The 56,934-nt window shown below is 43.5% G+C and carries 64 protein-coding genes and 1 riboswitch (2 of these 65 only partly in view); of the genes, 40 read left to right on the forward strand and 24 right to left on the reverse strand.

Annotated elements, in window-relative coordinates; translation table 11 throughout:
• The 5 genes from LCL91_RS08315 to LCL91_RS08335 form a co-directional block, all read left to right on the forward strand.
• On the forward strand, window positions 1–77 hold the end of the coding sequence (locus LCL91_RS08315; protein ID WP_224881598.1) for a cell wall-binding repeat-containing protein. Its footprint begins 1,354 nt before the window's first position; only the last 77 of its 1,431 coding nucleotides appear in the window; the start codon falls outside the window, past its left edge; its stop codon occupies window positions 75–77.
• A gap of 284 nt (window positions 78–361) precedes the next feature.
• On the forward strand, window positions 362–1,624 hold the full coding sequence (locus LCL91_RS08320; protein ID WP_224881601.1) for a D-serine ammonia-lyase: 1,263 nt from the start codon (window positions 362–364) through the stop codon (window positions 1,622–1,624).
• Window positions 1,625–1,827: 203 nt separating this feature from the next.
• Window positions 1,828–2,124 (forward strand): hypothetical protein, encoded by a 297-nt coding sequence (locus tag LCL91_RS08325; RefSeq protein ID WP_224881603.1) that lies wholly within the window; start codon window positions 1,828–1,830, stop codon window positions 2,122–2,124.
• A gap of 8 nt (window positions 2,125–2,132) precedes the next feature.
• The gene (locus LCL91_RS08330) at window positions 2,133–2,525 is read left to right on the forward strand and encodes a nucleoside 2-deoxyribosyltransferase (RefSeq protein WP_224881605.1); all 393 of its coding nucleotides are present in this window, start codon (window positions 2,133–2,135) and stop codon (window positions 2,523–2,525) included.
• A 47-nt stretch (window positions 2,526–2,572) separates the two neighbouring features.
• Window positions 2,573–2,779, forward strand: a complete 207-nt coding sequence (locus LCL91_RS08335; protein WP_224881607.1) for a hypothetical protein — start codon at window positions 2,573–2,575, stop codon at window positions 2,777–2,779.
• Window positions 2,780–2,984: 205 nt separating this feature from the next.
• Here LCL91_RS08335 and LCL91_RS08340 read toward each other — a convergent pair whose 3' ends face one another.
• From LCL91_RS08340 to sat, 19 genes are all read right to left on the reverse strand, one after another.
• Complete coding sequence (locus LCL91_RS08340; protein WP_224881609.1) at window positions 2,985–3,701, reverse strand: hypothetical protein; 717 nt, start codon at window positions 3,699–3,701, stop codon at window positions 2,985–2,987.
• A gap of 111 nt (window positions 3,702–3,812) precedes the next feature.
• On the reverse strand, window positions 3,813–4,199 hold the full coding sequence (gene gvpU, locus LCL91_RS08345) for a gas vesicle accessory protein GvpU (RefSeq protein WP_224881612.1): 387 nt from the start codon (window positions 4,197–4,199) through the stop codon (window positions 3,813–3,815).
• Between the two features lie 27 nt (window positions 4,200–4,226).
• The gene (gene gvpT / locus LCL91_RS08350) at window positions 4,227–5,195 is read right to left on the reverse strand and encodes a YtxH domain-containing protein (RefSeq protein ID WP_224881614.1); all 969 of its coding nucleotides are present in this window, start codon (window positions 5,193–5,195) and stop codon (window positions 4,227–4,229) included.
• A gap of 19 nt (window positions 5,196–5,214) precedes the next feature.
• The gene (locus tag LCL91_RS08355; RefSeq protein ID WP_224881616.1) at window positions 5,215–5,541 is read right to left on the reverse strand and encodes a gas vesicle protein; all 327 of its coding nucleotides are present in this window, start codon (window positions 5,539–5,541) and stop codon (window positions 5,215–5,217) included.
• Between the two features lie 27 nt (window positions 5,542–5,568).
• A complete protein-coding gene (locus LCL91_RS08360; RefSeq protein WP_160918162.1) occupies window positions 5,569–5,850 on the reverse strand; it encodes a gas vesicle protein K in 282 nt (93 codons plus the stop codon).
• Window positions 5,813–6,091, reverse strand: coding sequence for a gas vesicle protein (locus LCL91_RS08365; RefSeq protein WP_194218441.1), 279 nt, complete (start codon window positions 6,089–6,091; stop codon window positions 5,813–5,815). The genes LCL91_RS08360 and LCL91_RS08365 overlap by 38 nt, the downstream gene beginning before the upstream one ends.
• A gap of 24 nt (window positions 6,092–6,115) precedes the next feature.
• Window positions 6,116–6,919 carry a GvpL/GvpF family gas vesicle protein gene (locus LCL91_RS08370; protein ID WP_194219559.1) on the reverse strand — a complete coding sequence of 268 codons (804 nt, stop codon included), beginning with the start codon at window positions 6,917–6,919 and terminating at the stop codon, window positions 6,116–6,118.
• A gap of 4 nt (window positions 6,920–6,923) precedes the next feature.
• A complete protein-coding gene (locus LCL91_RS08375) occupies window positions 6,924–7,184 on the reverse strand; it encodes a gas vesicle protein GvpG (RefSeq protein WP_224881618.1) in 261 nt (86 codons plus the stop codon).
• A complete protein-coding gene (locus LCL91_RS08380) occupies window positions 7,184–7,951 on the reverse strand; it encodes a GvpL/GvpF family gas vesicle protein (protein WP_224881620.1) in 768 nt (255 codons plus the stop codon). Before LCL91_RS08380 ends, LCL91_RS08375 begins: the two co-directional genes overlap by 1 nt.
• Window positions 7,952–7,964: 13 nt before the next feature.
• Complete coding sequence (gvpN, locus tag LCL91_RS08385) at window positions 7,965–8,876, reverse strand: gas vesicle protein GvpN (RefSeq protein ID WP_194218444.1); 912 nt, start codon at window positions 8,874–8,876, stop codon at window positions 7,965–7,967.
• Between the two features lie 23 nt (window positions 8,877–8,899).
• A complete protein-coding gene (gene gvpO / locus LCL91_RS08390; protein ID WP_194218445.1) occupies window positions 8,900–9,166 on the reverse strand; it encodes a gas vesicle protein GvpO in 267 nt (88 codons plus the stop codon).
• 55 nt (window positions 9,167–9,221) lie between these two features.
• Window positions 9,222–9,482 (reverse strand): gas vesicle protein GvpJ, encoded by a 261-nt coding sequence (gvpJ, locus tag LCL91_RS08395; protein ID WP_159786140.1) that lies wholly within the window; start codon window positions 9,480–9,482, stop codon window positions 9,222–9,224.
• Between the two features lie 19 nt (window positions 9,483–9,501).
• Complete coding sequence (gene gvpQ / locus LCL91_RS08400; RefSeq protein ID WP_224881622.1) at window positions 9,502–9,960, reverse strand: gas vesicle protein GvpQ; 459 nt, start codon at window positions 9,958–9,960, stop codon at window positions 9,502–9,504.
• Window positions 9,961–9,985: 25 nt separating this feature from the next.
• On the reverse strand, window positions 9,986–10,471 hold the full coding sequence (gene gvpT / locus LCL91_RS08405; RefSeq protein ID WP_224881624.1) for a GvpT/GvpP family gas vesicle accessory protein: 486 nt from the start codon (window positions 10,469–10,471) through the stop codon (window positions 9,986–9,988).
• Window positions 10,472–10,503: 32 nt separating this feature from the next.
• Window positions 10,504–10,764, reverse strand: a complete 261-nt coding sequence (gene gvpJ, locus LCL91_RS08410) for a gas vesicle protein GvpJ (RefSeq protein ID WP_224881626.1) — start codon at window positions 10,762–10,764, stop codon at window positions 10,504–10,506.
• A gap of 513 nt (window positions 10,765–11,277) precedes the next feature.
• A complete protein-coding gene (locus tag LCL91_RS08415; protein ID WP_224881628.1) occupies window positions 11,278–12,033 on the reverse strand; it encodes a sulfotransferase domain-containing protein in 756 nt (251 codons plus the stop codon).
• Window positions 12,034–12,099: 66 nt separating this feature from the next.
• Window positions 12,100–12,705, reverse strand: coding sequence for an adenylyl-sulfate kinase (cysC, locus tag LCL91_RS08420; RefSeq protein WP_305077978.1), 606 nt, complete (start codon window positions 12,703–12,705; stop codon window positions 12,100–12,102).
• A gap of 15 nt (window positions 12,706–12,720) precedes the next feature.
• Window positions 12,721–14,442: an SLC13 family permease gene (locus tag LCL91_RS08425; protein WP_224881632.1), complete on the reverse strand. Its 1,722-nt coding sequence runs from the start codon at window positions 14,440–14,442 to the stop codon at window positions 12,721–12,723.
• Between the two features lie 51 nt (window positions 14,443–14,493).
• The gene (gene sat / locus LCL91_RS08430; protein ID WP_224881635.1) at window positions 14,494–15,654 is read right to left on the reverse strand and encodes a sulfate adenylyltransferase; all 1,161 of its coding nucleotides are present in this window, start codon (window positions 15,652–15,654) and stop codon (window positions 14,494–14,496) included.
• A 217-nt stretch (window positions 15,655–15,871) separates the two neighbouring features.
• On the opposite strand from sat, the gene LCL91_RS08435 reads away from it, so the two are divergent.
• The 22 genes from LCL91_RS08435 (at window position 15,872) to LCL91_RS08540 (ending at window position 35,917) form a co-directional block, all read left to right on the forward strand.
• Window positions 15,872–16,282 carry a BlaI/MecI/CopY family transcriptional regulator gene (locus tag LCL91_RS08435; RefSeq protein WP_224881637.1) on the forward strand — a complete coding sequence of 137 codons (411 nt, stop codon included), beginning with the start codon at window positions 15,872–15,874 and terminating at the stop codon, window positions 16,280–16,282.
• 1 nt (window position 16,283) lies between these two features.
• A complete protein-coding gene (locus tag LCL91_RS08440; RefSeq protein WP_224881639.1) occupies window positions 16,284–17,123 on the forward strand; it encodes a M56 family metallopeptidase in 840 nt (279 codons plus the stop codon).
• Between the two features lie 57 nt (window positions 17,124–17,180).
• Window positions 17,181–17,585 (forward strand): DoxX family protein, encoded by a 405-nt coding sequence (locus LCL91_RS08445; RefSeq protein WP_224881642.1) that lies wholly within the window; start codon window positions 17,181–17,183, stop codon window positions 17,583–17,585.
• A complete protein-coding gene (locus LCL91_RS08450) occupies window positions 17,585–18,274 on the forward strand; it encodes a DsbA family protein (protein WP_224881643.1) in 690 nt (229 codons plus the stop codon). Before LCL91_RS08445 ends, LCL91_RS08450 begins: the two co-directional genes overlap by 1 nt.
• A gap of 460 nt (window positions 18,275–18,734) precedes the next feature.
• The gene (locus LCL91_RS08455; RefSeq protein ID WP_224881645.1) at window positions 18,735–19,424 is read left to right on the forward strand and encodes a response regulator transcription factor; all 690 of its coding nucleotides are present in this window, start codon (window positions 18,735–18,737) and stop codon (window positions 19,422–19,424) included.
• A 1-nt stretch (window position 19,425) separates the two neighbouring features.
• Window positions 19,426–20,430, forward strand: coding sequence for a sensor histidine kinase (locus LCL91_RS08460; protein WP_224881647.1), 1,005 nt, complete (start codon window positions 19,426–19,428; stop codon window positions 20,428–20,430).
• 96 nt (window positions 20,431–20,526) lie between these two features.
• The gene (locus tag LCL91_RS08465) at window positions 20,527–21,210 is read left to right on the forward strand and encodes an ABC transporter ATP-binding protein (protein WP_224881649.1); all 684 of its coding nucleotides are present in this window, start codon (window positions 20,527–20,529) and stop codon (window positions 21,208–21,210) included.
• Window positions 21,207–23,780 (forward strand): ABC transporter permease, encoded by a 2,574-nt coding sequence (locus LCL91_RS08470; protein ID WP_224881651.1) that lies wholly within the window; start codon window positions 21,207–21,209, stop codon window positions 23,778–23,780. Before LCL91_RS08465 ends, LCL91_RS08470 begins: the two co-directional genes overlap by 4 nt.
• Before the next feature lie 228 nt (window positions 23,781–24,008).
• Window positions 24,009–24,419: a ferritin-like domain-containing protein gene (locus LCL91_RS08475; RefSeq protein ID WP_224881653.1), complete on the forward strand. Its 411-nt coding sequence runs from the start codon at window positions 24,009–24,011 to the stop codon at window positions 24,417–24,419.
• A 98-nt stretch (window positions 24,420–24,517) separates the two neighbouring features.
• A riboswitch (cobalamin riboswitch) is annotated at window positions 24,518–24,701 on the forward strand.
• Between the two features lie 141 nt (window positions 24,702–24,842).
• The gene (locus tag LCL91_RS08480; RefSeq protein ID WP_224881656.1) at window positions 24,843–25,826 is read left to right on the forward strand and encodes an ABC transporter substrate-binding protein; all 984 of its coding nucleotides are present in this window, start codon (window positions 24,843–24,845) and stop codon (window positions 25,824–25,826) included.
• Window positions 25,810–26,850 carry a FecCD family ABC transporter permease gene (locus LCL91_RS08485; protein WP_224881658.1) on the forward strand — a complete coding sequence of 347 codons (1,041 nt, stop codon included), beginning with the start codon at window positions 25,810–25,812 and terminating at the stop codon, window positions 26,848–26,850. The genes LCL91_RS08480 and LCL91_RS08485 overlap by 17 nt, the downstream gene beginning before the upstream one ends.
• 2 nt (window positions 26,851–26,852) lie before the next feature.
• Window positions 26,853–28,322 (forward strand): adenosylcobinamide amidohydrolase, encoded by a 1,470-nt coding sequence (locus LCL91_RS08490; protein WP_224881660.1) that lies wholly within the window; start codon window positions 26,853–26,855, stop codon window positions 28,320–28,322.
• The gene (cbiB, locus tag LCL91_RS08495; RefSeq protein WP_224881662.1) at window positions 28,319–29,284 is read left to right on the forward strand and encodes an adenosylcobinamide-phosphate synthase CbiB; all 966 of its coding nucleotides are present in this window, start codon (window positions 28,319–28,321) and stop codon (window positions 29,282–29,284) included. Before LCL91_RS08490 ends, cbiB begins: the two co-directional genes overlap by 4 nt.
• Window positions 29,259–30,326: a threonine-phosphate decarboxylase CobD gene (cobD, locus tag LCL91_RS08500; protein ID WP_224881664.1), complete on the forward strand. Its 1,068-nt coding sequence runs from the start codon at window positions 29,259–29,261 to the stop codon at window positions 30,324–30,326. The genes cbiB and cobD overlap by 26 nt, the downstream gene beginning before the upstream one ends.
• Entirely contained in the window at window positions 30,314–30,871 is a 558-nt protein-coding gene (locus LCL91_RS08505; protein WP_224881666.1) for a bifunctional adenosylcobinamide kinase/adenosylcobinamide-phosphate guanylyltransferase, read from the forward strand. The genes cobD and LCL91_RS08505 overlap by 13 nt, the downstream gene beginning before the upstream one ends.
• Window positions 30,868–32,346 carry a cobyric acid synthase gene (locus tag LCL91_RS08510; protein ID WP_224881667.1) on the forward strand — a complete coding sequence of 493 codons (1,479 nt, stop codon included), beginning with the start codon at window positions 30,868–30,870 and terminating at the stop codon, window positions 32,344–32,346. The genes LCL91_RS08505 and LCL91_RS08510 overlap by 4 nt, the downstream gene beginning before the upstream one ends.
• Window positions 32,343–33,134, forward strand: coding sequence for an adenosylcobinamide-GDP ribazoletransferase (cobS, locus tag LCL91_RS08515; RefSeq protein WP_224881668.1), 792 nt, complete (start codon window positions 32,343–32,345; stop codon window positions 33,132–33,134). The genes LCL91_RS08510 and cobS overlap by 4 nt, the downstream gene beginning before the upstream one ends.
• A complete protein-coding gene (locus LCL91_RS08520) occupies window positions 33,092–33,703 on the forward strand; it encodes a histidine phosphatase family protein (RefSeq protein ID WP_224881669.1) in 612 nt (203 codons plus the stop codon). The genes cobS and LCL91_RS08520 overlap by 43 nt, the downstream gene beginning before the upstream one ends.
• Window positions 33,655–34,089 (forward strand): bifunctional adenosylcobinamide kinase/adenosylcobinamide-phosphate guanylyltransferase, encoded by a 435-nt coding sequence (locus LCL91_RS08525; protein ID WP_165998514.1) that lies wholly within the window; start codon window positions 33,655–33,657, stop codon window positions 34,087–34,089. The genes LCL91_RS08520 and LCL91_RS08525 overlap by 49 nt, the downstream gene beginning before the upstream one ends.
• A 17-nt stretch (window positions 34,090–34,106) precedes the next feature.
• Complete coding sequence (locus LCL91_RS08530) at window positions 34,107–34,697, forward strand: cob(I)yrinic acid a,c-diamide adenosyltransferase (protein ID WP_224881670.1); 591 nt, start codon at window positions 34,107–34,109, stop codon at window positions 34,695–34,697.
• A 3-nt stretch (window positions 34,698–34,700) separates the two neighbouring features.
• Window positions 34,701–35,186 (forward strand): ECF transporter S component, encoded by a 486-nt coding sequence (locus tag LCL91_RS08535; RefSeq protein WP_224881671.1) that lies wholly within the window; start codon window positions 34,701–34,703, stop codon window positions 35,184–35,186.
• On the forward strand, window positions 35,183–35,917 hold the full coding sequence (locus LCL91_RS08540) for an ATP-binding protein (protein ID WP_224881672.1): 735 nt from the start codon (window positions 35,183–35,185) through the stop codon (window positions 35,915–35,917). The genes LCL91_RS08535 and LCL91_RS08540 overlap by 4 nt, the downstream gene beginning before the upstream one ends.
• Before the next feature lie 83 nt (window positions 35,918–36,000).
• On the opposite strand, the gene LCL91_RS08545 is transcribed toward LCL91_RS08540, so the two are convergent.
• Window positions 36,001–36,168 carry a hypothetical protein gene (locus tag LCL91_RS08545; protein WP_224881673.1) on the reverse strand — a complete coding sequence of 56 codons (168 nt, stop codon included), beginning with the start codon at window positions 36,166–36,168 and terminating at the stop codon, window positions 36,001–36,003.
• A gap of 207 nt (window positions 36,169–36,375) precedes the next feature.
• On the opposite strand from LCL91_RS08545, the gene LCL91_RS22225 reads away from it, so the two are divergent.
• The gene (locus LCL91_RS22225; RefSeq protein WP_224881675.1) at window positions 36,376–37,344 is read left to right on the forward strand and encodes a D-glucuronyl C5-epimerase family protein; all 969 of its coding nucleotides are present in this window, start codon (window positions 36,376–36,378) and stop codon (window positions 37,342–37,344) included.
• A 98-nt stretch (window positions 37,345–37,442) separates the two neighbouring features.
• Here the strand turns inward: LCL91_RS22225 and LCL91_RS08555 are convergent, their stop codons facing one another.
• From LCL91_RS08555 to araA, 4 genes are all read right to left on the reverse strand, one after another.
• Window positions 37,443–38,528 (reverse strand): GntR family transcriptional regulator, encoded by a 1,086-nt coding sequence (locus LCL91_RS08555; protein WP_224881677.1) that lies wholly within the window; start codon window positions 38,526–38,528, stop codon window positions 37,443–37,445.
• Between the two features lie 115 nt (window positions 38,529–38,643).
• On the reverse strand, window positions 38,644–39,357 hold the full coding sequence (locus LCL91_RS08560; protein ID WP_224881678.1) for an L-ribulose-5-phosphate 4-epimerase: 714 nt from the start codon (window positions 39,355–39,357) through the stop codon (window positions 38,644–38,646).
• A gap of 29 nt (window positions 39,358–39,386) precedes the next feature.
• The gene (locus LCL91_RS08565; RefSeq protein WP_224881679.1) at window positions 39,387–41,057 is read right to left on the reverse strand and encodes a ribulokinase; all 1,671 of its coding nucleotides are present in this window, start codon (window positions 41,055–41,057) and stop codon (window positions 39,387–39,389) included.
• A gap of 15 nt (window positions 41,058–41,072) precedes the next feature.
• A complete protein-coding gene (araA, locus tag LCL91_RS08570; RefSeq protein ID WP_224881680.1) occupies window positions 41,073–42,563 on the reverse strand; it encodes an L-arabinose isomerase in 1,491 nt (496 codons plus the stop codon).
• Window positions 42,564–43,041: 478 nt separating this feature from the next.
• Between araA and LCL91_RS08575 the strand changes: the two genes are divergently transcribed.
• The 12 genes from LCL91_RS08575 to kduI form a co-directional block, all read left to right on the forward strand.
• Window positions 43,042–44,790, forward strand: a complete 1,749-nt coding sequence (locus tag LCL91_RS08575) for a solute:sodium symporter family transporter (protein WP_224881681.1) — start codon at window positions 43,042–43,044, stop codon at window positions 44,788–44,790.
• Between the two features lie 16 nt (window positions 44,791–44,806).
• Complete coding sequence (iolG, locus tag LCL91_RS08580) at window positions 44,807–45,829, forward strand: inositol 2-dehydrogenase (RefSeq protein WP_224881682.1); 1,023 nt, start codon at window positions 44,807–44,809, stop codon at window positions 45,827–45,829.
• An 80-nt stretch (window positions 45,830–45,909) separates the two neighbouring features.
• Window positions 45,910–46,722 (forward strand): 5-deoxy-glucuronate isomerase, encoded by an 813-nt coding sequence (gene iolB, locus LCL91_RS08585; RefSeq protein WP_224881684.1) that lies wholly within the window; start codon window positions 45,910–45,912, stop codon window positions 46,720–46,722.
• A 45-nt stretch (window positions 46,723–46,767) separates the two neighbouring features.
• On the forward strand, window positions 46,768–47,766 hold the full coding sequence (iolC, locus tag LCL91_RS08590) for a 5-dehydro-2-deoxygluconokinase (RefSeq protein WP_224881686.1): 999 nt from the start codon (window positions 46,768–46,770) through the stop codon (window positions 47,764–47,766).
• 17 nt (window positions 47,767–47,783) lie between these two features.
• The gene (locus LCL91_RS08595) at window positions 47,784–49,244 is read left to right on the forward strand and encodes a CoA-acylating methylmalonate-semialdehyde dehydrogenase (RefSeq protein ID WP_224881689.1); all 1,461 of its coding nucleotides are present in this window, start codon (window positions 47,784–47,786) and stop codon (window positions 49,242–49,244) included.
• A gap of 108 nt (window positions 49,245–49,352) precedes the next feature.
• On the forward strand, window positions 49,353–51,254 hold the full coding sequence (gene iolD, locus LCL91_RS08600; protein WP_224881747.1) for a 3D-(3,5/4)-trihydroxycyclohexane-1,2-dione acylhydrolase (decyclizing): 1,902 nt from the start codon (window positions 49,353–49,355) through the stop codon (window positions 51,252–51,254).
• Between the two features lie 10 nt (window positions 51,255–51,264).
• Window positions 51,265–52,158, forward strand: coding sequence for a myo-inosose-2 dehydratase (gene iolE, locus LCL91_RS08605; RefSeq protein WP_224881691.1), 894 nt, complete (start codon window positions 51,265–51,267; stop codon window positions 52,156–52,158).
• Window positions 52,159–52,169: 11 nt separating this feature from the next.
• A complete protein-coding gene (locus tag LCL91_RS08610) occupies window positions 52,170–53,210 on the forward strand; it encodes a Gfo/Idh/MocA family protein (protein WP_224881693.1) in 1,041 nt (346 codons plus the stop codon).
• A 119-nt stretch (window positions 53,211–53,329) separates the two neighbouring features.
• Window positions 53,330–54,361, forward strand: coding sequence for a LacI family DNA-binding transcriptional regulator (locus LCL91_RS08615; RefSeq protein ID WP_224881695.1), 1,032 nt, complete (start codon window positions 53,330–53,332; stop codon window positions 54,359–54,361).
• Window positions 54,362–54,480: 119 nt separating this feature from the next.
• Window positions 54,481–55,245: a DeoR/GlpR family DNA-binding transcription regulator gene (locus tag LCL91_RS08620; RefSeq protein ID WP_224881697.1), complete on the forward strand. Its 765-nt coding sequence runs from the start codon at window positions 54,481–54,483 to the stop codon at window positions 55,243–55,245.
• Window positions 55,246–55,359: 114 nt separating this feature from the next.
• Window positions 55,360–56,115: a 2-dehydro-3-deoxy-D-gluconate 5-dehydrogenase KduD gene (gene kduD, locus LCL91_RS08625; protein WP_224881700.1), complete on the forward strand. Its 756-nt coding sequence runs from the start codon at window positions 55,360–55,362 to the stop codon at window positions 56,113–56,115.
• A 27-nt stretch (window positions 56,116–56,142) separates the two neighbouring features.
• A protein-coding gene (gene kduI / locus LCL91_RS08630; RefSeq protein WP_224881702.1) for a 5-dehydro-4-deoxy-D-glucuronate isomerase crosses the window boundary here: on the forward strand, window positions 56,143–56,934 show its 5' portion. The gene runs 42 nt beyond the window's last position; 792 of the gene's 834 nt are visible here — the first part of the coding sequence; the start codon lies at window positions 56,143–56,145; the stop codon falls past the right edge of the window.

Genomic DNA, 56,934 nt, shown 5'->3' on the forward strand with positions numbered 1-56,934 from the left:
TCTACTTCACAATCTTTGGCGGAACCGGTGCCGTTGGAGAAGAAGTGGAGCAAGAGATTTGGGAAATGTTTGAGTGAGGTAGTGCGGTAGTGCGGTAGTGCGGTCAAATAGGGGTCAGGCTCGTGCCTGACCCCATTAAAAGACAAAATGACAAAAGTGTCCGTCTATGGCGGACACTTTTGTTTTAGTGTTTTGAATAACATTGTCCAATCGTTTGATTAATGGTCAAAGCACGATCATGTGGAGGTGCTTTATTCAATTGTATTGCTTAAATGTTACAGTAAGAGAGAGAACAACTGTCTTTTAGAGGGGTCAGACCCCTCTCTGACCCCTACCACAGTAAAGGAGTGAAGAACCCATCATGACTATAGCTGGAAAATCACTTGAACAGTGGAAGGGCGAGCATCCGCTGTTAGATGACATACTTCAATTAAAGGAAGTTTATTGGAGAAATCCACAAAAAGGAAAAACCACGCCAACAACGGATCTTTCGATGGCAGATATTCTGGACGCTGAAGCTCGGATGAAACGTTTTGCGCCTTATTTTCACAAAGTGTTTCCAGAAACAAACGGCATCATTGAATCGCCTATTTCAGAAATCAGCAACATGAAAGCGAAGCTGGAGGAAGAAGAGCAGATCAAAATTCAAGGAGATCTTCTTTTAAAGCGAGATGATATTCTCCCGATTGCAGGCAGCATTAAGGCGCGTGGAGGCATTTATGAAGTCATCAAACATGCCGAGAAATTAGCTCTTGGTCATGCGATTTTAACGAAGGACGATGATTATTCTATTCTAGCTGATAAAAAGTTCACCGAGTTCTTCTCTGCTTTTTCAATTTCCGTCGGTTCAACAGGGAACCTTGGATTAAGCATTGGTATCATGTCGGCCAAACTCGGTTTTAACGTTACGGTTCATATGTCGAGTGACGCGAAGCAGTGGAAAAAAGACCTTTTACGTAAAAAGGGAGTTCAAGTTGTGGAACATCAGGCAGACTATGGCGCGGCTGTAGAAGAAGGACGAAAGCAGTGTGAGAAGAAGCTAACGTGTTACTTCATTGATGACGAGAACTCAAAAGACCTCTTTCTCGGATATGCCGTAGCAGCGCTTCGCTTGAAAAAGCAGTTTGAGGAGCGAGGAATAAAAGTGAATGCTGAAAATCCGCTACACGTTTATTTACCATGTGGTGTAGGCGGAGGACCCGGTGGGATTGCGTTTGGCCTTCATCAAGTGTTTGGGGAGCACGTTCACTGTTACTTTGCAGAACCTACGCATTCACCTTCCATGCTGCTGGGCTTAATGACAGGATTGCATGATCAAGTTTCCGTGCAAGACTTTGGGATCGACAATAAGACAGCGGCAGATGGTCTCGCAGTCGGGAGACCATCTGGTTTTGTTGGCCATGTGATGCAACCCATGCTTGAAGGTGTCTACACGGTGACAGATGAGCGAATGAAGGCAATGCTCAAATGGATCTATGAAACAGAAGCAATTAAGCTTGAGCCTTCTGCCCTTGCAGGAATGAGCGGTCCGCAAGCAGTAGAAGGAAAAAGTTCTCGCGGCACGCATCTTGTGTGGGCGACGGGCGGGAGCCTCGTGCCGGATGAGGTGTGGGGTGAAGAGTGAGCAGCGATAGGGAAGGGGGTCAGGCTCGAGCCTGACCCCCTTCAAAGACAAATCGCCCAATAATAGCGATATCGTCCACGTATTGAGGACACTCCACCGATAGATTCACTTCTATTCCTTTTGAAACAATTTCACCTCCTATTTCGTATCTATAGATAGATTGGTCATTATTGTAAATTCGGCTTTGCAGAGGGGGCGAGGAGTTGGAAGTGTTTTTGGAGTTTTTAGCGTTAGTAGGTGATTTGTTTTGGTGGGGCGATCCACCAGATGAGCAGCGAATTGAAGCAAATATTACGGCTCTGATGGCGTACAGTTGGTTTGTAGAGCTAGTCGAGAAACCTCAATACAACAAGTTAGTTCAGGAAAATACGTCTGTACGGTATGTGATTGGAAAAATGAAAATGAAAAAGATGAAACGATCACCGATGTATGAAGAGCGGAAAGAAAAAAAACTAAAAAAAGAAATTCAAAAACATCTCGTTGTAACCGAAGGAAGGTGACAAGTCGATTGAACTTTTACATTGCATCAAGTTTCCAAAACAAACAACACGTGCAAACACTAGCTACTGAACTGAAACGTCATGGCCTCAAGCATACATACGATTGGACGAAAACTGAAAAAGCCGTTACGTTTGATGAACTTGCTTCGATTGGAGAAGCAGAATTAGAGGCAGTAAAAAAAGCGGATATTCTTATTGTTCTGCTTCCAGGAGGAAAAGGGACCCATGTTGAACTTGGCATTGCGCTTGGTCGTGATCTCCCAGTTTACCTTTTCAATGAAGAAGGGTTTCTCGGCTCAGAAGCAAGCTCCTTTTACTACACGAGTGGAGTAACGAGAGTAGAAGGCAACCAACAGAAACTTGTTCAAATCATTTTAGAAAAGCATTGCTTTTCTACTTAGTCTGTCCTTTTAGTAACAGGGCTGAATAAACACAAGGAGGGGTTATCTTGGTGAATAAGAAAATGACCGAAGAAGAAATGGAGCAGGAAATTCACCGGCTACATCATGTATTAGAAGAGCAAAGTGAAACTTTAAAAAAGTTTACGGGAAAAGGCATGTTCGAAAGAGTGAAAACGGATGGAAAAGGAACAGTTATTGTGGAATCGGATGATATACAGCAGAGAAAGATGTGGGGCATCGATGATGATGAGTAAGTAGGAAGCGATGAAGGGGTCAGGCTCGAGCCTGACCCCTCATAAAGATGAAACCACCAAAAGTGTCCTTCACCAAAGGACACTTTTTCACATTAATTGTGAAGCATTCCTTCTGCAAAACCCTTACACAGTAAGGGATTGAGCACAATGAGAGGTGGAGGGGGGTCAGACACGAGCCTGACCCCCTATAAAGACAAACCCACCTTCAAACCGCTTCCGCTCTCATCCTTCGCCCACGCACCTCCTGCACGACCTTCCAAATCACAAACGCCACAAGTCCAATCATCACAATACTAAGCGTGTAGGTCAGCTGCAACGGTTTGTCGTCTTTCACAAAGATGCCAAAGTAACCCCACAAAAACACGATCGGGTAGATCAAATCGTCGTTGTAAAGACTAAAGTAGACGGCGAGTCCTGCGCCGATAATGAGCATAATAATGGTCCAGGTTAGCTCATTCATCCCAAAAATCAGCGATACGTTATTTACATCTGCCACAACGAATACATCCACGATCGTGGCGATCGATGTCCAGGCGAGGTAGAACGAGAACGGTACGCTGAAAAAGGAAGAGCGTTCAGCATTTTTAGTGATGATGGCGTAAAGGATGGACAGCGTAACCAATGAACCGGCGATAAAGATGAGCGCCACTGAATCACTGACAAGAACGGCGGTTCCAGATAAAAGCATGCTGCTTGCAAAAAGGTAGGAAATTTTCACATATAGTGCTTGATCACACTCACTTGCCGTAAATTGGCGAACGAGTGAGATGAGAAGAAGCAAATAAATCAACAACCAGATTGAAAATGTGTAGCCGGAAGGGGCAATGAGCACATCGTTTCCGCCAGACATATCTCCTGAAAAAATAAGAGATGAGGCGATCAAATAGAAGTAAGCCACAATTGTAACGATTTTCATAGTCATAACCGGTTTCCTCCTTCATAGGTCTAAGTATTCGTATGCTACCCTGATTGAAGAAATCCTATGAAAAAAGGGACAGAGAATGGCGATATGCCTTCTCTATCCCTGATTAACTTATTTTGAATCTGAAATTTTTCCAAGAAAAAATCCGTCTACTTCACTTAATTTTCCTCGCCACACGATCTTTCCCTGTGAAGGCGTTGGTTTGCTATCACCGAGGTAAACCTTTGTATTCTTTAAATGAATAAAATTGGTTTGCGAATCGCCGTTATTTTCTAGAGACTGTCCAGCATCCGCAAGTTTTTCACTTAACTTCTGAGCGACATCATTGCCGTTACCAATGGAATCGCTCAACGTATCAAAATACTCTTTTGCTGAAATCGTAGTTCCAGTGATCAGTGCACCATTTACATTTAACGTAATATCCAGCGCAAAATCATGTTGATTCGATGCGTGTGTAAAAAATTCAAGAATACTGTCTTTATTTGATTCAAAACCCATGTTCACTTCTCCTTTCAGTGCAAGTAATTAAGAAGATGTGTCGTCGTTACTAGAAAGTGTCGTTACTTTCTCTTTTTCACGGTTTTGCTCATCATTTTTATCATTCGCTTTTTTCGAACTGTTCGACTTTCGGGAAGTGCTTCGTTTCTTTTTGTTAGAGGACGATTTCGGTTCTTCCGATTCTTCCTCATCATCTTCTTCCTCGTCCTCGTCTTCACTATTTTCAGTATCTGCTTTCATCTGCTTATTTCCGGGAGCTTCAGTTTCGTTTTCTTCCTCATCTTCACTTTCTTCCTCTTCATCATCCTGATCGTCTTTTTTATTCTCTGGTTTACGAGACGTTTTCTGTTTCTGCTTTTTTGAAGAAGGCTTGTTTTCTTCGTCATCTTCCTCGTCCTCAACACTTTCTTGAGCGTTGTTTAACTTCTGATTCTCAGGCGTTTCATCTTCGCTTTGCTCGTCATCGCCTTCAACTTCTTCTCCAAGTGCTCTCGTTAATCGATCAAGCTTTTCTTCGATCTGGCTAAGGCGGTTTTGAAGAGAATCATTTTCTTCTTTCAACGAGTTGTAATCCTCGTTAGAATCCTGCTGTTGGTCAGAATGAGTCTCAACCTGTTCTTCAGCTTCAATCGTTGGAGCTGCTTCGTTGGAAGCGAGAGTCGTTTCATTCGTTTCATCGTTTTCTGGAGATTCTTCCTGCTTGTTCCGTTTAAAAAGGTTAGCGGTTGAAGTTCGAATTGAACCTGCTGCTTGCTTTGACTTTTCTTTCGTCGCTCGTCCAAAATCTTTGCTTTTGTTTTTAAGCTTTTCTTGATCAATCTTGCCAACTAATCTTTTCCCGTTTTCTGGAGTGGCGAGGTAGCCAACTGTAGCACCAAGAATACTTCCTGTGACGGTTCTTGTAAGTGGTCCATTTAATCCGGACTTTTTCTTATCCGTTCCATTCTGCTGCTGATCTTGTGTTTGGTTTTCAACTTTTGTGTTTTGTTCTGTCATGATAAATCCCTCCAATAGTTTATTTTTCATTTAGATTAAGCCTATTTTGGCTTAAGTTGTTTTCAAGTGCTTCCAATCTTTCTTGTAATTGCTTGTTTTCTTGTTCAAGTGCGGCTGTTTTGTTATCGGCGGCTTTCGAGCTAAGGTAGGGGTCATTTTCCCACCAGTCCATGCCTATTTCTTTTGCTTTATCAACGGAAGCGACGATTAAGCGAATCTTAATCGTAAGAAGTTCGACATCAGCGATCCCGACCGTAATATCACCGGCAATCACGACGCCTTTATCTAGCACTTTTTCTAACACATCGACAATCGTATTTGACTGCATCTGATGCTCAATAGCCATCTGAATGCCTCCTTTACCTGAAGCAAATTAAAGCAAGTTGCCAAGTGGGCCTAGATCGATGTTCAAATCTTCCGCATCAAGGCCAAATACATCCTTTAACTCTTCCATTTTTTCTTCTAAATTCATTAATGCAACACCGAGGTTCTCAACCTGCTCATCGGTTAACGTGCCGCCTTCAACACGTCTCATCGCATGTCTCTCGACAATCTGCCGTAGAAGTTCGACGACCGTAAGCACAAGCTGGGCGAGCCCTTGCTCGGCGTTATCAGGGTCAACGTTGATGCGACCACTCGTCGGGTTGTGCTGCATGATCCAAAGCCTCCCTATCTCGATCAAATTGTTCTGAATTTATGATTTTTCGTGTACCCTGCTTGTGTTGCACAAGCGTCTCTACAGATGAGATTAGTACGCGTAAGTCGAGGTAGACGAGGTCAACCCCAGCAATGGAGATGATTAAGTCTCCTTTAATCGCCACCCCTTTATCAAGAATGACGTCTAAAATATCGATAAGGGCAATGTCTTTATTTTCAATGGTTTCTCGTACCGTCATGGCAATTCATCCTCACTGTCTTCACTAAGAAAAGCTAGAAAAATGGTAGGGTGGCCATGGTCCAGATACTTCAAATTTCCATCCGGCTTCTTCAAAATCTCCCTCGTATTGCTCGACGTTGTTTAAAAACGTCTCCACGTTAGGCGAAGGGAGGAGAAAAACGCTATTCCACGCCATTTTTTCCTTACGGCCCGTTACATCCTTACCCCAGGTTTTCTTAATACTTCCGTAGAGAGAAACGCTCTTAAGCTTTTCATGAATGTCTTCACAAAAACGGTTTTTCTCATCTTCGAGTTCTTGATTGATCAGCTCATCCATTTTCTTTTTCTCGAAAAATTGTCTGCCACGAGGTAAAACACTAATTTCTTCTCGTTTTGCTTTAATGACCGGATTGCTTTCACTTACTTGCTGCTTGATCTGCTCGTCATCACAATAAATTTTAAGATTCCATTCTTCGTTTCCATCAAGCAGTTCAAACGTTTCCTTCAGCTTCGTTTTGTTTTTATTAACCGTTTCTCGTAAGCTTTCTTCATTTTTATAAAGCGTACAGAATTTTAACGGGACAATCGTATATTGCTTCGCGAGCTGTTGCACCGTTTCATGATGATGAAATGCTTTTTCTTGTAGCCATTCCATATCATTGTTGATTTTGTCGCTAATCGTTTCTTCTGAATAGGCTGCATGATCCAGGTGACAAACGATTGCTGTCACGTCTTCATTAGGAAGCATAAAGATCTCGTGCTCACCATCAAACCCTTTTACAGAAGGGAGGGGATGAGTTGCTTCACTTGTTGGGATAAGACCGTATAAGTAGAGGAGGTCCCCCATATCGTCACCTTCCATCTTTTTTCGTTAATTCTTCCCATTGCTCCATTTCTCGCTGCTTCGCAATTTCATAGCGCAACAGCAATTCTTCTTCTTTTTCCGTATAAGCATCTTCTGGCAGTTCGCCAAGCTCGTACATCATTTGAAGCTGAATTAACTTCTTTTGAATGGTAGGAAGATCGTATAATTCTTTATCTGCTTCTTCTTTAATTTTCTCACCGACTTTAATGACTAGATCAAAAGGCGCGGTAACCAGTTTGTGTATCATTACGCTTCTTCTACCTTTAAGTGAATGTTGACGAAATTATAGGCGGGCCATGGGCCGGTATAATTAAAATCAACTTTGTCTTTCCACTTCTCATGAGCTTCATTGACCTTTTGATCAAATTCCTGCTCACGATCGCGGTCTATGAGAAAGGAAGCATTTAAAAGCATTTTTTCACCAAGTGGGTCATTTGCTTTCGCCGACTCTGCCGTTTCTTCTAATGGAACGAAGATCTCCTGTTCAATTTCTTTTTGAAGGGAGGCGAAGAATTTTTGTGCCATTCCCCCGAGCTGAATGCGCTCATAATACCCAGCCGCTTCTGATTTCCCTTTGACAGCTGCTGCCATTTTCTCTACCTCAGGGTTGTCGTTCACAGCGGCTTCAAGCCATTCTTTTTTACCAATCACTTTTAATCCAACTTCGATTTTGCCTTTAATATTCGGAAAAAGGTTCACGAATTGCGGGTAGAGGTTTTCAAGGAGAACCTTTACATCGTCTTTCGATTTAAATACGTTCCCAAAGCTAATTGGAATAACCGTATCCTTCTGACTCATCACTTGAGAGACGGCGTTCTGATGCGTTAAGAGATTATCTTTCTTTGGATGATAAATTTTCATCGGCACTTCTGCCGCTACCATCGCGGCATCTTTGTAGCGAATCGTAAAAATGTCACGATTTTCGTTTTCAAGTTCAATTGTGCCAAAATCATCATCCTGGTTCGTTTGAATGGCACAAAAAATATAGATTCCCGTTGTTTCTGCTTCACTCATCGTTGACACTCCTTTATTCCTTAACAACTTTCATGTTTTCACAAGCATCTCGTATCACTTTTTCTACGGATTCTTGGTCTTCTTCTAAGCATTCGCTCATCGTGTGAGCTGTTATATCAAGACATAGACGTTGAAAATCAGCGTTTTGTCCATCTATGGGAATATCAGATTCAATCGCGAGGGTGGCGATCATCATGGAAGCCCGCAAACTTGGTCCGTGATTCGAACAATGGCTCCGTAACTCTGAGATCATGGAAGTGACTGCGCGTGCTTCACTCATGACCAGGTTCGCTTTCTCAGATACGATTAGCGCCTCGCGTTCAGGATCTTTGTAATCGACATTGATCGTAATTAGGCGATCTAATAAGGCATCCTGCGTTCGGTAAACACCGGCATATTCGGCAGGATTACTGGTGAAAATTACCGAGAATGCAGGGTGAACGCGGATAAAAGGTTCCGTTAACTTGGAACCGTATAGTGGAAGAATGCCTTCTTCAAGAATCGATAGGAAAAGGTTATTTGTCGTTGGTTGTGAACGCGTAAATTCGTCGTAGACGAGCGTATAGCCATTTTTCACAGCTTCCAACAAACGCCCATCTCGCCATGTTTCCGTCACGCTTTCATCTTTTTTATAAACCGATCGAACATATTGATCGACGACTTTTTTACTTGTATAACCAGTAAAATCACCAATTAAATCTTTGTTATTTAACTCATGATTTCCATGGATAAGCATCACCGGACGATTTCGCTTTTTTGCTAAAGCTAGGGCAAGAGATGTTTTTCCAGCACCTGATGGGCCGATATAGTGGACAGGATAGCCGGATTTCAGGTACTGAAGTGAACGTGAGAGCAGTTCCTTTGTTTCGTCATCCTGTATAAGCGCGCGTCGATCCTTTTTCTTGTGATTCGTTAAAACGGTCACGTCACATACCTCCTGCTCGTCGCCTACATTTCTTGTCCGATCGCACTTCGATAGCGGACGTCACGTCTCGAGAAAGAGACCACTTCTTTTTCATTATTTAAAAGCACTTCATATGTTCCGAGCATTTCATCTTTCGCGTACTTTTTCATATATTCTTTTTCTTCGATCACTTCAGCAATCACTTTCCAGCCTTCTTGGTCGTTCATTTCGACGGAAGTAATTTTATGGAGGGGAGCTACATGCTGGTTAAAAAAATCGGCTACTTGATTCATAATTTCCTTGATTTCCATAGTGTCCTCCTATCGTAATAGGGGAGGCGGCGATCCGCCTCACAATTGATTTCAGTTAAATACTAAACTGTGCGTTACGCTCATTCTGCTGATTCGCGAGACCCTCTTCTTGAACGTCATCACGAAGCAGACCAACGGCTTCCGCATAACGGAGCCACGTATCGACACTGGCAATGACGACGCGAGCTTCAATCGTAAGAATCTCAATTCCTACAACCGAGACGCGAGCGAAAGCGTCAATGACAATCCCCTTATCAAGAATACGGTCGATTACCTCAGCAAGACTTGAACTATCGGCACTTTTTTGAATAGCCATCATCATTCTCCTTTCATTCTTAAGATGTGATCCGTTTAATGTCTTTCGACGATTTAATGTTTTCAGAGCTTTTAATTTCAGTGGAGCTTTTAATGTCGAGTGAACTTTTGATATCACTCACGCCTTTAAGACTTCCAACGCCTTTCACTTTTGTCTTCTTCTGATCAGAATCGGACATTTTTTCCTGGAACTCTTCGCCGGCTTCTTTTGCATTTCCAAGCTTTTCCCGAACAGATAAAAGCACATCTTGTACTTTCTCTTTCGCGTCTTCCGCTTTAGAATGAACGTTTTCCGCGTTTTCCTCTTTGGTTTTCTCCAATTTCTCAGAAGCTTCAATGACCTTTGATTGGACGCTGTTCTGCACGTGATCGCGCATATCATCAGCGAATTTTTCCTTTGCCTTGTCCATAACCTTTTCTTTCACCGGTTCAGGCGTATGTTCCGCGACCTTCTTTGCAATTTTCTTGCTGACACTCATCGAATTCCCCCTTAAGGGACGTCTGTTATTTTGAATCTACTAAGCTAGAAAGCATGTTTTCAATGCGATCTAATCGTTCGTTTAACTGCTTGTTTTCTTCTTTAATTTCATCGATTTCTTCATTGGAAGAGGAAGCGGCTACTTCATCGTTCGCTTGTTGCTGTTCTCCGCCGCTCTTTTTCGTTGATGAGAGGAGACGCCCTTCATATTTACTCATATAACCAGTCGCCGTTTGCCTCAACGTAATCATGGCTTGTTCTGTTATGAATTCTTGTGCCGATCTTCTTAGTTCCTTACCGGCATTTCTTACTGCTTCGGATTTGCCGAGGCTTTCAACGACTTTTTTGCCTGTTCCAGGATTTGAAAGTAAGCCAACCCCGGCGCCAACAACGCCACCAATGATGGCGTAATTCATGGACGGGCGTTCACCCGTTTCTTGTTTCTGTTTCGCGCCGCTTTCGGGCTGCGATAAGATTTTTCCGCTTGTATGATTCACATCGTTTTCACTCATGTTTTTCCCTCATCTCTATTAGAATGGTTTTATTAAACACTAAACTGAGGTGCACGATCGTTACTTTGCTTCGCCAGACCTTCTTCTTGCACGTCATCTCGAAGTAATCCGACGGCTTCAGCATAACGAAGCCATGTATCTACACTTGCAATTACGACGCGAGCTTCAATCGTTAGAATTTCAATCCCAACAAGAGAGACTCTCGCAAATGCATCAATGACAATTCCTTTGTCGAGAATACGGTCAATTACTTCCGCCAGACTCGAACTATCGGCACTTTTTTGAATACTCATGCTTCCACTCCTTATTCAAGTTGTTATGCGACTTTTGAACCGGATTGTTTTAGTAGAGTTGAACGTTGATTAATTCGGAATATACCTCGGTCTGACGCTCTTGAAACCATCCCAAATCCGCTAAAATCTAAAAAGAGACATTTTTTAAACATCTTTCTAAAGTTTTCAACACTTTTGTAATAAAAGTTTCTATATTCCATAAGGGATTAGGCGATATTTAGACGTTTATTAAGACAAATATTACAAATATATAACAGTTAATGGACTTTTTTTGATGATTGAAATCGCTTTCTAAAATGTAGTACAAAAGGCAGAGTGGTGGGGGTCGAGGGGGGAAATAAAAGAGGTAAATGATGGATAAGGGGGGTCAGGCTCGAGCCTGACCCCCTTTGAAAACAAAACAAGCAAAAAGTCCCTCATAGAAGGACTCTTTGTGTATCACTAAATTCGTTTTAATCGCCACCATAAAGGGAGGACAAAGAGGTTCGTAGGATAGAAGTACTGCGTAAACCGCTATTGATATCCCAATTCTTCAAGTAGATCTCCAGCACACGCTTGAAACAGTGCTTTGAGTTCATCATCCATCTCATCCTTCCATCCACCGCTTTTTCCTTTACGGAATGTAACGGAAGCTTCTGGTCGGATGTTTGAAATCATTGCGGTAATCCAGTCTTCTCGATGAAGGGAATGGTCGACTCCATCAGCTAGAAAATCAAGCAAATCGCTAGTGGTTTTCCGCTTCGTTTGTTCAGAACCAATCATATCTTCGAAGCGTATGGCGTGCACGTTTGGACGGTTTAACCAACCTGAAAAGCTTTGATACCACTCTCGAATGCCTGGGTGATCTGGAATTCCATTCTCTAAAACTGGCCCTCCTTCTATTAGAAACTTGATACGATCACGATGTGTGAATCCTTCTTGTGTAAAAGTAGAATATAGATGGTCTATTTGCGTTTTAGGAATGAAGTGAGCATACGAAATCAAGACATCTCGCGGATCGCGAAATACAAAGACCTGCTTCATATCGAGTTCTTTGAAGAACGTCTCCCAATCCACTGAGTAATGAAGGTGCCCATTTGCAAAAGAATGTGGGGAAAGATTTTTAATTGGATTTAGTTTTTCATCCGTCTGATAATGATAGTGCTCATATAACCCAATTTGAGAATTATATTGGATACCAGGAATCCCAAGAAGCAGCTGTTTTAAAAGATGTGTACCGCTTTTGGGGATTGAATTTAAAAAAAAGCGTGGGATGACAATCTGATTCAAACCTTAAAACCTCCTTAATTTGATGAATCTTGTGGCACTATTTGGCCCTCATCATGAGCCTGGGAGTTAACCTTTCAAATACCCATGTTTCTGTAAATAGGACACAATCGATTGGACAGCTTCCTCTACGGTCAGTTTTTCTGTATCAAGAACGATGTGAGCGGTAGTTGGGGGTTCATAGGGAGAGTCGATGCCGGTGAACTGATGAATCTCTCCTCGGCGGACCTTTGCATATAAACCTTTCGGATCCCGATTCTCACATGCTTCAAGGCTTGCTTTTACAAAAATCTCAATGAATTCTCCCTCATTGAATCGGGAACGAACCATGTCGCGGTCTTTTTGAAAAGGAGATATGAAGGCTGTCAGGGTTATGAGACCAGCATCCACAAATAGCCGAGACACTTCACCAATTCTCCTGATGTTCTCGACCCTGTCCTCATCACTGAAGCCAAGGTCACGATTTAACCCATGCCGCACGTTATCGCCATCAAGCCGATACGTATGGACACCTGATGCGTGTAAAACGTTCTCAAGCTCTACGGCTATCGTCGATTTACCTGAACCGGATAATCCTGTGAACCAGAGCACGACCCCTTTATGTCCCTTCCGTTTTTCACGATCCGGCTTCGTCACCCTTCCCTCGTGCCAGGTAATATGTTTTTCTTTCATCAAATCCATCTCCTTTCCTTAAGCCATTAAATAAAATCGAACAAGGACTAAAGTAGTCACCATCACAATGATGGTTAAAGGGAATCCTATTTTTAAAAAGTCTTGGAACCGATAACCACCTGCACCATAAACAATTAAATTGGTTTGGTAGCCAATTGGCGTCATGAAGCTTGCGGAGGCAGCAATCGCAACAGTGATGGCGAGTGGCATGAGTTCAACTTCAAGCGTTCGGGCCACTTCCATTGCAATCGGAAACATAAAAACGACTGCGGCGCTATTCGTCATCATTTCGGTAAAGACATTTGTGACGACATAGAGGCTGAGAAGCGTAGCAAATAAACCAAAAGGATGGGTGAACGTAATTAAGAAATCAGCCATTGACGTAGCGACCCCTGAATTTAATAACGCAGTTCCAATCCCGAAAGAACAAGCGATCATCAACAGAACATTCCATTGAATGAGATGCCGCGCTTCACCAGGTGTTACAAGCTTTGTTAAAAAGAGTAGCAGTGTTGTCACAGCCATCGCGGTAAGCATCGAGAGAACATTGAATGTGACGAGGGCAATCATCATTCCAAACCATCCGCTCGATAGCCAGCCCATTCTCATTTGTCGCTTGGTCACAAGTTTATGATCGATTGGTGTAATGGCATAGAAATCGTTTTTCTTATCAAACTGTTCTCCAGCCACCATTAACAGCACGTCCCCAGGCTTTAACACAATATCACCGATTTTCGTTTGCAAACGCTGGTTATGTCGATGAACAGCAATTACCGCAGCTTGATGAAGGCTTCTAAAGTTGGTGTCTTTCACCTTTTTAAAAAGGTGGGAAGAATGATGGGTGACGATTCCTTCCACGAGCCGGTGGTGGTCTGGAAAAGACGAACCTGTGCTTTCTTGCAGTTCGAGCCCTTTCATCCGCTGGATATCGGTAATTGTTGAAATATCACCGCTAAACACGAGCCGGTCACCTTCTTTTAAAATTGTGTTGCCTGATACGGGCGCTATCGCATGTTCGTTACGTAAAATGCTGACGAGAAATAATCCTTTCAAGCTCCTTAGCTGCGCTTCTTTCACCGTAAGATTTCGATAAGGAAATTGGGCAGTGATGAGCGCTTCACCGGTGTACTCCTTAAGCACCGGCTCAGAGAGATTTGAAATACCACGCCCTGGTAGCAGGTGATCACTAAATAGAACCAAATACAAGAGTCCGAGTAATGTAATTGGAATACCAATAGCGCTAAGCTGAAAAAAAGAAAAGCCAGCATAGCCGTTTTCAACAAGAAGACCGTGAACGACCAAATTGGTTGATGTCCCGATTATCGTAATCGTACCGCCGAGAATGGTTGCGTAAGAAAGTGGAATGAGAAATTTAGAAGGCGAAATACCATTTTCCGTACACCATTTTTTCACCATTGGCGTGGAAGCGATGACGATCGGCGTATTGTTCACGAATGCGGAAATCAACGAGATAGGAAAGAGCAATCTGACCAATCGTTTCTTTGGCGAATAAGCCCCTTTTAAGAGGCGTAGAAACGTGCGGTCGACAATTCCACTTTTTTGAATACTTCCAGCAATAATGAAAAGAAGGGCGATGGTGAGCATTCCTTCATTCGAGAATCCGGCCGTTGCTTCTTCCGGCGTAATGATCCCGGTAAAAAGAAATAAAACGAGAACGGAGGCAAGAATAACGTCAGGCCGTCCCAGTTCAAAGAAGAGGGCGATTAGCATTGCGATCATGGTAATGAGAACAAAATAGAAAGTAATCATAGGGAGAGTAGGATGCCGGCATTAAGTTTCTTCAGAGTCATGCTGTTGCACCTCATTAATCAAGATGTCGATCACTTCAGGCCGAGAAAATTCCTTTGGTGGACGCTGCCCATTTTTCAGCATTTCTCGAACTTTTGTACCGCTCAGGTGAAGGTGACATTCACTGTCGTGTGGACACGTTTTGGAAGTTGCCATGCTTGCACATTGCTCACAGTAAAAAGCATGTTCGAAAGCCATGATCTCAATGCCAATTTCATCTTTTGCGAATTGGTTAAAGATGTTCTGAGCCGCGAACGTATTGTAAAAGTCGCCAACGCCTGCATGATCCCTTCCAACGATAAAATGGGTACAGCCAAAGTTCTTCCGAACAATACTATGAAAAACGGCTTCACGCGGGCCGGCGTATCTCATGGCAGCAGGAAAAACAGAAAGAATAACGCGGTCGGCCGGATAGTAGTTTTCTAAAAGAGTATGATAGCTTTTCATGCGGATATCCGCTGAAATGTCATCTTTCTTTGTTTCCCCAACAAGCGGATGGATCAGAAGGCCATCAACCGTTTCGAGTGCTGTCTTTTGAAGGTACTCATGCGCGCGATGAATCGGATTGCGCGTTTGAAAACCTACAATCGTTTTCCAGCCACGTTGTTGAAAGGATTCTCTCAATTCGGCTGGCGTTTGAAAATTTTCCTGAAGTGCCTTTGGATGTTGGAGGAGGGTGATCGGTCCCCCAAGATTAAAAGCCTGCTGCTCGTACGTTTTTTGTACACCAGGGTGTGTTGGATCGTTAGTTCCGTAAACAGCATGTGCTTCTTCACGTTTGTTGGTTTCATAGATATCTTCTACTTCCATAAGTCCGTAGATTTCCCCATCATTCCCCTTTAAGCAAATAGTGGGGCTAAAAGATATTTGGTCACGCACTTCATTAGAGACGGAAAGTGTAATAGGCAAGCTCCAGATTGTCCCATTTGCGAGCCGCATTTTCGTTAAAACATTCTGGTAATCAGTTTGGTTCATAAAGCCGGTTAACGGACTGAATGCGCCGATTGCGATGAGATACAAATCAGATAAATTCCATGGTGTTAACGTAATCGCTGGAAACATTGCAGCTTTCTCAAGCAGCGCCAGGCGATCTTCTTCACATGGAATGCGGTTCACTAGATGACCGCCATGTGGTTCAATCATAACTATTCTCCTTTCATGCTCGTTCAAGGATTATCGATGCTACTAGCTTATGAAAGAAGAGGAGGGGAAGAGAGGGCGAATGGGAAAAAAGGTTGTAGGGGGTCAGGCGCGAGCCTGACCCCCTCCGCAAACAAACGTCCTCCCACAAAGAACACCCTCAATTCCTCTTGACCCCACCATCCATTTAAACTACACTGTGTAGTGTGAGGTGGACGTGATGAAAATTCAGCAGTTCAAGACAAATGAGACGGGGTTGAATCGTTTCTTTGGTTCGCTTGAAGCGAAGATAATAGACATTCTTTGGGATGGTCCGGAGATGACGATTAAAGATGTGAAGCAAAAGCTTGATCAGGAAAAGAGTACGAACTTTAACACGGTGATGACGGTCATGAATCGTCTTGTTGATAAAGGCGTACTTGCGAAGAGAACGGAGAAGCGAACGTCCATGTTCAAGCCGGTTTTCTCAAAAGAAGAGTTTTTACAAACGCAGTCGAAAGAGCTAACGCAGGATTTGATGGATGAATTCGGTCCGCTAGCGGTTAATCATATGCTTGATGCGCTTGATGAAGCAGATCCTATTCTGATTGAAAAGCTTGAGCAAAAAATCAAGCAGCTAAAGGAGAAGTAAGATGAAAATCAAACAGACAGGGCTTGTTTTCACGCTGTCTCTTTTTCTCGTCGCAGCTGTGGTCGTGCAAATGGCGATGTACAGTCTGCATCTTTTCTCAAACTGGAATCTGATATTTACCGTTCTTGAAGCTTGTCATAACTTGTTTCGCGCAATCGGCATATCATCGATGAATGTTTTTTTAGAAGTGCTGATTCTTTCAACGTTAACGCTTGTTGTGATTGTGCTCGTGAAGCAGTTTGCACGGTTCATTACTTTTTCAAAACGAGTGTCGCTTTTACAAGACGACCCAGCTACAAAGAAGGTAATCGTTCACTATAATCTGAACCAAATCACCGTTATCACAAGCGAAGAACCGATCGCACTTACATATGGGCTGATCAAGCCGAAGATCGTAGTTTCGACTGCGCTTGTGAACATGCTTACTGAAGAAGAGCTTCGTGCCGTCATTTGTCATGAACAATTTCACCAACAGCATCGTGACCCGTTAAAAAAGTTTCTCATCACGCTTTTCGTGACCGCGCTCTGGTACGTTCCGATCCTTAAATGGGTATCGAAACACTATCAAACGCTGAGGGAGATTGAGGCGGATAAATTCGCGATGTTGCAAACAAACAATATGCTCGACCTTAGTAGTGCACTTTTAAAATTGTTGAAAAACGAGTACAGGCAGCGACACGCGTTTGCCGTTTCGTTCGCAGATACGTCTGTGAATGACCGCATTCAGCACATTCTTTCTCCTGAAAAAGAAGTACATGCTACGCTGCCTGTGGAAACCATACTTTATTCAGTCTTTATCGTCTTAGGGTTAACCGTCATGTTCACGGTGGCGACACCCTAATTCTTTTTCGAAAATGAACACTACACTACGTAGTGCAATGCAAAGGAGAAATCATATATGAAATTATCACCAAACGTCGCCCTAGTCGTCCTTCGTCTCGCTCTTGGAGTTATTTTCACCGTCCATGGATTTGATAAGTTTGCAGGAGGAATTGAAAATACCGTTGGATTTTTTGAAAGCATTGGCATAAGTGGTGGATTAGCTTATGTCGTGGCAACAATCGAACTTGTAGGTGGTCTGCTTATGATTGTTGGTCTCGGAACACGCATCGTCGCTGCGCTTTTTATCATTGTGATGCTCGGAGCGATTTTCACGGTGAAAAGCGGAACGGGATTTATCGGAGGTTACGAGCTTGATCTCGCCCTTCTCGGTATGTCACTCGCGCTACTTATAAGCGGTGGTGGAACGATTTCTGTCGATGCTAAACTTTTTTCAAAACAAGGTGAGGGAGTTCAAGGATAATGGCAAATTCTAAAAATAAAAAGAAGAACCAGGCGACGAAGTCAAAACAGAAGCCGAAAGCGTGGTTGTATGGATTAGCGGCTGCGGCGGCTGTTATTATCGTCGTTGTCATCATCATGACAACTGGATCAAACTCGGGCGGGTCGAGTGAAGAAGCAATGAACCAGCCTTTTCTTGGAGATGAAAATGCCCAGGTGGAAGTGATCGAATTTGGTGATTACAAATGTCCTTACTGTAAATCGTTTGAACAATCGTTTTTCCCGCAAATCGATCAGGAGCTAATTCAAACGGGGGATGTGAAATTTACGTTTATGAACTATCCGTTTATTAATGTCGATTCCAATCGCTCGGCGGAATTTGCTGAAGTCGTGTACCAAGAGCTCGGCAACGACGTTTTCTGGGAGTTCCATAGCTTAATGTATGAAAAGCAAACCGAAGGAACGGAACAGCAGGATATTTATACAGAAGATTACCTCGTCGAAACGTTGAAAGAAATCACTAATGAAGAGAAAGCGGAGCAAGTGCTCACTGCATTTCAGGACGGTGCTGGTGAAGAAGCGGTGGAGTACGATCTTAAACGTGCGAAGGATTTAGACGTCAGCGGGACACCGGCGCTATTCGTAAACGGTGAACCGTTTGAAGGGCAGACGATCGAGGATTTGAAGAAAATGGTGGAGGAAGCGAAGTAAGGGTAGGAGTAAGTTGAAGGAAATAGAAGCCGTCAGTGGTTCACTTGTTGTGAGCCACTGACGGCTTTTTTATAATGTGATAGGAAGGTTCAAGTGATTCCGCAATTACAAATGGATATGTGTTGTAAATATTGTACAATTGAAAGTGGGGCAGGGGGTCAGGCACGAGCCTGACCCCCTCAAAAGACAAAAGCGTGAAAAGTGTTCCTCACACAGGGACACTTTTCACATTTCATTAAAGGGCGTTAGTTACTTTGAAGCCATATCTATCAAGGGATTTGAATGGAATGAATAGCGAAGGGGTCAGGCTCGAACCTGACCCCATCAAAGAACACCATCAAAGAACACCATCAAAGAACACCATCAAAGAACACCATCAAAGAACACCATCAAAGAACACCATCAAAGAACACCATCAAAGAACACCATCAAAGAACAAACCAAAGGGAGGGTGCTCCAATTGAAACTATTAATGGTTGAAGATGATAAAACGATTGCGACGGGACTCGACTATTCCTTGCAAAACGAGGGGTATGAGACGATTGTTTGCCATGATACTCAATCGGCCCGGAACGTGCTTACGGAGCAATTACATAAAATCGATTTGTGTTTATTTGATTTATCCTTACCAGATGGTAGCGGATATGATCTTTGTGAGTTTGTGAAGAAACGTCGTGATGTACCGGTTATTTTTCTCACAGCATTTGATGATGAAGTGAATGTGGTGATGGGGCTTGATATGGGGGCGGATGATTACATCACAAAGCCGTTTCGCATTCGTGAGCTACTTTCACGAATTAAGTCAGTGTTGCGTCGTTACAATAAGCAGCCGCAGCCACAATCAACAAACGTCATTACGGTTGAAGATATTCGAATCAATATGCTTGAAGGGAAAGTATATAAGAAAGGTGAGGAAGTGCTCCTCACGGCTCTTGAGTACAGGCTTTTCCTCATTTTCGCTAATCATGTTGGACAGGTTTTAACGAGAAATCAATTATTAGAACGGATATGGGATGTGGCTGGTGATTTCGTTAACGACAATACGCTGACAGTCTACATCAAGCGGCTTCGCGAAAAGCTAGAGGATAACCCACAGAGCCCGAAAATCATTAAAACTGTACGTGGTTTAGGTTATAAGGTGGGTGATTAGGTTGTGGCGTAATCGCGAAATTCGGCTTTTTGTTCTCATTCTTTCCGGTATTATTGTGCTCGCCACGGGGCTCGCTGCGTTCACACTCTCTTTTTATGCGGCGCTTTTCACCTTCATCACATCGCTCCTGCTCGTCAGTTGCTTTGTGCTTTTTACAAGGTGGCGCTACCGTGAGATTGAGCAGCTTTCCGGCTATTTAAGGCAGGTCAGTAGTGGCGATTACACGCTTGATGTCAGAAACAATCATGAGGGCGAGCTCAGTATTTTAAAGAATGACATTTATAAGGTGACAATGATGCTTTCAGAGCAGCATGCCCTTTTACAAGAAGATAAAATAAAGCTAACCAACGCCATTTCAGACATCTCGCACCAGCTCAAAACGCCGCTCACTTCCATGCTCGTCATGGTGGATTTAGTGAGTGATCCGAAGTTAGATGAGAGGAAGCGGGTTGAGTTCACGACAAACATCCGCGTTCAATTAGAAAGGATTGAATGGCTAGTCTCTTCTTTATTGAAATTATCGAAAATAGATGCTGGAACGATTGCCTTTAAAAAGGAAAGTATTTCCCCTCGGCAGGTGATCCAAAAAGCCATTGAACCGATCCTCATTCCAGTTGATATTAAACAGCAAAATCTCTCGATCACGGGAGATGATACGATTACATTCGATGGTGATTTCAACTGGACGTCTGAGGCGCTTCTTAACATCTTGAAAAATTGTGTTGAGCATACGGGAGAGGGTGGGACCATTTCACTTTCCTATACCGATAACCCGCTCTATACCGAAATCACAATTGCTGACAACGGAATTGGTATTCCAAAAGAAGATCTACCGTACATTTTTAAGCGCTTTTATAGGGGGAAGAATGCTTGCGATGATAGCGTAGGCATCGGTCTTGCGATGGCGTACAGCATTGTGACGAGCCAGAATGGGGACATTGAAGTTATCAGTGAAAAGGGCGCGGGGACCGAGTTTAGAATCAAGTTTTACAAGCAAGTGGTTTAAAAATGGCAAGGTGACGAAACTGTCACTTAAGAGTCACTTTACCGTCATTTTAGGCAGATAAACTGAAGATACATTAAATTAATGGGGGAATCTGCAATGGAAATTTTAAAAATAGAAAATCTGTCTAAAGTGTACGGCAAAGGCGAAACGGCAGTGAAGGCGCTCGATGATGTTTCCTTTTCGGTGAATAAGGGAGAATTTGTGGTCATTATTGGACCATCTGGTTCTGGAAAATCAACGTTGCTTCATATGCTCGGCGGCGTGGATCGACCGACAAGCGGCAGTGTTCTTGTCGATAATACCAATATTTATGAGCTAGATGAAACGCAGCTTGCCATTTTTAGAAGAAGGCAAATTGGACTCATCTACCAATTTTATAATTTAATTCCGATCTTATCTGTGGAAGAAAACATGACCCTTCCGATGCTATTAGATGAACACAAAGTCGACAAGAACCAGCTTGAGAATATTGTTAACACGCTAGGCTTACAAAATCGACTGGGGCATTTGCCAAACCAGTTATCTGGAGGACAGCAGCAGCGGGTTTCCATTGGAAGAGCGCTTATTAGTAATCCGTCGATAATGCTCGCCGATGAGCCGACTGGAAATCTGGATAGTCAAAACAGTAGCGAAATCATGGAACTTCTGAAAATGTTTAATAAAACATACAACCAAACGCTTATTGTGATTACGCATGATGAACGGATCGCGCTCCAAGCGGATCGCGTCATTTCCATTGAAGATGGAAGGATTGCCAAAGACGAGGTGATTCGTCCATGAACATCGTGAACAAATTGACCGTCAGGCATTTAAAAGAAAACAAGAGGCGGACGCTCGTTACCATCATAGGCGTCATTATTTCTGTCGCAATGGTAACCGCAGTTGCCACGCTTGGCGTCTCGTTCATGGATCTTCTCCAGCGACAATCGATCGCAACAGATGGCGAATGGCACGTTCAATATGAGAACGTCAATACGGATCAAATTGAAGCCATTGAAAAAGACGAATCGACCAGTACGCTCGCTCTCGCCAATAATGTCGGTTATGCCAAATTAGACGAGCCACAAAATGAAAGCAAGCCGTATCTATTTATTAAAGAATACAATGAACAGGGATTTAACAACTTTCCGATCGAAATAAGTGAAGGGCGCTTGCCGAAGGATGATGATGAAATTGTGTTGTCTGAAGAAATTTTAGCGAATTCAGGCATGAACCTTGAGATTGGCGATCAACTTACAGTCGATGTTGGCGAACGCCAGATGGAAGGGGTCCTTCATCCTTTTTCTCAAAATGATCCGCTACAAACGGGTGTGGAGGGTGCCAGTGAATCATTAGAAAAGACGGAGTCCAGAACGTACACGGTCGTTGGAACAATCAAACGTCCTTCCTGGGAGCCAGCCTGGGCACCTGGTTATACAGCGATTAGTTATGTTGACCAAAGCCTCATGAACAGTACGGATAAAGTCGATGCCGTGGTGGTTTTAAATAAAGTGAAACGGTCCCTTTATGAGCATGCAGAAACGCTGGCGAGCGAAAACAATATTGAAAACGTCTCGTTTAACGATGATCTGCTGCGTTACTATGGCGTGACGGACAACGATAATCTATTAAAAACGATGCTACTACTAGCAGGTATTATTATGAGCGTGATCATCATTGGTTCTGTCGCTTTAATTTATAATGCTTTTGCGATTAGTGTGTCGGAGCGATCGAGACACTTAGGGATGCTGTCGAGCGTCGGGGCGACGAAACGCCAAAAGCAAACATCGGTCTTTTTTGAAGGAGCGATTATTGGTGTCATCAGTATTCCAATCGGAATTCTTGCTGGTCTCGGTGGCATTGCAGCGACGTTCCTGTTCATTAACTCCTTTATTGAAGGGGCGCTTGGAGGGACGGAAAAGCTCCGCGTGGTGGCGACACCGATGTCTATTCTTATAGCATGCGGGATTTCAGTGATTACGATTTTTATTTCATCCTATATGCCAGCGCGGAAAGCATCGAAGATCTCTGCCATTGATGCAATTCGACAAACTCAGGATATTAAGCTAACTGGCAAGAGGGTGAAAACGTCAAAGTTTATTCGAAAATTATTTGGGATTGAAGCGGAAATTGGCTTGAAGAATTTAAAGCGGAATAAAAGAAGGTACCAAGTGACGGTCTTCTCGCTTGTCATCAGCATTATCCTTTTCTTGTCGGTGTCCTATTTTACATCGAATTTAGAAAAATCTCTTGAGCTCTCACAGCAAAACATCAATTTTGATATTCAAGTAAGTGGACAGAGAGTAGGGAAAGAAGATCTCGAGCCGTTTACGAAGCTCAAAAATGTCACAAAATCCACTTTTATTAATGATCTACACCTCACGACATTTGTGGATCCTAATGCTGTCCCAGAAGATCTAGAAAAAACCTTAACGGAGGATTACGGCCTTTTGAAGGATGGCAAATACCAATATAATGCGGTTTTACATGGATTAGATGACCAAAGCTTTCATGCTTATGCGAAAAAGGTAGGCGTGGATGTGGAGAAATTAACGGATGAGGTCGGGATTGTCATTGAAAACATCTCCTATAGAGATCGCGAGTCAGGTCAATTTAAGGAGTCGAAAGCCCTTAACACCGAACCTGGTGAAAAGATTGAACTTTACACGATGAATTATGAAACAGAAGAAGCAACATTAATAAATGAAGTTCAAATTGGAGCCTTAGCCGATGAGGTGCCAATGGGAGTGAGTGCGTCTGGCGCAGGTGGAATTGACGTTATTGTTTCAGAGGAAACCATGAATCAGTTGATGGATACAAGTGTGGAAGAAACTGTTCAAACGAACCTCTACATGAATAGTTCGGATCCAATGGCGACGCAGGAAGCGATTGAAGAAGGAGAACGAAACGATCTATACGTTTACAATGTGTTCCAAAATCGACAGCGTGATCAGCAGATGATCCTCTTTATGTCAGTCTTCACGTACGGATTTATTACCTTGATATCGCTTATCTCCATCGCGAATATTTTCAATACGATCTCGACAAGCATTTCGCTTCGAAAGCGAGAATTTGCGATGCTAAAATCGATTGGCATGACACCAAAAGGATTTAATAAAATGATGAACTACGAAAGCATCTTCTATGGCATGAAGGCAATCTTGTACGGATTTCCACTTAGCATTGCGATCATGTATGTGATGTATCTCTCATTTAGAAATACATTTGTCTATGGGTTTACTCTTCCCTGGATGAGCCTTCTCTTTGTCGTCGTCGCCATCTTCATCATCGTTGGTTCGGCGATGCTCTACTCGATTAAGAAATTAGAGAAGAACAATATTGTAGATACGTTGAAGCAGGAGAATGTGTAGGTGGGGGCAAGGAGGGGGCCAGGCTCGAGCCTGACCCCTCAAAAAGACAAAAGCAGCAAAAGTGTCCTCCATAGAGAGACACTTTTGCTGCTTTTTATAAATATGAAAATCCCTTCGAACCGTTGAGGGGTAAGGGTCATCGACGTGAACAAAGCGAAGGGGGTCAGGCTCGAACCAGACCCCCTCCCCATATACTGTGCCTATCACATGCAAAAAAGGAGTTCAATCATGTACCCATACTATCGCACCCTCGAAGAAGACATTGCGACTGCCATTAACGGAGAATATAGCGCCATTCAGTGTTACAAAAAGTTAGCTCAGCTCGCTCCGAATGAAACCGAGCGAGATCGCATTCTAGAAATTCGAAAAGATGAGAAAAGGCACTTTAAATTGTTCAAGTCCATTTATACCCAACTGACCGGTCAAGAGCCTTCTCCAAAGCTAACCGAAGTATGTCCGACAAACTATTGGGCGGGACTGGATGCTTCAGTGAACGATGAACAAGACGCAGCAGATTTCTATAGAAGAGTGGCTGATCAAACGAATAATCCGTTCATCAAAGAGGCGTTCACTGGAGCAGCCTTAGATGAGCAAAACCACTCCGTCTGGTTTTTGTATTTCTTAACGAAGAGAAGGTAGTAAGAAAGTCGTGCGGTGCCAGAGAGGAGCCTGACCCCCTAAAAAGACAACAGTTCCCCCCACTCATACAATCATGTATAATAAACTTGTTACGAAATTTCATAGTGATCGATTCAGGTGTCTTTTCAATGAAGACTTAAAAGGGAAGCTGGTGCAATTCCAGCGCGGTCCCGCCACTGTAAATGGTCGCTTGCTGCAGAATCCACTGTTCGCACAACGAATGGGAAGGAGCAGCACGCGAGAACCATGAGCCAGGAGACCTGCCTGAATCTAGCGCGAACAGCCTACGAGGATAGGGATGTGCGAACGGATTCAGGTGTAGCTTTTGGCTGCCGTTACTTCCATTCGACCATCTTCATGCCCTCCGGCGTGGGGATTTTTTTATTTTAGAGAGACATCACACTAACAGGAGGAGAAACACACATGAAAAAGCTTTATTCACTACTCGTCTTACTTTTTCTCGTGACAGGAATTATCGCTGGTTGCGGCGCAAGCGAGGAAAACGGTGCAACGAATGAAGGAAATGGAACAACAGACCAGGCTGAACAGTCAGAAGATAGCGCTTTCCCAGTAACCATCACCGATGCGCTCGATGAGGAAGTGACAATCGAGAAAGACCCTGAGAAAATCGTCTCCCTCATTCCAAGTAACACGGAAATTCTATTCGACCTTGGCGCTGGTGAAGAAGTTGTCGGCGTTTCAGATTTCGCGAACTATCCGGAAGAAACGGCTGACATTGAGAAAATCGGCGGCATGGAATTTAACGTCGAAAAAATCATTTCGCTCAAGCCTGATCTCGTACTTGCCCACGGATCAAGCGCACATAACTCAGAAGCTGGTCTTCAACAGCTTCGCGATGCGGGCATTGCTGTACTTGTGGTAAACGATGCAAAAAGCTTTGAAGAAGTGTACAAATCAATCGAAATGATCGGACAAGCAACAGGTGAAACCGAACAAGCCGAAACAACCATCAGTGATATGAAGCAGCAGCTTGAAGACATTCAAGCAAAAGCGGAAGACATTTCTGAAGAAGATGAGAAAGAGGTCTTCGTCGAAGTTGCACCTGCCCCTGAAATCTTCTCTCCAGGGAAAAATACGTTCATGGATGACATGCTTTCGATGATTCATGCGAAGAACGTGACGCACGACGAGGAAGGATGGAACCAAATCGATCAGGAAGCGATCATTCAAGCAGACCCTGACGTGATCATCACAACGTACGGTTATTATACAGAGAACCCAATCGAGCAAGTGTTAAGCCGCGACGGCTGGCAGAACGTAACGGCGGTAAAAGAAGAGCAAGTTGTCGACGTGCACTCGGACCTCGTAACGCGCTCAGGCCCTCGTCTCGTTGAAGGAGTAGAGGAACTTGCAAAAGCGGTTTACCCGGATGTTTTTGCTGAATAAGCGGTTCATTGCCTATCCGATTGCGACAGGGCTTTTGATTGCCGCGATGCTACTCGGCATTTCCATCGGCACCGTTTCCGTCCCGGTGCTCACGATTTTAAAATTAATCGGAACCGAAGTGCTGCACCTGCCTTCCTTAGGAAAAACAGATCCGATGTTTACAACGATTGTGATGGATATTCGCCTGCCACGCGTCATCCTGGCAGGTCTTGTGGGGGCGTCTCTTGCGATAGCAGGAGCCGCCTTTCAAGGTTTATTACGTAATCCATTAGCCGACCCGTACGTCCTCGGCGTATCATCTGGCGCATCGGTCGGAGCTGTGCTCGTGCTCTTTTTCAACCTATCCATTCCGTTTGTTGGGATGTTCACCCTTCCTGTTATGAGCATCGCCGCTTCGATTCTCACGATTTTCCTCGTGCTTTTCTTTGCACGACAAATCGAACGATCGATGCGCGTCGAGACGATTATCCTAACAGGAATCGTGTTTAGCTCCTTTCTTGGCTCGCTCCTATCGCTCATGATCGCGCTAACCGGAGAGGAACTAAGACAGATCATCGGCTGGCTCCTCGGAAGCGTGTCCATGCGCGGCTGGGAATATATCGGGATTATCCTGCCCTTTTTCATCATTGGCGCAGGCATTCTCCTTTTTAGTACGAAAGAGCTGAACGCCATGTCGTTTGGCGAAGAGCGCGCTCAGCATATCGGCGTAAACGTTGCGAAACGAAAGCTCTGGATCCTGATTGGCGGCTCGATTTTAACAGGCGCGGCCGTCGCTGTGTCTGGAACGATCGGCTTTGTTGGTCTCGTGATTCCGCACTTAACGCGCCTCTTATGGGGACCGGATCATCGCCATTTACTGCCGCTCTCAATTTTACTCGGTGCCGCTTTTCTGATCGTCGCTGACTTGATCTCACGCACGATCATTTCACCAACAGAGCTTCCAATCGGCGTGATCACATCGCTCATTGGTGCGCCGGTTTTTGCCATTATTTTAATTCGAAGACGTAAAGAAAGTAGAGGATAAGCATGCTTAGCGTACAATCTGTTACAGGAGGATACCCCGGTCACGACGTGCTCGACGACATCTCGTTTGATGTAGAGAGAGGCGAGTTGCTCGGAATCGTTGGTCCAAATGGAAGCGGGAAAACGACGATTTTTAAAATGGTTAGCGGCATTTTAAAAGCAAAATCAGGCTCCATTTTGCTAAAAGAAAAGCCGATTGCAAGCTACTCAGCGAAACAGCTGGCGCGCGTGCTCGCGGTCCTGCCACAGCACGCGGAGCAGGCTTTTCCGTACACGGTCAAAGAAACCGTTTCGCTCGGTCGCTACGCCCATCAATCCGGCTGGTTCCAATCGTGGAGCGAACATGACGAAGCCGTCGTCCAGCGCACGATGGCGCAAACCGGCATCGCAAGTTTTGAAGATCACTACGTGAATGAGCTTTCTGGCGGTGAGCGCCAGCGCGTTTTTCTCGCTCAGGCGCTAGCGCAAGAACCTGAAATTCTTTTGCTAGACGAGCCAACGAATCACCTTGATCTTTCTTATCAAAAAGAGCTACTTGATTTGTTAAAAAGGTGGACGCGGGAACAGGGTCTTACGGTGATTTCGATTTTTCACGATTTGAATTTGGCTGGACTTTACTGTGACCGCCTTCTTCTTCTTGAAAATGGCCAAATCAACCTGCACAACAAGCCAAATGACGTGTTAAACGAGGAGCGCATTCAGTCCGTTTACAGAACGAAAATCGAGAAGCATCCGCATCCAACCGTGCCAAAGCCGCAAATGCTGCTTCTGCCGGAAAAGCAGGCGGAGGATTTAAGTGATCTTCGTATTACGGAAAAATGGCTTGCCCATCAAAATGACATGATCACCCTGAACGCACCATTCCCGCTCCGAACGATGTCTTCCGGCGTTGTTGGCTCAGGAACAGGTTGGTACCGCACCTTTGTAAACCGTCACGTCGATAAAACGTATAACTGCACCGATCATAAAGGGGAGATGACGAGCTTTCTTGAAGCACACGGCATCGATCCAACGGAAACAGTTGGCATGATGACGGCCGTTCGGCTCGAGGACGTCGCTTATCGCCTCATTGAAGACGATGACGTTTCTGTTTTCGTCGTTGTGACTGCTGGCGTCGGCAATGCCGTTGATGCGTCGAAAAGCCGTGAGCACGTATACGAACCGCTTCCGGGAACGATTAATACGTGGGTTTTCGTGAATGGCACGCTCACAGACGAAGCGTTCATTCAAAGCATTATGACGGCAACGGAAGCGAAAGTAAAAGTAATGCACGACCAGCAAGTAAAAGACGCGGTGACAGGCACCACGGCAACCGGAACGTCAACCGACAGCATCCTGATTGCCGCCACTCAGCGAGGCGAGCACCAGGCGTATGCCGGAACGATTACAACGCTTGGAAAACTGATCAGTGAAGGCGTTTATACGTGTACGACGGAGGCGCTTGAGAACTATCGCTTGAGGCTCTCGAAATGATTTTAAACCACCTGCTTGCTATCACCGTAGCGTTTTTCCTGGATCGCCTGATTGGCGATCCGCCCAATTGGCCGCATCCGGTAAAGGGATTTGGCAAGCTCATAAGCTTCCTTGAAAAACGCTGGAACAACGGCCAGAACCGCAAGCAAAAAGGTGCGCTCATGATACTAACCGTGATCGTCACCGTCATCAGCATCACCGGTCTTACCGTTACCATTGCCTACACGCTTCACCCGCTCGTCGGTATATTTTATGAAGCGATCCTGATCGCCACTACGATCGCACAAAAAAGCCTGCGGAATGCCGCGCTTGATGTTTACGAACCGCTACAAGACGGTCATATGACAGAAGCGCGCGAAAAGCTCTCCTGGATCGTCGGTCGTGACACAGCAAACCTCAACGAAAGCGAAGTCGTACGCGGTACCGTTGAAACGGTCGCTGAAAACACGAGCGACGGCATCACAGCTCCTTTATTCTGGGCGCTAATTGGCGGAAGTGTCGGCGCGGTTGTCTATCGCGCCATCAATACGTGTGATTCCATGGTCGGCTATCGAAACGATAAGTACGGAGAATTCGGCTACGCATCCGCAAAGCTTGATGACGTGGTGAACTGGATTCCAGCGCGGCTAACCGGTATTTGTATGATTCTCGTCAAACGGCCGGAGCACTCGACCACCAGCCGCGCCTGGCACGTTCTTTTTCGCGATGCCAAACAGCATCCAAGTCCGAACAGCGGCTGGGGCGAAGCGGCAACCGCTGCGATTCTTGGCGTACAGCTTGGTGGCTTGAACACATACAAAGGCATCGTTTCAAACCGCGCGCGTATGGGAGATCCCATTATGAAGCTAAGCGCGCTACATATTCCAAAAGCGATCAAAATCATGAATCGCGCAAGCATTCTATTTTTACTTATTCTCTGGATCGGAGGGCTCCTCATTGACGCTACCATCTCATGGCGCTAACACGCATTATTTATACGAAGCACTCCAAATCGACTCGCCCGAGCGTACAATTGATTTCAGTGCGAACCTGAATCCGCTCGGACCGCCGCCGTCTCTTAAAGAAACATGGGAAGACGCTTTCGATCTCATCACAACTTATCCTGATCCGCATGCCGCCCGCTTAATAGAAAAGCTCGCGAACGTCCATGACGTGGAAGAAAATCAGCTGCTTATCGGTAACGGAGGCGCTGAGCTAATTACGCTTGTCGGTCGTTATTTAGCGGGGAAGCGCGTTTGCATCGTTCAACCGACTTTCTCTGAATATGAAACGGCTTGCCTTCGTGCGGGATGCGAAGTGACCTACCATACCCTCGAAGAAGGAGAATGGGCGTTAGGTTCACACCTGGCTGAAAAAATGCCGTACGTTGATGCGGTTTTTCTTTGTACCCCAAACAACCCAACCGGCGTTACGTATGACCCCGCGTCCATTCTCGCTTTAGTCGAAGCGGCGAAAAGGTACGATTGCGCCATCATCATTGATGAAGCTTTCGCGGACTTTGTAGGAGATGACTCATCGTTCTCATCACTTCTCGCCCCCTTTTCCAACCTGATGATTCTTCGCTCCCTTACGAAAATGTACGCCATTCCAGGACTTCGTCTCGGCTACATGTTGGCTCATCCAGAAGTGATCGAAGCGATCAAAAAGCTTCAGCCGCACTGGAGCGTCAACGCTCTGGCGCTACACGCTGGCGAACTGTGCCTCCAAGAAACTGATTTTGTAGCCGAAACCCATCAAATGATCGAACTAGAACGAGAGAAGTGCTTCTATTTTTTCGAGGAAAATCATTTTACATACTCCAACTCAAGCGTGAACTTTTACCTTCTACGAGACCCTGAATTAGAAGATCAATCGGAACTTCTAAGCTTTCTTATGAAAAAAGGCATTGTTCCAAGACACACGGAGAACTTTCCTGGACTAGACGGCAGGTGGCTCCGATTTGCGGTCCGCAAGCCGGAGGAAAACGAGCGATTAAGGGAGGTGCTCACCTCATGGCGCAGCTAATCTTCATAACCGGCGGCGTAAGAAGTGGAAAAAGTCGTTTTGCGGAAAAGCGAGCGGCTTCGCTCCGCCCAACAAGCGGCACCCTTCATTACCTCGCCTGTGGACAGCCAAGCGATATCGAAATGCAAAAACGCATCGCACGTCATCAGCATGATCGCGCATCTGCCAATGTTCCATGGGAAACAGTGGAATGCGCAACGGATATTGGAAGCGTCGCGTCATCTTTAAACGAAAATGCCGTGGTGCTCCTTGATTGCGTCACCACCCTTCTTTCCAATGAACTTTTTCAAAAAGAGAACTGGCAAGACGAGCTATTTCAACAACAAACGAAACAAAAAATTCAGCATGACATCGAAAAACTTAATGAACGCTCAGAAGCGCTAATCATCGTTAGCAATGAACTTGGTTATGAGCCGTTAAGCGGTCTCGTCGACGTTTATGCAAGGCAACTTGGCGAGCTTCATCAATGGATCGTTTCAAAAGCTGACGAAGCGTATGTAGTTGAAAATGGCATCCCGCAACGGATGAAAGGGGAAGGCGTATGAACGGGATCATGATTCAGGGAACGGCATCCGATGTTGGCAAAAGCTTGATCGTGACGGCGTTCTGTCGCCTTCTTGCCAATGAAGGCTACGCGGTGGCGCCGTTTAAATCGCAAAACATGTCCAACAACTCCTACGTCACGATTGAAGGCAAAGAAATCGGCCGAGCGCAGGGCGCTCAGGCGGAAGCCGCACGAACGGAAGCGAGCGTGTGGATGAATCCGATCCTGCTGAAGCCTCGCTCCGATCAGCATGCCGAAGTGATTCAATTCGGCACGTCTTACCGTACGCTTTCCGGCAAAGACTACCGTCAGTCCTATTATGAAATGGGGCTTGAAAGCATTGCGTTCGCGCTTGATCACCTTCGCAAAACATATGACGTGATCGTCATGGAAGGCGCAGGAAGTCCAGTTGAAGTGAACTTAAAAGATCGCGAGCTTGTGAATATGAAAGTAGCGGAGATGGCGGATGTTCCTGTTCTCCTTGTCGCAGACATTGATCGGGGCGGCGTGTTCGCAAGCATTGTTGGTACGCTTGAGCTCCTTGAGAAAGAAGAGCGGGCGAGGGTAAAAGGAATACTGATTAATAAATTTCGCGGTGATCCAGCCCTTTTCGAAGATGGCATCACGTGGCTTGAAGAGCGCACGGGCATCCTGATCGTCGGGGTGCTCCCGTATGTGAACCACCGCGTTGAAGGAGAAGATTCGCTTTCGCTGACCGATCGCTTTTTACATAAAACAGGTTCGCTTGAGATCGCCGTCATCCAGCTTCCGTTTCTTTCAAACTACAGCGACATCGAGCCGTTTAACGAAGAAGACGTGACGATTCGCTGGGTGCAGGATCCGCGTGAACTGAGCGCGCCGGATGCGATCATCATTCCCGGAACGAAAAGCACGATCAGCGATTTACAGTGGATGAAGAAGCTCGGATTTGAAGATGCGTTAAAAAGCTATGCCGCAAGTGGTGGAAATGTTGTCGGCATTTGCGGCGGCTATCAAATGCTCACCGAGAAGCTGATTGACGAACATGGTTCAGATACTGGGAAAGCAGGAACGGAGCTAAACGGTCTCGGACTGATACCCGCAAAAACGACGTTTCATGAAGTGAAAACGACGATTCGAGTGAGCGGGGTAAACACAGAAACCGGCTCGCCAATCCAGGGATACGAAATTCATCTTGGCGAAACGCTTTTCGATCATCCGGCAACGCCGTTTCTCAAGATTGACGATCGGCCTGAAGGGTACTACGGAGAAGGTGGGCGCGTCATCGGCACGTATTTGCATCACCTTTTTCATAATGATGAGTGGCGCACAGTTTGGCTGAATGGACTTCGAGCGAAAAAAGGGTTACCAGAGCAGAAACAAATCAATCGCAAGCAGTTAAAAGAAAAAACGTATGACGATCTTGCGAATGAGCTTAAGCCTCATCTGAAATGGGAGCTGATCAAATCGTTCATGTTTCAAGGTGAGAACCGATGAACTTATGGCAGGGAATGCTGATCAACCTTCAGTTTTTTACCGTCATTCCAGTTCGGCGTGAAATCCCGATGGGTCCGAAGCAGCTCACGCGTTCGGTTCAAACGTTTCCGTTACTCGGACTACTTCAGGGGATGTTGGCGTCAGGTCTTCTGTACACCTTGCTTCAGTGGACGCCGTTTTCAACACTTGCGGCAACGTTTTTCGTCTGGCTGTTTATGATGGTGCTGACAGGTGGCCTTCACCTTGACGGCTGGATGGATGCGAGCGATGCGTTTTTTTCGTATCGCGATCTTGAGAAGCGGCTAGAGATTATGAACGATCCGCGCACTGGGGCGTTTGGCGTTTTATCGGTGATCGTCCTGCTTGCGGCTAAGTTTCTGTTTCTCTATGAAATCGCGCAACTGGCGCAGGACGTTTCGTATTTCCTTATTATCCTGATTCCCTTTTTTAGTAAAACTGTGATGGGTGCGTTTCTCGTTTTAATACGGCCTTCAAAAGAGAAGGGGCTCGCCGCCTTTTTTCAAAAAGGGATCGAACGGTCATGCCTATGGGTTTATCCGTTTTATTGGCTTTTGATCGCCGGGGCTTCCTTACTCATTTCAGTCGAAGCGTTTTGGATGACGCTATTCTTAAGTGCTGTCACGATCCTTGTGGCTCTCGGAATGAAACGAAATAGCCAAAGATGGTTTAACGGCATCACGGGCGATGTGCTTGGCGCAAGCGTTGAAGGAATGGAGGGGCTTTTATGGATGAGCGTGTGGTTATTACATTATTTCGTCATGGCGTAACGGAAGACAATAAACGCGGGGCGTATATTGGATGGACGAATCCGTCGATTAGTGAAGACGCAGCATTTGCGGACGTGGCGGATGACTACGATTTGATTTTTACGAGCGACCTGGATCGGTGCATGCAAACGACAAAACGACTTTTTCCGAACCGAAAAGCGATTTCGATGCCGCTTTTTCGCGAAATCCTCTTTGGCGAATGGGAAGGGAAAACGTATGCCGACCTTGAACATGATAAGCAATATCAAAGCTGGGTGTCCGATCCGCTCGCGGATGCGCCGCCTGGCGGGGAGAGCTTCGCGCAGTTTACGGAGCGAATTGATCAGGGATTTCAAGCGCTCGTAGAACAAATGAATTTGCAGTTGCATAAAAAAGTGCTCCTTACAACGCACGGCGGGGTGATTCGCTACTTGTTAATGAAATACGCCCCTGAGGAGCGATCGTTTTGGGAATGGAAAGTTCCGCACGGTTCGGCAGTTGAGCTTGAATGGAAACGAGAAGATCTAAGGAGGGACGCGCGATGCACTTCGTTACGGGTGGTGCCTATAACGGCAAAACAAAATGGGTGAAGAACTTCTACGGTTTAACCGAAGATCATTGCTGGAAATCGGCTTATGATCAAACGAAAATTCCGCTTAATGTAAGTCGGTTTTACGGAGATGTGGTCGTTCTAGAAGGCGTAGAACAGTGGCTCAAAGGGTTAACGGCCGAATCAGGACTGGAAGAATGCCGAGCAATCTGGCAGTCGCTACTCGGAATTTGGCGCACTTGGGAAAGCGAGCGTCATGAACGAACCGTTGTCATCATAGGCACGGATATTACAAAAGGCATTGTTCCGATGGAAAAAGAAGACCGCGACTGGCGCGATTTAACCGGATGGGCATACCAGGATCTCGCTGCCGTAGCCGACCGCGTTGACGTGATCTGGTATGGACTGAATCAACAGCTTAAATAATCAAAGGGGGAAAAGGGATGAGAATTTATACGCGAACAGGTGACGAAGGAAAAACGAGTATTATCGGAGGTAGAGTCGACAAAGACGATGTGCGCGTTGACGCTTACGGAACGGTCGATGAAGTGAACGGGTTCGTCGGACAAGCGATCGTGGAATTAAGTGAACTTGGAAAAGGTTCGCTGAACGACCTAATCGACGACCTTGAAAAAATTCAGCATGAGCTTTTTGACTGCGGTGGCGACCTGGCGAACGTTTCGCCAAAGCGTGAATTAAAGTTAAAAGAAGAATCGATCACATACCTGGAAGGGCGAATTGATGAATTCATTGAAGAAGCCCCGGCTCTTGAAAAGTTCATCCTCCCAGGAGGCAGCAAACCATCCGCGACGATTCACATCGCAAGGACGATCACACGTCGCGCCGAGCGTCATGTGGTGACATTGATGAAGCAAGCTGAGAACGTGCCAACCGTTCCAATGAAATACTTAAACCGACTATCCGACTACTTTTTCGCGCTTGCACGCGTGGTCAACTTCCGCTTAAACGTAAAAGACATTGAGTACGCAAGAAGCGCAAAGGTGTTCCGCGGCGGGAAGCGTAAAGGAGAGTAACGCATGTCTGGAAAACGCGCAAGTCTTCTTGCGATGTTCATAGCACTCTCCGTCGTTGGTGCTATTCTTAAAATGCCGTCAGCGGTTGGAAGTATCGCGCTCGATGCTTTTCCAGCGCTTATCGCCGCAGTTCTTCTTGGAAAAAGAAGCGGGGCGTTAATCGCAAGCTTCGGGCATCTGTTATCTGCGCTGATCGTCGGTTTTCCACTCGGTCCAATGCACGTCTTCATCGCAGCGGAAATGTCCGCACTCGTCTGGCTATTTGGAAAACTGTATGAAGCGAAAAAGTCGAAGTGGGCATCCGCTACGTTTGCGATCGGGAATGGACTTGTCGCACCGCTTCCGTTCTTATTCCTCTTAGGCACAGGATTTTACGTGGCAGTGGTTCCGAGTCTGTTAATTGCATCAGTCTTGAACCTCGCTCTTGCATTGATTTTAATCCCGCGCCTTGTGCCGGTTTTTGAGAAAAGAGGACTCGCAAGCTTATGAGAGATGGCACAGTTATTGAACTTGGCGCCGAAACCCTCATCATCACAAGCGATAACAGCGGCGCGATTGGCATGAAAGAACAAGATCATGTAGCGGTTCCATACGATGTTGTTTCTTATTATGCGTTTCGCGTCGCGGTGATGGAAAACATCGCTCTTGGCGGAGTACCGGTTTCTGTTGTGATGCATAATTTTTGTGGAGACCGTGAGTGGGAAGCGCTCGTAAGCGGGGTGGAACGTGGAAAACGAGAGCTTGGGTTCAACCATGAGATCACGATTACAGGGAGCTCGGAAACGAACATGCCAATGCTTCAATCGGCGCTTGGCGTTGTGGTCGTTGGGAAGCGGAAGGATGAGTTACCGGAGGTCCGTTTAGATGATGCAACGAAATTCGCGGTAATTGGCAAGCCTCTTGTTGGAGACAAAGTGGTGAAGGAAGCAAGTGAGATCGCTCCACTTGACCTGTTTTGCTGGATCAGTGAGCAGGATGGTGTTCAAGCAGTTCTTCCCGTAGGTTCAAAAGGGATTCTTTATGAGTTGAATGAGCTTGTAGAGGAGGATGTGGAGGTTGAGGAGAGGATGGTTCGGGCTGAACTTGATCTCTATAAATCTTCTGGTCCAGCGACTTGTTTTATCGTAGCTTATGATGGAGGGCTAGAGAATCACTTACGTAAGCGAGCAGGTTTGCATTTTAATAGAGTAGAAATCGTAGGGGGTCAGGCTCGAGCCTGACCCCCTCAACAAACAAAAACCGCGTATTGTCCGCCCGAGGCGGACAATACGCGGTTTAATTATCTATTGAACTTCATTACCATCTACAACACTTGTTTATTCCGACTATCATTCGCATACATCTTCTCAAGCTCGGTTAACGTGAGCTGGTGTAACTTACTAAGATCTTTCCGGTTATCAGGTGAATTCAGTAGCTTACGAATTAGGTAGGTTCGACGATCAATCATGCCTTTACGGAGTTGGACTCCCATGAACACAACCTCCTTCCTTGACTATCCCATTTGACTCTAGCATAACGTGTTTGAGCGATTTTGTGTGTTAAGAAATTGTGAAGAAATTAACAAAGAATGTGGGAAAGGTTTTTAAGTTCCCCTCTATTATCTGTCATTCTATGGTAATCTAATAATTGTCATAAATGGGAATTGAAGTTACATAAAAGGATATGGGGGATTTAAAAAGTGGGGAAGATACTTAAGAAAAACGTGTACGTATTCACATTTACTGTTGTGATTCTATTAATAGGTTCTGTCCTATTTAATCAAGTGATGACAGGGGCGGAAATTAATGAAGAGTATGGCTTTCGCTTAGAAACGTTTGATCTCGTCGATTTACCATTAGATAAAGTGCCATATAGCGGATCCGTTGTGCCCTTAAATCCAGATTTTCCAACAGATGAGAAGGGTATTATTTTAACGAAAAACGGAGAGGATCTCTATTACAATCCGTTAAAGATCGGATTGTATGCCAAATCATTTCTAAAAAGCTATGACCAAAAAGGTGATCAGGCGTACCTAGAAAAAGCTGAATTATACGGGGAAAAGCTTCTTGAGATGGCAGATGAACATGAGGGTGCCTGGTATTTTCCTTATTCAATCGACTTCAATCTTCATGGTGATGAAGAAGATGTTTTAAAAGGACCATGGTATTCTGCGATGGCACAAGGTGAAGTTCTCTCTACTTTTACAAGACTTTATCGCTCCACAGGAAAAGAAGACTATCTCACTGCGGCTGAAAAAACTTTTCAAAGCATGGAGGATGTAAAAGAGGATAATGAAACATGGGTATCACTCATAGATCAAGAAGGCTACTTATGGTTTGAAGAATATCCTGAAGAAAACCCAACTCATGCATTAAATGGTTTTCTTTTCGCGATTTACGGCGTCTATGATTATTACTTGTTAGAGAAAGACGAAGATGTGAAAAATCATTTGATGGGAGCCATCACCACAGTAAAACACTATCTCGATGAGTATCGCGTAGAAGGTGAGATTAGTTACTATTGTCGCGAACATCATGTGCAAAGTGACAGATACCATATGATTCACATCACTCAGCTAGAGCGACTAACAAAAATCAGCGGTGATCCTTACTTTGAAAACATGGCAAACGAGTTTAAAGAAGATTTTCAACTGACGGAAGAAGAATAAGAGAGAGTGAAAAAAAGGGGGGTCAGGCGCGAGCCTGACCCCCTTCACAAACAAAAACGCCCTAAAAGTCCGCCTCAGGCGGACTTTACTGTATAAAACTAGTTTTTTAAAGTAGAATTCCGCACAACAATTTCCGGAGATAATGTGTACCGAAATTCGTTGATCCTTCCTTCAATTAGATCGACGATTCCCTTTGCAACTTTTTCTCCCATCACCTCTTTTGGGTGAATCGCTGAAGTTAGCTTCACATCTGTAGCTGTAGCAATATAAGAATCGTCAAAGCCAACGACTGCAATATCGTTTGGAATTATCAGTTGAGCTTCTTTGATTGCTTGAATCACTTGTAAAGCTATCTGATCATTGTAGCAAACAAATGCAGTGGGATGATCCTCTTGCAACAAGAGTTCCTTCGCAAAATTGTACCCAAAAACCTCTTTTTCTTCAGTTTTATATTTACCTACAAACGAATTATTCATTGTAAGGTCAGCACTTATGAGAGATTTTGCGTATCCAAGATACCGATTCACTCCCTGAGCATCATCTGATTTAAATATCCCAGCGATTTTATGGTGTCCAAGTTCAACTAAATGGTTTGTCAGTTTGTAACCTCCATCAAGATCATCTAAGACAATGTATGAAGGATGAACTTCCTCATATTTTGAGTTGATCATGATATATGGGATGTTCTTTTTTTCAAGCTCTCTAAAATAACTTTTGTTTGTGTTTTCCTTCGCACTTAGCGTCGGTTCAATAATCACCCCAGCCACGTTAAGTTCGAGAGCTTTGCGAAGACACTCTTGTTCTTTTTCTTTGTTGTTATTGGTATTCAATAGAAGAAAATGATATCCTTTTGAACTAAGTACTTCTTCAATTCCGCTCGTGATTCGTGGGAAGATGTAATCAGAAATATAGGTTGTAATAATGGCAATAGTCTTCGATTTTGTTTTTTTTGTTCCAAAGTTAAACGAGCAAAATGTTCCTTTTCCTCTACCGCGATCGATATACCCTTCGTGCTCGAGATTTGTGAAAGCACGGCGAATAGTATGGCGACTAACCCCAAATTGTTCCACAAGTTCATTCTCTGTTGGTAGTTGGTCACCTGGTTGAATTTCACCATTCGAAATTAACTCTTTAAAATGTTTTTCAATAATTGTATATTTTGGTGAAGTCGAAGCACGCTCCATGTTCCCACCCCTTTCTCTTGTTTTGCCAGATAGGTGGCTGAGCAGATATTCGTTAAGCGTATTCATTAAATATAGGATATCGCTGCTAAAATTACAAACCTTACGGGTCTAATTGTTATGCACCTGAATGAGAATTAGCTTGACCATAATAAGCATTTTTTCCATGCTTTCGTAAATAATGTTTATCTAACAATCCCGATTGCATTTCTTGTTCATTATTAATTAGCTTTAGTTGGTGTGTATGATAAGCCATTTTGGCTACTTCTTCTAAAACCACTGCATTAAAAACAGCCTCTTCTGGAGATTTCCCCCAACAAAATGGACCGTGTTCATGAACAAGAACAGAAGGAGACTCATGGGCATTTATCAGATTAAAAGCTTCCACAATGACTTTACCCGTGTTTTTTTCGTATTCATTTTCGATTTCTTCTTTTTTCATTTTGCGAGTACATGGAATTTCGTTATAAAAGTAATCAGCATGTGTCGTTCCAAGTGGAGGAATGGGTTTTCCAGCTTGTGCGAAAATTGTAGCCCATGTTGAATGAGTGTGTACAATCCCCCCAATATGTGAAAAAGCTTTATACAATTCTAGATGGGTTGCAGTGTCGGAAGAAGGCTTATAATTTCCTTCTAGGATATTTCCTTCTAAATCAACGACAACCATATCAGTTGCTTTCATCGCCTTATAGGAGACACCTGAAGGTTTAATGACGACTGAGTTTGTTGCACGATCAATGCCACTTGCATTTCCCCAAGTATAGAGGACAAGTCCTTTTGAGACGATTTCAAGGTTTGCCTCATACACTTCTTGCTTTAGCTTTTCTAACATTAGATGGCTCCTTTCCGCTTTCGAAGTAGTTAAGCATGAATCGTTTGCTGGTCTAGGATAGATAGCTTCAGTTTTTTAAGTCGCTTCATGACATCGTTTTCCCCTTTACCAAAATAGTCATGAAGTTGGATATATTCCGCATAAAGCTGATCATAGATTTTAGAATTCTCCGGAATTGGTTTAAAGACTTCTTCTTTAAGCGATGCCATTTTGTCTGAAGCTTCTTGAAGGGATTCATAATACCCTGCTGCTACAGCAGCAAATATAGCCGACCCAAGAGCAGGAGCTTGCAAGGATGAGGCAATTTTAATCTCTAGCTGACATACGTCAGCGTAGATTTGCATCAGTAACCGATTTTTGTGTGGCAGCCCACCACAAGCATATAACTCTTTTATTTCAATGCCAGATTTAGCAAATGAATCTATAATCCGTCTTTTGCCAAAAGCGGTCGCTTCAATTAGCGTTCGATAAATCTCTTCTGGTTTAGTAGCAAGAGTCATGCCAAGCATAAGCCCAGTTAAATTGGTATCTACAAGGACAGATCGATTTCCGTTCCACCAATCAAGCGCCACCATTCCTGACTCTCCTGCTTTAAGGACAGAAGCTTTCTTTTCTAAAAGCTCGTGTATGGAGATGCCTTGTAAGTTCGCTTCATCTTCATATGTTTGGTTAATATAAGTACGTACAAACCAATCGAAAATATCACCTACTGCATTTTGCCCTGATTCATATGCATAATAGCCTGGAATGGCGCCATCTTTTACAACACCACACATTCCTTCCACTTCCTTTTTTTCTGAACCTAATGTAATGTCACAAGTTGACGTCCCCATAATCATGAGCATTTTTCCTTCATCAACAACTTTAGAGGAAGAAGCAGATACATGAGCATCCACATTTCCAACGCTGACTTTCGTATTTGGAGACAGTCCTAATGCTTCAGACCACTCTTGCAAAAGGGGACCAGCACTTTCTCCTATTTTGCGAATTTCGCCACCGAATTTTTCTTCAATGACATTTTCCATGTCAGGATGAAGTTCCTTAAAAAATGCTTTTTCTGGGAAGCCATGTTGCTCATCCCACAGAGCTTTAAATCCGAGAGTACAGTTGTTACGGATCCAGTTGCCTGTTAATTGAAGTGTAATCCAATCGGCTGCTTCCAAAAAAGAATTCGTCTCATGATAGAGATGGGGCGCTTCATTTAAAATTTGAAGTACTTTTGGAAACATCCATTCAGATGAAATCTTTCCACCATAGCGGCTAAGAAACCCGTATTTCTTGCCTATCTTATTGATTAAATCTGCTTCTGGTTGAGCGGCGTGATGTTTCCAAAGTTTTACCCATGCATGTGGCTCTGTTTTGTATTTTTCATATTGAGCAAGCACTTTTCCTTCTCTAGAAACAGGCATAATCGTACAGGAAGTAAAATCAATGCCAATGCCTACAATGTTACTGGAATGAACATTACTTTTCTCTATAACTGAAGGAATTGTCTGCCGGAGTACATTAAGATAATCTTCTGGATGCTGTAGAGCCCAATCTGGGCCAAGTTTTACCTTTGAATCAGGCAAATACTCACTCATGACAGCATGGGGATATTCATAAACGGCTGAAGCTAATTCTTTTCCATCGTTAATATCAACTAGGACAGCCCTGGCTGAAAGGGAGCCATAGTCAATGCCAATCGTATAGTGACTCATTACATTCTCCTCCAATTACATAAATTTATAGTAGAGTTCATTCCATTTTAATTCGTTAGTGAAGTCATCCAAATTGAACTTCTCGCCAATATGCAAGCATTCACTGCCAGTCATCTCTGCATAATCTTTAATGTGTTGATAAGTTAATTGAGTGGAATAGGCTGTATGGTGGGTACCTCCAGCTAGTATCCAAGCTTTTGCAGATTCATGTAAAGATGGAGCTGGTTTCCAAAAGGCTCGTGCAACTGGAAGATGCGGCATATTCTCTGTCATTTCGATCGTTTCTACATCATTCACAATGAAACGAAAACGTTCTCCCATGTCAATAACGGTCACGCATATCCCTTTTCCTGGTTGTGCATTAAAGACGAGGCGAGCCGGATCTTCTTTTCCTCCAATGGCAAGGGGGTGTACTTCGACGCGCGGTTGATCTGATGCAATCGTCGGACAAACTTCCAACATGTGGGATTGAAGGATTCCTTCTTCTCCAGGCTTTAAATGGTACGTATAATCTTCCATAAATGATGTTTCTTTTCCACCAGACATTATTTTCATTAAGCGTAAAAGGGCAGCTGTTTTCCAATCTCCTTCTCCGCCAAACCCATACCCTTTGGCCATTAATCTTTGGACGGCTAGACCAGGTAATTGCTTCATTCCATGTAAGGTGTCAAAATTTGTGGTAAAGGCAGTATATTGCCCTTCTTTCAAAAAGTACTCTAAACCTAGTTCAATTTTTGCTTGCTCACGAACGGCGTCCCGTTCTGGTCCGTCGACCTGAAGTGGACCGTCAAATTTATAGATTGTTTCATACTCAGCCATTAATGAATCAATTTCCTCTTCTGTTAGCGCTTCCATTTTTGCAACAAGATCGCCTATGCCAAATCCATCAACTTGCCAGCCAAATTGAATTTGAGCTTCCACTTTATCACCATCTGTTACAGCAACATGGTTCATGTTGTCACCAAATCGAGCTACTTTAATAGCGTGACTTTCATTGAATGCTAGGGCACTTGTCGCCCATCTTTTAATTTCGTTAATCACATTCCGATCTTGCCAGTGTCCAACAACGACTTTAGGACGGGTTTTCATGCGTGCATTCATATACCCAAATTCCCGATCCCCATGTGCAGACTGATTTAAATTCATGAAATCCATGTTAATTGAGTCCCATGGAAGGTCGCGATTATACTGAGTGTGAAGATGGAGAAGAGGTTTGGTTAGTGATTTTAGACCACGTATCCACATCTTGGCTGGAGAGAAGGTGTGCATCCAAGTAAGTAAACCCGCACAGTGAGCGGTTCGATTTGCTTCGAGGCATAACTGATATATATCGTTTGCATTTGTCATAACTGGCTTCATCACGATAGTAAAGTGCTCATTAAACTCCTCATTCATAGCAGATACCATCATTTCACTATGTTCTGCTACTTCATCTAAGGTTTTTTTCCCATATAGATGTTGGCTACCAACGACAAACCAAAGTTCGTATCTTTTAGTGGTTAGCATAGAATAAAAGCCTCCTCAAAGCTTATTTAAGTACGTACAAATAAAACACTTTCATTGCTTAGTATCATAACAATAAACTTATTATTCGGTCAATAGTACGTACAAATATTCATATTCGATTTAATCAGTAATAAACAATATGAATGATAGTATATTTCAGAAAAATCTAAAAATGTATTGCGGACTTCCAAGACATATCCTATACTAAACAAGGTAAGCGCTTTCTTTTATAATTTTTTGAGAGGAGATTGGTTATATTTAGTGTTTTAAACAATTTGAAAGCTGTATAGCTGGTAGTAGAAAAGAAATCTATTTCAAATGGTTATCTAAATAGTAAAGTGAATCCACTCTTTTTTTAGTGTTTAGGTAAGCGCTTTCCTTTGTGGTAGATAAAATTAAAGTGGCAAAGATAGTTCATCCAGTTTTGTTCAATGATCAAGTCCCTTTATTAATTTTAAGAAAACGGAGGACGTCGCCTATGATGTGGGTTATTGTTAGTAGTTTTCTAATTTATACCGTTTTTGTTGCCTGGTTTTCATGGTATAAGACGAGAGAAACCGACTTAACGAGTTCGGATGGGTATTTTCTTGCTGGTCGAAGTTTAACAGGGATAGTTATTGCAGGGTCACTCATTTTAACAAATCTCTCGACAGAACAAATGGTGGGATTGAATGGTCAAGGTTTTGGAGAATCTATGGTCGTAATGGCCTGGGAAGTAACTTCTCCTATTGCCCTTATCTTCATGGCTTTTATCTTTCTACCAAGGTATTTGAAAGCAGGGATTTCAACCATTCCAGACTTTTTAGAACAAAGGTATGATCTTAGAACGAGACAAATTGTTTCGATTCTTTTTCTTTTAGGTTACGCAGTAGCCTATTTACCTACCGTCCTTTACTCAGGTGCTCTAGTGTTGGATAGCATTTTCTCCTTATCTAGCATTAGCGGAACAAGTCAATTTACAACTGTTATGATCGTTGCATTAGCAATTGGGATTATTGGCTGCTGTTATGTGATTTTTGGTGGTCTCCGAGCTTGTGCCATTAGCGATACAATTAACGGTGTTGGCTTAATTATTGGCGGGTTTATGATTCCTTTTCTTGCATTAGTCGCTCTCGGTGGAGGAAACCTGGTTGATGGAGTAGATAAACTACTTCATGCAAATCCGGCGAAGTTGAATGCGATTGGCAATCACGAATCTTCTGTCCCATGGACGGTTCTACTAACGGGTCTTCTTTTTAATAACCTTTTTTACTGGTGTACAAATCAGGCAATCATTCAACGAACATTAGGAGCCAAGAACCTTGCAGAGGGGCAAAAGGGTGTACTCTACGCTGGTTTCTTTAAAATATTTGGTGCCTTTTTCCTTGTTCTACCCGGCATTATAGCTTTCTTACTTTATGGAGAAGGAGGACTTAAAAATGCTGATATGGCCTATCCGGCGCTAGTGACAGATGTTCTACCGCTCGCATTATCAGGATTTTTAGCTGCCGTTCTCTTTGGAGCGATTTTAAGTTCTTTTAATGGAGCGTTAAACAGTTCCATCACTCTATTTACGCTAGACATTTATCGTCCAATGTTTAAACCAGATGCAAAAGAACGAGAGCTAGTCAAAGTTGGGAGGATTTTTGCAGGAGGTCTTGCAGCTGTTGCAGTAATCGTAGCTCCTTTCATTATTTTTGCACCTTCGGGATTGTATTACTATCTTCAAGAGATGTTCGGTTTTTATAATATCCCGATCATAGCGATGGTAGTAGTAGGCTTCTTCAGTAAGCACGTTCCTTCAAGTGCGCCAAAAATAACGATCGTCGTTCATATCATTGTGTATGCGCTATCAAAGTTTTTCCTTGGCAATGTGAACTTTCTCTATGTACTATCAATACTCTTCCCACTTAACGTTTTTGTTATGGTGCTCGTTGGAAAACTACGTCCAAGATCAACGGCCTACGAGCTGTATGATTCTAAAAAAGTGGATCTTACACCCTGGAAGCACGCAAAGGTTTTTTCCGTATTTATATTGGTTTTAATGATCGGGGTATATGCTTTCTTCTCACCAATTGGAGTGGCAGAAACAAGTGCAGAGTATTCGCCAATGTCGTTCATTTTCATGCTTGGAACGCTTATCTTAATAGGCGGTGTATTCTGGTTCTGGAGAAATACGAATAGGAAACAAAGAAAAGAAGAAAATCAAGCAGAGTTCAATCCATCACTTAAGCAATCTTCGTTATAAAGAAAGGGGATCTACCATGTCAAAAGTAACTGTAGGTATTATCGGAGCAGGTCGAATTGGACAATTACACGCCGATAACTTAGTTTCATCACCGTACTATAAATTGAAAAGCATTTCAGATATTCATCTTTCTCACTTAAAGGGAACGCACTATGAACAAGAGGCACTGCTTACGGATAATCCTGATGACCTCTTTATGGATCCAGACCTTGATGCAATTTTTATATGTTCATCCACTGATACACATGCCGATTTTATTAAGCGAGCTGCTCGAGCAGGAAAGCACGTGTTTTGTGAAAAACCTATTAGTTTCCTACTTCAAGAAACGCGGGAAGCCCTTCAGGTAGTCAATGATGCGGGAGTGAAGTTCCAAGTTGGTTTCAATCGTCGTTATGATAAACACTTTCGAAAAGTCTATGAAACCGTTCGTGCAGGCACAATAGGATTACCACATGTGATTAAAGTAACCTCACGAGATCCAGAAGCCCCCCCTGAAGAATACATTCAGCGCTCAGGCGGTATGTTTATGGATATGACAATCCATGATTTTGATATGATCCGTTATTTGTCTGGTAAAGAGGTTATTGATGTCACAGTGAAGGCTGCCAATCTCATTGATGAGAAATTCATGCGGCATGATGATGTGGATACAGCTATTATTACCCTGACATTTGAAGATGGTAGTCTTGGGGTAATTGATAATAGCCGTCAGGCAGCATATGGATATGATCAAAGGATCGAAGTTTTTGGTAATAAAGGGGTTGTTTCCGCAGAGAATGAACACAACACGACTGTACAAATTTGTACAAAAGAAGCAATTTCAAGTGCTCATCCTAAGCATTTTTTCCTTGATCGGTATAAAGATGCCTATGTCGAAGAAGTGAGAGATTTTGCATTGTCTCTTTTGGAGAATAAGCCGTTAACGTGCAGTGGTTATGATGGATTACAGGCTGAAAACCTTGCGTTGGCAGCACGTTTATCTTGGAAAGAAGGCCGAACTGTTGCCATTTCTGAGTTTTGTCCAGTAAAAATAGATTGAATTTTTAAACTTCATGTTGTAGACTCGACTGTAGATAAGGTAAGCGCTTACCTTTAATCTTGTGAAGGAGGATGTTGATGATGTCTCAATTGCTTATTAAACCGAACAAAGAAGCTGAAGATGGCCATGTTCTTAGGGTAACTCCTGAATCAGCGGGATGGGACTATGTAGGATTTGAAGTTTACTCGTTAGAAGCTGGGAGTACGTTAAAGAAGAAAACGAACAATCAAGAAGTTTGTCTTGTCTTGTTAAGCGGGAAAGCTGATGTTCAAACAAAGGAAGAAAGTTTTAAGAACATCGGAAAGCGGATGAGTGTTTTTGAGAAAATTCCACCGTATTCGGTTTATATTCCAAATGATGACTATTATGAAGTAAGAGCACTAAGTGATATGAAACTCGCTGTCTGCTCGGCACCAGGGAAAGGTTCCTATCAAGCAAGACTAATTTCTCCAGAGGATGTTGGTGTAGAAGATCGGGGACATGGAAAGATGTCTCGTAAAATTCACAATATCTTGCCCGAGCAAAAAGAGGCGGACAGTTTGCTAGTAGTAGAAGTTTATACGCCTGATGGAAACACTTCAAGCTATCCACCTCATAAGCATGATCGTGATAATTTACCACGTGAATCCTATCTCGAAGAAACCTATTACCATGAACTTAATCCACCTCAAGGGTTCGTGTTCCAACGAGTGTATAACGATACTCGCAGCTTAAATGAAACAATTAGCGTTGAGAATGAAAATGTCGTTCTCGTTCCGGAAGGCTATCATCCGGTTTCATCTGTTCCAGGATATGAATCCTATTATTTGAATGTAATGGCTGGTCCAAAAAGAACATGGAAATTTCATAACGATCCGGATCATGAATGGCTATTTGAAAACGTAATGAAATAATGCCAACAAGGTAAGCGCTTAACCTAACGAGATGGAGGGAATGGAATGTATCACCTTGAGTTCAAAAAAGATCGTCCCATTGATTTGATCGGACTTGGAAGACTATGTATTGATTTAAATGCAAATGAGATCAATCGACCGATGGAAGAAACTTCTTCTTTTACGAAATACGTCGGAGGTTCACCAGCAAACATTGCTATAGGTGCAGCGCGACTTGGGTTAAAAAGCGGATTTATTGGGAAGGTCTCAAGTGATCAAATGGGAAACTACATCGTTGATTATCTTGAAAGGAACAAAATCGATACGTCAAGTGTCGTGAAGGACCAGACAGGAGCTGTAACGGGTCTAGCCTTTACGGAAATTAAAAGTCCTGAGGAATGTAGCATTCTTATGTACCGAGATAACGTAGCTGATTTAAAACTTGAAACAACAGATGTTTCAGAAGACTATATTAAGAATTCCAAATCACTCTTAATTTCAGGAACTGCCCTTTCCCAAAGTCCTTCAAGAGAAGCTGTTTTTCTTGCTCTTGAATACGCCCGCAAACATGACGTAATCGTGATCTTTGACCTTGACTATCGTCCTTACAGTTGGAATTCAGCCAAAGAGACAGCCATCTATTATAATCTTGCTGCTGAAAAGTGTGATGTGATTATTGGAACAAGAGAAGAGTTTAATATGATGGAACAATTTGAAAAAGAGGATAAAAGTGATCACCGTACCGCTCAAAAATGGTTCAATCATCAAGCGGAAGTCGTCGTAATCAAGCACGGTGGGGAAGGTTCGATCGCTTACTCGAAAGACGGTAGTGCACATCGTGGCGGAATTTTTAAAACAAAAGTTCTGAAAACCTTCGGTGCTGGTGATTCTTATGCTTCTGCATTTATATATGGACTATTAAATCAATGGGATTTATCTGAAGCGATGAAATATGGAAGCGCTTCAGCGAGCATTGTTATCTCAAAACACAGTTGTTCGGAAGCAATGCCAACGAGAGAAGAAGTTGATGAAAAAATTCGTACAACAGAATTCCAACCAGTCTAATTTTAGGAGGAAATAATATGACAAAAACAGCGGTAAAAACAATTCAAAACTATGTAGGTGGAGAATGGATTGATTCAAAAACAAAGGAATATCAGTCGGTATATAATCCCGCAACAGGAGAAGTCATTGCGGAAGTTCCGATTTCCACAAAGGAAGACCTTGGTCATGCAGTAGCGACTGCGAAGGAAGCATTCAAAACATGGAGTGAAGTCCCAGTTCCTCGTCGTGCACGAATTCTATTTAAGTACCAGCAGCTCCTCGTCGATAACTGGGATCAGCTTGCTGAGTTAATTACAATTGAAAACGGAAAAAATGTGAAAGAAGCAAAGGGAGAAGTACAACGTGGCATTGAGTGTGTTGAATTTGCTGCGGGTGCTCCGACATTAACAATGGGCTCACAGCTTCCGTCAATTGCAACAGGGTTAGAGTCAGGTGTTTACCGTTATCCAATTGGGGTTGTTGGTGGCATTACACCATTTAATTTCCCAATGATGGTCCCATGCTGGATGTTTCCGATGGCAATCGCAACTGGAAATACCTTCATTATGAAGCCATCTGAACGCACGCCTCTTCTTGCTAATCGTCTGGCAGAGCTTCTTGAAGAAGCAGGACTTCCGAAAGGCGTATTTAATATTGTGCATGGCGCTCATGATGTGGTGAACGGTCTTCTTGAACATAAACAAGTAAAAGCGATTTCGTTCGTCGGCTCTCAACCAGTGGCAGAATACGTCTACAAAAAAGGAACAGAAAACCTTAAGCGTGTTCAAGCGCTAGCAGGTGCTAAAAACCATTCGATTATTCTTGAAGATGCTAATTTAGAAAATGCAGCAACGCAGGTGTTAAATGCCGCTTTTGGTTCGGCTGGCGAGCGTTGTATGGCTTGCTCGGTTGTCGCTGTAGAAGAAAGTGTAGCTGATCAGTTTATCGAAACGCTCGTTCAGAAGTCGAATGAAATAAAAATTGGGAATGGCCTGGAGGACGATGTTTTCCTAGGACCAGTTATTCGTGACCAGCACAAAGAACGGACGCTTCAATACATTGAAACAGGTGAAAAAGAAGGAGCGAAGCTGATTCGCGATGGTCGTAAGGATCAGGATATTCAACGAGAAGGTTATTTCGTTGGACCGACCATTTTTGATAATGTAACGAGTGAAATGAAAATCTGGCAGGACGAAATTTTTGCTCCGGTTCTTTCCATTTCTCGTGTGAAAAATCTGGAAGAAGCGGTAGAGCTAACAAATCAATCCCGCTTTGCTAATGGTGCTTGTCTGTTCACAAACCACGGTGGTAAAGTACGTACATTCCGAGAAACGATTGATGCAGGTATGCTTGGAATTAACATTGGCGTGCCGGCACCGATGGCCTTCTTTCCATTCTCTGGGTGGAAAGATTCGTTCTATGGTGACCTTCATGCTAACGGTTCTGACGGAGTGGAATTCTACACGCGCAAAAAAGTCGTCACAACGCGCTGGGTATAAAAAAGAATAGCCGGATAGGTGCAGACCGTCCGGCTTTATTGCTTGGTGAAGGGTTATCTATTTTTAAGTTGATTTTTTCTTTATTTTCTTGGAGGTGATCATTTGAAAATGACAATGGCTCAAGCACTCATAAAATTTTTGAATCAACAGTATATGGATCGAGACGGAGAGGAGCAGAAGCTCTTCAGAGGGATTTTCACCATCTTTGGACACGGCAATGTTCTTGGACTCGGTCAGGCTCTAGAAGAAGATTCTGGGGATCTAGAAGTTTATCAAGGGCGTAACGAACAGGGAATGGCGCATGCTGCGACAGCATTTGGGAAGCAGAATCATCAAAAGCAACTAATTGCATGCACTTCCTCGGTCGGCCCTGGCGCAGCAAATATGATCACAGCTGCCGCTACTGCGACAGCAAACAATGTGCCTTTACTTCTTCTACCAGGTGATACCTTTGCTTCTCGTCAGCCAGATCCAGTATTGCAACAGGTAGAACAAACCCATGATGCAAGCATCACGACGAATGATGCCTATCGTCCCGTGAGTAAATATTGGGATAGAATTACGAGACCAGAACAGCTGATGACAGCCATGTTAAACGCCATGCGTGTCTTAACAAACCCTGCAGATACAGGTGCTGTTACGATTGCTCTTCCTCAAGATGTTCAGGGGGAAGCATATGATTATCCGGAGAGCTTCTTTAAGAAAAGGGTACATCGTTTAAATCGAAAACAACCAAGTGATACAGAACTAAATGAAGCTGTTCAATTGATTCGTTCAAAAAAGAAGCCGCTCATTATTTGCGGCGGGGGTGTCCGCTATTCTGAAGCAGGCGAGAAATTAAAGGCATTCGCAGAAAAATACCATATTCCTTTTGCTGAAACACAGGCAGGTAAAAGTGCTGTAGAAAGCACTCACGCTTATAACCTTGGTGGAGTAGGTGTAACAGGAAACAAAGCAGCAAATGATTTGGCGAGAGAAGCAGATCTTGTTATAGGAGTAGGTACGCGCTTCTCTGATTTCACAACGTCATCCAAGCAGCTTTTCCAACACAGCGACGTCTCTTTTTTAAATATTAATCTATCAGACTATCATGCCAATAAATTGGATGCGACAACTTTAGTGGCGGATGCCAAAACGGCGCTTGAAGCATTAGATGATCATCTTGGCACTTATTTCACTACTTATGGAAATCAGATTGAGCAAGCGAAAGCAGAGTGGCAAGATGAACTTGAGCGATTATATAAGACGAACTATGAAGACGAAAACTATCAACCTGAAATAGAGAGTCAACTTGATTTATCCGAGTATCAACAAGTTCTTAAGTCTTCACTTACACAGACAGCAGTTCTAGGAGAGGTTAACCGTTCTATTGCTGAAAATGCGATTGTTGTAGGTGCAGCAGGTAGTTTGCCAGGAGATCTCCAGCGCATGTGGGTGAGTCATACCCCGAACACGTACCATATGGAATATGGCTACTCTTGTATGGGATATGAAATTGCTGGAGCGCTTGGAGCAAAAATGGCAGCTCCAGATCAGGAAGTATATGCCATGGTTGGAGACGGAAGCTATATGATGCTCCACTCCGAACTAGTTACTAGCATACAAGAAGGGCTTAAAATTAACGTCATTCTTTTTGATAACGCCGGGTTTGGCTGTATTAATAACTTGCAGATGGGCAATGGCATGGGGAGTTTTGGGACTGAATTTCGGAAGCGGGAAAATCAGCAGTTAACTGGTGAGTTAATGCCAATTGATTTTGCGAAAAGTGCGAGCGGATATGGGGTGAAAACCTATTCTGTTCGAACAATAGATGAACTGAAAACAGCGATAGAAGATGCGAAGCAGCAGAACGTTTCAACGCTTATTGACATTAAAGTTTTGCCTAAGACGATGACGGATGGCTATGGCTCATGGTGGCACGTTGGCGTAGCTGAAACGTCGAAGAAGGAAGCGATCCAACAAGCTTATAAAGAAAAGGAAAAACAGTTAGAAATCGCACGTCGCTATTAAGGGGGAAATCATGTTTCGTGAAAATAGTGTAAAGCTAGGCATTGCGCCAATCGGATGGACAAATGATGATATGCCGGAGCTTGGGAAAGAAATTACATTTGAACAATGCGTGAGTGAAATGGCGTTAGCGGGATTTTCTGGGACGGAGATCGGCAATAAATATCCTAGAGACCCGCTTGTATTAAAACGAGCTTTGTCCATACGAAATATCGAAATTGTAAGCGCATGGTTCAGTGCTTACCTCACAACAAAACCATATGAAATAACGGAAAAATCCTTCCTTGAACATCGTGATTTTCTTCATGAAATGGGAGCAAAGGTTATTGTCGTATCAGAACAAGGAAAAAGCATTCAGGGAGAAGAGGTTCCGCTTTTTGAACAGAAGCCAACATTTTCAGAAGAAGAATGGAAACGACTTGCTTCTGGTCTCGAGCGGCTTGGGGAGCGGGCACATGAGAAGGACATGAAGCTCGTTTTTCATCATCATATGGGAACGGGTGTTCAAACTGCAGATGAAATTAATCGACTGATGGAGATGACCGATCCAAAGAAGGTCCACCTTCTATATGATACAGGACATTTGTATTTTTCTGGTGAAGATCCTCTTGAGGTGTTGGGGGAATTTCAGCATCGTATTCAACATATTCATCTAAAAGATGTGCGAAATCCGATTGCTACTCGAGTGAAAGAAGAAAAGCTTAGTTTTCTAAAAGGAGTTAGAGAAGGAGTGTTTACCGTGCCAGGTAACGGAGATATTGATTTCACTCCTATTCTTAAAATGATTGGAGAATCAGACTACACAGGCTGGCTTCTCGTTGAAGCAGAGCAAGATCCTGCGATTGCCAATCCATTTGAATACGCACTCATGGCGCGCCAGTATTTGAAAGAAACTGCAGGAGTGTAGGAGGTCATCATATGGAAAAAGTAAAAGTTGGAATCGTCGGTCTTGGACGACTTGGCAGACAGCATGCGGAGAATTTAGCTTTCCGCATTCCAAATTGTGAGCTAACCGCTGTTTGTAGTGTGGTTGAAGAAGAAGTGTTGGAAGTTCAGTCTAAATGGAAAATTCCATATGGCTACACTGCCTATGATGAAATGCTCAAGAACAAAGAACTGGATGCGATCTTTATTGCTTCTCCTTCTGGTTTTCATTGTAATCAGATCCAGCTCGCGCTTGAAGCAGGTTTTCACGTGTTCAGTGAGAAGCCATTAGGATTATATTTAGAAGAAGCGATCGCCGTAGAAAAAGCTGTAAAGGCGCATCCGAATCAGATTTTCATGCTTGGATTTATGCGTCGTTATGATAAATCGTACTTGGCAGCTAAAGAGAAGATTGAGCGTGGTGAAATTGGAGATCCGATTTTTATTCGCTGCTACGGTCTTGATCCTGCAGCTAAAATAGATAGCTTTCTTCAATTTGCTGAAGCTAATTATAGCGGAGGACTCTTTTTAGATATGGCGATTCATGACCTTGACCTTGCCCGCTGGTATCTTGGAACAGAAGGGAAAGAAGTATGGGCGATCGGCGGAGGATATGAGCGGAAAGAGTTTGACGCTCTTCAAGATGCTGAGACAGGAGCAGCCATGGTTCGCTTTGAAAACAACGCAATTGGTGTTTTTCTAGCTGGACGGAACTGTGCCCATGGTTATCATATTGAAACCGAAATCATTGGGACAAAGGGAAGTCTTCGAATTGGAACGGTCCCTGAACGCAATCAAGTCGTTCTCTTTAATGAGTTGGGAGCGGTACAGGAATGCGTTGATGGTTTCCTTGAGCGTTTCGAGCAAGCCTATCGTAGTGAAGTAGAAGAATTTATTACTTGTATACTCGAAGATCGACAGCCTGCGGTGACTGTTCAGGATGGCGTGGAATCGACAAGGCTTGGCTATGCTTGTAAGGAATCCTTTGAAAAGCGTCAACTTATTCACAATAACCCCCATACGGTTGTCGTTTAAGCAGGCTGAGCGTTCAGCCTGCTTTTCGCATAGCTCGTCCAAGAAGCCAAGGATGCTACATAAATGGTATGATAAAAAATAGAAGAATAGAGAAGTTTGCAAAGAAAGGAGGAGAATAATTGAAAGCCACAATCTATGATGTAGCGAAAGCAGCTGGTGTTTCAATTGCCACTGTTTCTAAGGTTATTAACCATACCGGTAAAATTAGTGAAGCGACACGCATCAAAGTACTTGAGACGATGAAGCAGCTAAACTACCATCCAAGCGTCGTTGCCTCTGCTTTAACTGGGAAGCGAACGGAAACCCTGGGGCTATTAGTTCCCGATATTTCAAACCCATTCTTTTCAGAAATGGCCCGCACAATTGAAGATCGTGCTCATGATCGAGGAATGAGTGTCATAATGTGTAGCACAGACGATCAATCGGAGAAAGAAAGGAAATATATTGAGCTATTACAAAGAAAGCAGGTAGATGGATTAATTATCGCTTCTGGCTTTCGAGATAAAAGCTTATTAGATGAATTAAAACGAAATAAGATGCCGCTAGCTATGCTTTCGTTCGACGATCCTTCTCTTGATGTAACCACAGTATCTGTGGATGATTACAAAGGTGGATATGATGCAGCCTCACATTTATTATCACTTGGTCACCGGAATATCGCTATTATAGGAGAAGACGTCCACAGTAGTCGAATGAGAACGTTTGGGTATCGAGATGCGTTTGAAGCTTTTGGAGTACCCTTAATAGAAGAGAATATGTTGAGAACAACGGCTTCTCTCGATAATGGAGCAAAGTGTGTAAAAGAGTTGCTTAAGCGTGAGCATCCGCCCACTGCAATCTTTGCATGCAATGATCTCATTGCCATAGGCGCCATCCAGGGAGCAAGAGAATTGGGAATTCAGGTGCCTTCAGATTTATCCATAGTTGGTTTTGACAATACCATTCTAGCCACCACTACTGTACCTGCTCTCACAACAATTTCTCAACCAATTGAGGAAATGGGGCGAAAGATTGTTGACGTGTTGATCGAGGAAATACATAAACGTGTAGTAACAAGAGAGCGAGTGTTATTTAAACCCTCACTTATTATAAGGGGAACGACTGCAACTTTTAATGGAGAGATTATGGAAGGGAGTCAGGCTCGAGCCTGACTCCCCTTTTCAACCCCACCAAAGAAATTTCAATTTAGGGAATTTCTTTGGTGGGGTTGTTTGTTTTTGTTCGTTTATCAGTGTAATGTGAATAATATCATGAATCTGGAGGGGAAGAAATGCTATCGATCGATCGTTATAAACGAATTATTGAACAACTTGAAAAGAATGAAACAGTAAAAGTAACAGAGTTAAGCGACCTTCTTAATGTGACGGAGAAAACGGTGAGGTTAGATCTCGAACAGCTTGAGAATAGAGGGATTTTAAAGCGTATTCATGGGGGAGCCATTCTAGCAGATGTGGGAGAAAGAATTCTGCCAATAAATGAGCGACAGTCGGCTAATAGTGAAGTGAAACAAGCGATAGCGAAAGAAGCAGTGGAGCAAGTAAGTGCACAAGATACGATTTTAATGGACGGAGGAAGCACCACTCTAGCTGTAGCTCGGATGCTTGGTGAATTTCCAGTAACAGTGATCACCAATGATATTCAAATTGCAAATGAACTCTCTAGCAAAGAGCAAATCCAATTGATTATCCCTGGTGGCACTCGGATCCCAAATTCATCTTCTCTTATGAGTGCTCACGCGACTCAATCACTCCATACAATGAGAGTAAATCATCTGTTTTTTGGATCAACTGGTGTTTCTATTGATCATGGTTTAACGGTATTTAACAGTCTTTTCGTAGACTGGAAAAAAGAATTATTAAAAACTGCAGACAATTCCATACTTGTCGTGAATTCTTCTAAATTTGAAAAAATAGCTCTCATTCAATTTGCTGATCTAAGCGACGTCGACGTAATCATAACGGATTCTAGGCTTGATAAAGAGATTGAAAAGCAATTAATAAGTCGTGGAATAAAAGTAATAAAAGCAAAAATATAAAAAACGACAATAAATTCAGAATATTTAGTTGTTCTAAATATGTACGGATGTTATAATCGAACTAATTCGAACAAAGATGAACAAAAAAGGATGTTTAGGGAGGGAGGCGTGTCGATGGACAACCTATTTTCACTTGATGGAAAAGTCGCTTTAATAACCGGAGCGAGTCGTGGTCTTGGTCAGGGGATGGCGGTGGGTCTAGCAAAAGCGGGAGCCACTATTATCGGTGTTGGTACGAAGTCTCTAGAGGAAACAAAAGCAAAGATTGACGCAATTGGGGGCACATTTTATGAAGTGATTACGGATTTATCACAGCCTAATGCTGCAATTGAATTAGCTGATGTCGCATTCCAAAAAGAAGAGCAAATTGATATTTTAGTTAACAATGCGGGTATTATTCATCGATCTGAAACCGTGAACTTTAGTGACGAAGATTGGTATTCAATTATAAACGTAAATCAGCACGCGGTTTTCCAACTTAGTAGAGAAGTTGGTAAGCACATGCTAGAAGCGGGGACCGGAAAAATCATTAACATTGCATCAATGCTCTCATTTCAAGGTGGTTTAAATGTTCCAGCATATACAGCAAGTAAACATGCGGTTGCGGGATTGACGAAAGCACTTGCTAATGAATGGTCCAGTAAAGGGATAAATGTAAACGCTATCGCTCCAGGGTATATGGCAACAGATAACACGGCCCCTCTTCGAAATGATGAAAACCGTAGTGCTTATATTACGTCGAGAATTCCTCAAGGAAGATGGGGGACACCAGAAGATTTAGCTGGAGCAGCAATATATTTAGCCTCAGAAGCATCGAATTACGTAAATGGTCATATTCTTTGCGTTGATGGCGGCTGGATGAGTTCATAATTTATTGAAAAGGAGTTTGTTTATCAAATGGAAATTAGACATGCAACGAACCCAACAGATGCAAAAGGATATGATGGTGAACGATTAAGAGAGGAATTTCTGATTGAATCGTTATTTAAAGAAGGCGAAATTAATATGGTTTACTCTCACTATGATCGTGTCATTACTGGTGGAGCGATTCCAACGAATAAACCTTTGAAGTTAGAAGATCAAGAAACACTAAAAACGAATTATTTTCTTGAAAGACGAGAGGTAGGCATTATTAATATTGAAGATACTGTTGGCAAAGTTACAGTGGATGGTGAAGTGTACGAACTGAATAAGCGGGACTGCTTGTATGTTGGAATGGGGAACCAGGAAGTGCTTCTTGAAAGTACTCAGACAAATAAACCTGCTCGTTTTTATCTCGCATCTGCTACCGCCCATAAGCAGTATCCAACGAAGAAACTCCCAATTGAGGAAGCGACGCCAACGCATCTCGGTGATAACGCTGAATCAAACAAACGTACCATCTACAAGTACATTCACGCCGAAGGTATTCAAAGCTGTCAATTAATGATGGGAATGACGTTACTAGCACCTAATAACATGTGGAATACCATGCCACCTCATCTTCACGATCGTCGAATGGAAGCGTATTTGTATTTTGATATGGATGAGGACTCACGAGTATTTCATTTTATGGGACAACCAAATGATACACGACATATGATTGTTCAAAACGAACAGGTAGTCCTTTCACCTCCATGGTCTATTCACTCAGGAGTTGGAACAAACAACTATACGTTTATTTGGGTAATGGCCGGCGAAAATTATACT

The sequence above is a fragment of the Guptibacillus hwajinpoensis genome, assembly GCF_020171785.1.
GTDB classification, from domain to species: Bacteria; Bacillota; Bacilli; order Bacillales; family Guptibacillaceae; genus Guptibacillus; species Guptibacillus sedimenti.

Bases quoted from the DNA above. Each gene is read 5' to 3' on its own strand.
- LCL91_RS08320 (WP_224881601.1), top strand. From the start codon at position 362: ATGACTATAGCTGGAAAATCACTTGAACAGTGGAAGGGCGAGCATCCG.
- LCL91_RS08340 (WP_224881609.1), bottom strand. From the start codon at position 3,701: ATGACTATGAAAATCGTTACAATTGTGGCTTACTTCTATTTGATCGCC.
- gvpU (WP_224881612.1), bottom strand. From the start codon at position 4,199: ATGGGTTTTGAATCAAATAAAGACAGTATTCTTGAATTTTTTACACAC.
- gvpT (WP_224881614.1), bottom strand. From the start codon at position 5,195: ATGACAGAACAAAACACAAAAGTTGAAAACCAAACACAAGATCAGCAG.
- LCL91_RS08355 (WP_224881616.1), bottom strand. From the start codon at position 5,541: ATGGCTATTGAGCATCAGATGCAGTCAAATACGATTGTCGATGTGTTA.
- LCL91_RS08360 (WP_160918162.1), bottom strand. From the start codon at position 5,850: ATGCAGCACAACCCGACGAGTGGTCGCATCAACGTTGACCCTGATAAC.
- LCL91_RS08365 (WP_194218441.1), bottom strand. From the start codon at position 6,091: ATGACGGTACGAGAAACCATTGAAAATAAAGACATTGCCCTTATCGAT.
- LCL91_RS08370 (WP_194219559.1), bottom strand. From the start codon at position 6,919: ATGGGGGACCTCCTCTACTTATACGGTCTTATCCCAACAAGTGAAGCA.
- LCL91_RS08375 (WP_224881618.1), bottom strand. From the start codon at position 7,184: ATGATACACAAACTGGTTACCGCGCCTTTTGATCTAGTCATTAAAGTC.
- LCL91_RS08380 (WP_224881620.1), bottom strand. From the start codon at position 7,951: ATGAGTGAAGCAGAAACAACGGGAATCTATATTTTTTGTGCCATTCAA.
- gvpO (WP_194218445.1), bottom strand. From the start codon at position 9,166: ATGGAAATCAAGGAAATTATGAATCAAGTAGCCGATTTTTTTAACCAG.
- gvpJ (WP_159786140.1), bottom strand. From the start codon at position 9,482: ATGGCTATTCAAAAAAGTGCCGATAGTTCAAGTCTTGCTGAGGTAATC.
- gvpQ (WP_224881622.1), bottom strand. From the start codon at position 9,960: ATGAGTGTCAGCAAGAAAATTGCAAAGAAGGTCGCGGAACATACGCCT.
- gvpT (WP_224881624.1), bottom strand. From the start codon at position 10,471: ATGAGTGAAAACGATGTGAATCATACAAGCGGAAAAATCTTATCGCAG.
- gvpJ (WP_224881626.1), bottom strand. From the start codon at position 10,764: ATGAGTATTCAAAAAAGTGCCGATAGTTCGAGTCTGGCGGAAGTAATT.
- LCL91_RS08425 (WP_224881632.1), bottom strand. From the start codon at position 14,442: ATGATCGCAATGCTAATCGCCCTCTTCTTTGAACTGGGACGGCCTGAC.
- sat (WP_224881635.1), bottom strand. From the start codon at position 15,654: ATGATTGAACCACATGGCGGTCATCTAGTGAACCGCATTCCATGTGAA.
- LCL91_RS08435 (WP_224881637.1), top strand. From the start codon at position 15,872: ATGAAAATTCAGCAGTTCAAGACAAATGAGACGGGGTTGAATCGTTTC.
- LCL91_RS08440 (WP_224881639.1), top strand. From the start codon at position 16,284: ATGAAAATCAAACAGACAGGGCTTGTTTTCACGCTGTCTCTTTTTCTC.
- LCL91_RS08445 (WP_224881642.1), top strand. From the start codon at position 17,181: ATGAAATTATCACCAAACGTCGCCCTAGTCGTCCTTCGTCTCGCTCTT.
- LCL91_RS08450 (WP_224881643.1), top strand. From the start codon at position 17,585: ATGGCAAATTCTAAAAATAAAAAGAAGAACCAGGCGACGAAGTCAAAA.
- LCL91_RS08465 (WP_224881649.1), top strand. From the start codon at position 20,527: ATGGAAATTTTAAAAATAGAAAATCTGTCTAAAGTGTACGGCAAAGGC.
- LCL91_RS08470 (WP_224881651.1), top strand. From the start codon at position 21,207: ATGAACATCGTGAACAAATTGACCGTCAGGCATTTAAAAGAAAACAAG.
- LCL91_RS08475 (WP_224881653.1), top strand. From the start codon at position 24,009: ATGTACCCATACTATCGCACCCTCGAAGAAGACATTGCGACTGCCATT.
- LCL91_RS08480 (WP_224881656.1), top strand. From the start codon at position 24,843: ATGAAAAAGCTTTATTCACTACTCGTCTTACTTTTTCTCGTGACAGGA.
- LCL91_RS08485 (WP_224881658.1), top strand. From the start codon at position 25,810: ATGTTTTTGCTGAATAAGCGGTTCATTGCCTATCCGATTGCGACAGGG.
- LCL91_RS08490 (WP_224881660.1), top strand. From the start codon at position 26,853: ATGCTTAGCGTACAATCTGTTACAGGAGGATACCCCGGTCACGACGTG.
- cbiB (WP_224881662.1), top strand. From the start codon at position 28,319: ATGATTTTAAACCACCTGCTTGCTATCACCGTAGCGTTTTTCCTGGAT.
- LCL91_RS08505 (WP_224881666.1), top strand. From the start codon at position 30,314: ATGGCGCAGCTAATCTTCATAACCGGCGGCGTAAGAAGTGGAAAAAGT.
- LCL91_RS08510 (WP_224881667.1), top strand. From the start codon at position 30,868: ATGAACGGGATCATGATTCAGGGAACGGCATCCGATGTTGGCAAAAGC.
- cobS (WP_224881668.1), top strand. From the start codon at position 32,343: ATGAACTTATGGCAGGGAATGCTGATCAACCTTCAGTTTTTTACCGTC.
- LCL91_RS08520 (WP_224881669.1), top strand. From the start codon at position 33,092: ATGGATGAGCGTGTGGTTATTACATTATTTCGTCATGGCGTAACGGAA.
- LCL91_RS08525 (WP_165998514.1), top strand. From the start codon at position 33,655: ATGCACTTCGTTACGGGTGGTGCCTATAACGGCAAAACAAAATGGGTG.
- LCL91_RS08530 (WP_224881670.1), top strand. From the start codon at position 34,107: ATGAGAATTTATACGCGAACAGGTGACGAAGGAAAAACGAGTATTATC.
- LCL91_RS08535 (WP_224881671.1), top strand. From the start codon at position 34,701: ATGTCTGGAAAACGCGCAAGTCTTCTTGCGATGTTCATAGCACTCTCC.
- LCL91_RS08540 (WP_224881672.1), top strand. From the start codon at position 35,183: ATGAGAGATGGCACAGTTATTGAACTTGGCGCCGAAACCCTCATCATC.
- LCL91_RS08545 (WP_224881673.1), bottom strand. From the start codon at position 36,168: ATGGGAGTCCAACTCCGTAAAGGCATGATTGATCGTCGAACCTACCTA.
- LCL91_RS08555 (WP_224881677.1), bottom strand. From the start codon at position 38,528: ATGGAGCGTGCTTCGACTTCACCAAAATATACAATTATTGAAAAACAT.
- LCL91_RS08560 (WP_224881678.1), bottom strand. From the start codon at position 39,357: ATGTTAGAAAAGCTAAAGCAAGAAGTGTATGAGGCAAACCTTGAAATC.
- LCL91_RS08565 (WP_224881679.1), bottom strand. From the start codon at position 41,057: ATGAGTCACTATACGATTGGCATTGACTATGGCTCCCTTTCAGCCAGG.
- araA (WP_224881680.1), bottom strand. From the start codon at position 42,563: ATGCTAACCACTAAAAGATACGAACTTTGGTTTGTCGTTGGTAGCCAA.
- LCL91_RS08575 (WP_224881681.1), top strand. From the start codon at position 43,042: ATGATGTGGGTTATTGTTAGTAGTTTTCTAATTTATACCGTTTTTGTT.
- iolG (WP_224881682.1), top strand. From the start codon at position 44,807: ATGTCAAAAGTAACTGTAGGTATTATCGGAGCAGGTCGAATTGGACAA.
- iolB (WP_224881684.1), top strand. From the start codon at position 45,910: ATGTCTCAATTGCTTATTAAACCGAACAAAGAAGCTGAAGATGGCCAT.
- iolC (WP_224881686.1), top strand. From the start codon at position 46,768: ATGTATCACCTTGAGTTCAAAAAAGATCGTCCCATTGATTTGATCGGA.
- LCL91_RS08595 (WP_224881689.1), top strand. From the start codon at position 47,784: ATGACAAAAACAGCGGTAAAAACAATTCAAAACTATGTAGGTGGAGAA.
- iolD (WP_224881747.1), top strand. From the start codon at position 49,353: ATGACAATGGCTCAAGCACTCATAAAATTTTTGAATCAACAGTATATG.
- iolE (WP_224881691.1), top strand. From the start codon at position 51,265: ATGTTTCGTGAAAATAGTGTAAAGCTAGGCATTGCGCCAATCGGATGG.
- LCL91_RS08610 (WP_224881693.1), top strand. From the start codon at position 52,170: ATGGAAAAAGTAAAAGTTGGAATCGTCGGTCTTGGACGACTTGGCAGA.
- LCL91_RS08620 (WP_224881697.1), top strand. From the start codon at position 54,481: ATGCTATCGATCGATCGTTATAAACGAATTATTGAACAACTTGAAAAG.
- kduD (WP_224881700.1), top strand. From the start codon at position 55,360: ATGGACAACCTATTTTCACTTGATGGAAAAGTCGCTTTAATAACCGGA.